Below are 57,671 nucleotides of genomic sequence, written 5' to 3'. Positions count from 1 at the left end.
AACTAATTTTAGAATATGCAAGAAATACCGATAAACGATCGCGGTATTGCGACAATTACTCTAACATAGAAAGACGTACAAATTGTTGAAGCAGAGTACAGAGTTCTTTCTGCCGACGATCCGGCTACGGATGAAATTGCTTACGCCGCTTCGCTAGCAATTCAAAAGCAATAAATAGAGTGGTGCGCATTGCCCACCATACGCTTGAACTTGGCTCCTAAATTCGCGCGCGTCGCTAGTTATTTATACAAACACGATATTCCACATTTTTTATATAGTATAAAACAGTAAATAGAGAGTTATTAGTTTTAAGTTCTTAGTTAATGATTATTAGTCATCGATAACTGATAACTGATAACTGATAACTGATGACTGATAACTGATAACCGATAACTGATAACTGTTCTATGCAAGCAATGATACTAGAGGCACAGGGTAAACCGCTACGAGCAGTAGAATTACCAATACCGCAGCCTAATTCGCAACAAGTACTAATTCGAGTTCGCGCTTGCGGTGTCTGTCGCACTGACTTGCATATCGTTGATGGAGAATTAACCCAACCCAAACTTCCCCTCGTACTAGGACATCAAATTGTTGGTACTGTCGCTGCTGTAGGGAAACAGGTGCAGCAATTTCAAATAGGTCATCGCGTTGGCGTGCCATGGTTGGGGCATACTTGCAATTGTTGTCGTTATTGCCTGAGTGGACGAGAAAACTTATGCGACTACGCCCAATTTACAGGCTATCAAATCGACGGCGGCTATGCCGAATATGCTGTAGCCGATGCCCAGTTTTGCTTTCCTATTCCTGAAGGCTATCCCGACTTACAAGCCGCACCGTTGTTGTGTGCCGGACTCATCGGCTATCGTTCCTATAGAATGGCAGAGGACGCAGAAAAAATTGGTTTTTATGGTTTTGGTGCAGCCGCCCATATTTTGATTCAACTTGCCCGCTACCAAGGGCGAGAAGTGTATGCTTTTACTCGTGCGGGAGACGTGAAAGGGCAGGAATTTGCGCTAAAGTTAGGTGCTGTTTGGGCTGGTAGTTCGGAAGACTTACCACCAGTCCCTTTGGATGCAGCTATTATTTTTGCCCCCATTGGTTCTCTGGTTCCGGCTGCTTTACGTGCGGTAGTTAAAGGTGGGGTGGTAGTTTGCGCGGGAATTCACATGAGTAATATTCCTTCCTTTCCCTATGAAATTTTATGGGAAGAAAGGGTATTACGATCCGTTGCTAATTTGACACGCCGCGATGGAGAGGAATTTCTGGCTTTAGCACCACAAGTTCCGATTCGTACTGAAGTCCAGCCTTTTCCCTTAGTGCAAGCAAATGAAGCTCTAGATGCGCTGCGTAGCGGCAAAATTAACGGGGCAGCTGTTATCTTGATGGAATAGGGGTAAATAATTCCTGTAAGGGCGGGTTTATTGAATTATTCGTATATGTATAAACATCTCTGGTAAAACCCGCCCCTACAATAATCTGACTATTTCGACGAATTTAATATGACTTTCTCATGCATCGTATTTCTATTGTTGGTACGAGTGGTTCTGGAAAGACAACTTTAGCACGGCAAATTTCACAGTTGCTCGATATGCCCCATGTCGAGTTAGATGAACTGCACTGGGAACCAAACTGGGTAGAAGTCTCAGACGAAGAGATCCGATCGCGAGTTAAAATTGCCCTGAGTGGCGATCGCTGGGTAGTAGATGGCAATTACAGTAAAGTACGCGATCTTGTTTGGGGTAAAGCCGATACTGTCGTCTTTTTAGATTATGCTTTCTCAGTCGTAATAACTCGCCTTTTTTGGCGGACTATGTGGCGGAGTTTTACGCAGCAGCAAGTTTGTAATGGTAACAGAGAAAGCCTGAGAAAAGCTTTTTGCGATCGCGATTCTATTTTATTGTGGGCGCTACAAACTTATGATAAGAACCGCCAACAATACCCATTATTATTCCAACAACCAGAATACAGTCACATTAATTTTATTCATTTGCGATCGCCCCAAGCAACAAAAAATTGGTTATCAGTCATCAGTCATCAGTTAACAGTTAACAGTTAACAGTTGTCAGCATTGCTTCCTTGTCCCCTTGTCCCCTCACTCCTCACCCCTAAGTCCTCATTTTGACGGCAAACACACCCAACCGATTACGGTTCACCCTATAACCACCAAGCCTTGAGTTCACTACATTAGACACAGTGAAAGCATACAGCAGCTATGTTAGGGGTTGAACAGTGGCAAACGGCATGACAAGCTACGAGCGCAAGCGACAAGCTCAAACACAAACCAACCGTCCTTACACTTGTTCGGCAAACCACCCTTCATCAAGTAGCTACCCACAATCAGTATATAGATCAGTACAAAAAGACAAAAACATTGTATTGAAGCTGGAGCGCTGCTAGTTCAACTTTTAGCTGTAGTGTATTCAATCGTTTTTAGTAGTTAGTGTTAGGGAGCCAGAACCTCCGATGGCAAAAGTAGTTGGAATTGACTTAGGTACGACAAACTCTTGCGTGGCAGTGATGGAAGGTGGTAAGCCTACCGTAATCGCCAACGCTGAGGGATTTCGCACAACGCCTTCTGTAGTAGCTTATGCCAAGAATGGCGATCGCTTGGTCGGTCAAATCGCTAAGCGTCAAGCGGTGATGAACCCAGAGAATACTTTTTATTCTGTCAAGCGTTTCATCGGACGCAAACATGAGGAAGTAACTCACGAAACCACTGAAGTTTCCTACAAAGTCTTGCGGGATAGCAGTGGTAATGTCAAACTCGATTGTCCTGCGGCTGGCAAGCAGTTTGCTCCAGAAGAAATTTCCGCTCAAGTCCTGCGCAAGCTGGTAGAAGATGCTAGCAAGTATCTCGGCGAAACGGTGACTCAAGCAGTCATCACCGTACCTGCTTACTTCAACGACTCTCAGCGTCAAGCCACCAAAGATGCCGGTAAAATCGCTGGGATCGAAGTACTGCGGATTATCAACGAGCCTACCGCTGCTTCGCTTGCCTACGGATTTGACAAAAAGAGTAACGAAACCATCCTTGTATTTGACTTAGGTGGTGGTACGTTTGACGTATCCATTCTAGAAGTAGGCGACGGCGTATTTGAAGTACTAGCCACTTCTGGAGATACGCACCTGGGTGGTGACGACTTCGACAAGAAAATCGTTGACTACCTAGCTGAAGAATTTAGAAGATCTGAAGGTATCGACCTACGTAAAGACAGACAAGCACTACAACGCTTAACCGAAGCCGCAGAAAAAGCCAAGATCGAGCTATCTAGCGTCACTCAAGCAGAAATCAACCTGCCATTTATCACCGCAACCCAGGATGGTCCAAAACACCTGGATATGACGCTGACCCGTGCTAAGTTTGAAGAACTCTGCTCGGACTTGATCGATCGCTGTCGCGTTCCTGTAGAAAATGCGATGCGCGATGCCAAGCTAGATAAGAGTGCTATCAATGAAGTTGTCTTAGTTGGTGGTTCTACCCGTATTCCTGCCGTACAAGAAGTTGTCAAGCGGGTGTTGGGTAGAGATCCTAACCAAAGCGTCAACCCTGATGAAGTAGTAGCAGTTGGTGCAGCGATCCAAGCTGGCGTACTAGCTGGCGACGTTACAGGCATTCTGTTGCTCGACGTATCGCCACTATCGCTGGGTGTAGAAACCCTCGGTGGTGTCATGACGCGGATTATTCCTCGCAACACCACGATTCCTACCAAGAAATCAGAAGTCTTCTCCACCGCTGTAGACGGTCAAACGAATGTAGAAATTCACGTTCTACAAGGCGAACGGGAGATGTCTAATGACAATAAGAGCTTGGGAACCTTCCGCTTAGATGGCATTCCTCCCGCACCCCGTGGCGTACCCCAAATCGAAGTTACTTTCGATATTGACGCTAACGGTATCCTCAACGTGACTGCAAAGGATAAGGGTAGCGGTAAAGAGCAGTCAATCAGCATTACTGGCGCTTCTACTCTCGATAAGAATGAAGTCGAGCGCATGGTGACGGAAGCTGAAAGAAATGCTTCGACAGATAAAGAACGCCGTGAGAAAGTCGATCGCAAGAACCAAGCTGACTCTTTGTCATACCAAGCCGAGAAGCAGTTGAAAGACTTGGGTGATAAAGTTCCAGCGAGCGATCGCACCAAGGTAGAAGGTTTAATTAAAGACCTGCGGGAAGCCGTCAACAAGGAAGATGATGAAGCGATCCAACGGGTAATGCCAGAACTGCAACAAACCCTCTACGCGATCGGCACTAACCTCTATCAACAAACTGGTGGTGCTGCGCCTGGTGGAGCCGATCCTGGTGCTGGGGACGGTGGTTCTACCTCTGCACCTAGTGGCGACGACGTAATCGACGCTGATTTCACCGAAAGCAAGTAAGCAAATTAAAAGTCGTAGGGGCGGGTTTTGACCAATAATCTCAAGTTTTGACTGTTAATATATTTGCTAAACCCGCCCGTACAAAAGTCAAAAGTCAAAATAATCGATTGTCCCCATACCAGAATTCTTCTGAATGGGGATTTTTTGTATTTTGGTAATTGGTAAATGGTAATAGGGAAGTCAAAAGTTAAAAGTCAAAACTGAGGAGTCAGTTCTCAGCTACTTACGACTTACGACTTACGACTTACGACTTACGACTTGTTGCTACTTACTATTCACAACTATGTCTTATCCACAAGCACCCTGGACGCTTCAAGGCTACGCTTATCAAACTCTGCACCTTTTAGAGTGCGATCGCGTGCGTCCCCTAATTCCTTCAGAATTAAATCTTGTTTCTGTCTTTCCTGGAAAAACCGTTGGCGGTGTCTATTTATCTAACTACGGCGCTGGTTCCATGCTGGAATACAGCGAATTAATCGTTGTTGCTGGTTTTGTCAGCCATGCTGGAACAATTGGCAGCTGGGTTTCCCACATTTATGTAGATAACCCTGATTCTGTAGCAGGTGGTCGCGAGATTTGGGGACTACCAAAGGAAATGGCTGATTTTACCTGGACAGACCGTAACGTGACTGTTAGGCAAGGCGATCGCATTCTTTGCTGTCTGAAGTACCATCAGCAGAACTTTGGTCTGCCAATACCCTTGGGTGCATCTAGCTTTAGTAGTCTAAACTCTAATCTACTTCTGTTTCCTGCTCAATTAAAGGCTCGTTTAGGATTAGTGAGTTCCCAATTAGAAATTCCCCCAGAAAGTCCTTTTGGGGGATTAGATCTCGGTCAACCTTGGTTGACAGTTCATGCTGACCAAATGGAATTGACAGTTGGTCAGCCTTCTATTGTAGGGCAAAGAGATTTAGAATTTAACGTAGTGTGACGAGAGATAACATGTAAAGACGCGAGATTTTGCGTCTTTACATAGAGCATTAATAATTGTATCGGCTGAAGCTCTTCCTGTTTACTGCTTCATTTTTCTTGAGCAGTATTCTTTTATCAGTTCGGGAATAAATCGGAGTTATCTTTGTAAAATTTACTGTGTTTGCCCCCCCTTGTTTTGTTGCCAAAAGTGTTTCTACTTTTAGCAAAACTTCATCTAAATCTATTGGCTTGCGAATGAAGCCGTCAATTTTGACCTTTCTTGGGTCTAATTGGGGCAAAGTGTCATAAGCCGTAACTAGCACGATCGAGACTGAAGGTTGATTTTGCGAGATCCACTGCGCGACTTCATATCCATCGATATTTGGCATCATTACATCTAATAAAACCAAATCTGGTGGATTTGCTTCGATTTTTGCAATTGCTTTATATCCGCAATCTGTGGTGTCAACCTCATACCCCTCTGCTTCTAATATTGTTGCCAAAAGCAAACAGTTGTCGAGCAAGTCATCGACAATCAGAACTTGCTTTTTTCTAGAATCAAGCTGGCAGAATAGGTCTTTCATAATTTTAATGATGTGCAATTGATGCTTTCACTGCACTGTCTTCCCTATTTTGCCCGTTCGGGTAAACCGATCGCCTCCCGCTAGGGAAATACTCTAGATTGCTAGCAAAAATTTTTTGATAAAATATAAAGAATATAAAAACACATAGACGCGATCGCTCTACAACTCAAATCTTATACGACAGATAGCTAGGCTAGAGACAGAAGGTTGAAGGTTTTAGCGATGAGAAAAATTGCGATCGGGGTTATGGGAGCTGGAGAAAATGCCACAGTCATAGACTGTACCTCTGCCTATGAATTAGGTAAAGCGATCGCCCAACAAGGATGGGTATTACTTACTGGTGGTAGAAGTGTAGGTGTAATGGACGCGGCTAGTCGAGGAGCAAAATCTGCAAATGGCTTAACAGTTGGAATCTTACCTGGTAGCGATCGCCATGATGCTTCTGAAGCGGTAGATATCGCGATCGCAACGGGGATGGGAAACGCTCGTAATAATATTAACGTTCTTTCTAGTGATGTTATTATCACTTGCGGTACGGGTGCAGGTACGATATCAGAAATTGCTTTAGCCTTGAAAGCAAATAAGCCAGTTATTTTATTAAATCCTGAAATAGAAAGTCAAAATTTCTGGCAAAAATTATCAGTAAATAATATTTATTTTGTTAGTAGTGTTGCAGCAGCGATCGCAACTGTCAAGACCATAATTTTATAGAAAAGGTCAAGCGTTGGGTGGGCAAAGCCCACCTTACTGTTTCAATTCGCAGCCACAGCCTCAGAATAGGAGACTTCTTGAAACTGAATCGTATCTTGACGCGGATCGACGTAGGCAACTTTAATTAAAATTTGTTCGCCCAAGCTGACCCCACGTTTAAATGTCATCGGTAGCTGAAGCCCTAAATCTTCAATCAAGATCAGCGCCAAGCGCGAATCTTCCCGCAGCCACATTAAAACTATTGCCTGCCACACATCTTGAGCGTGGCGGCGCAGGTATTCTAAACCCCAATAACGATTGGTTTGCCTTTCTACCAACGACATCTCTTGAGTCATAGCAAACACAGATTGCATCACTTCACGGAGTGCTTCCGCTGAAAATGGTGGAGTTTCACCCCGCAGGTGCGCCTTAAGTTGAAAATGGGTCAGCAAATCGCTATAGCGACGAATCGGAGAAGTTGCCTGAGTATACATCTCCAAACCCAAACCAGCATGGCGGGTAGGAGTAATACTCATTTCGCTTTTAGGCATACAACGGCGCATGGCACAGGCGCGCACGAAGCCAGCAGGCAATTGTAATAACTCTTCTTCTGGAGGTAACTCGGGCTGCGGCTGACCGCGAAATGGCAGGGCAAGATTATGTGCTTGACCGTAGCGTCCTGCAACTTCTCCAGCCAAAATCATCATTTCTGCCACCAGTTGGCGGGAGGAAGAATCGTTTAAGACTTCAATTGTAATTTCGTCGTCTTTAACTTTAATTGCAGTTTCTGGCAAACTAATACTAATTGCCCCCTGAGACTGTCGCCACGCTTGACGACGGCGCGCCCAGTTAGCGATCGCGGCGATTTCTGGCTCGGCTTGTACGCCCAGATCCAACATCTCATCGACATCTTCATAGGTCAGTCGATAGGTTGGTTTGATTAAGCTGGCATGGATGGTATATTCTTGGACTGCTCCTGCTGCATCCAAAATGACACCAAAACTAAGAGCGCAGCAAACCTGACCCTGTATTAAGCTCATGGGTCCCGTCGCCAGTGCCACTGGAAACATGGAACTCATACCTGTCGGTAAGTACATGGTCGTACCACGCCGCCGCGCTTCTAGATCTAATTCATCCTCTGGTAAGAGCCAACGAGTCGGATCGGCAATATGTATCCACAAGCGTTCTCGCCCCTCAGCTAAGACTTCCCAGCTTACACCGTCGTCAATTTCGCTCGTACTCTGGTCGTCGATCGTGTAAACTTTCAAATGAGTTAAGTCCAGCCGTTGAGTGTCTGGGTCGGGGGGTGGAAATTCTAACCGCTGCTGCGCCACTGATATAACCTCGGTTGAGAATTCTACGGGGATTTGACTGCGACGCAAGTGAAGGTTTTCATGCGGACTCCACAGACCCAAATCTACCAAAAGTTGAAATGCTGTTAAGGGAGTCGCGTTACGCCCCAAAGTACTCATAGTCTCCGTCACGATCGCTGGTGGCGGATAAGCTCGTACGAGGGCATCTGGATTTAATCCCTGACGAGTCCCTTCAACTAAAAGTATTGCATATTTGGCGATCGCATCCAGGCGCTGGCGATCGTATCGCTGCCATTCTACGGCTTCTCCCTTCATCGCTCGATCGGTACGCAACAGAAATTCCTGCTGTTCTCGCGCTCTTGTTGCCTCTACTTCAAGCTGGTGTTTCCGTTCTGCTACCTGGCTAGCAGAACGAGGCTCGTAAGCATCTCCCTTTTGCTTGAAATATATCTTATCTTCAGAAAGCAAATAGTGAGCGGCATAACACAGAGCTTGGCTCTGGTCGGAGAATAATAAGTTCGCCATCTGTGCTGGAGTGGCGCTTTCTCCGGCTTCTATCAACAACTCCCACGCTACCTCTAAGCTAGATGGGTCGAGATAAGGCTGTACTTCTGCTAAAAAGTTGGCAATATCTGAGGGTTTGTAAGACTGACCTCGGATTTCGTAGGTAAATTGACGCGGGGCAAGGCTATGGGATTGACCGCGATCGTCTATGACAAACCAACGAGTTTTACCATCTGGACGGTCTACCACTCCCAAACGGCGATCGCCTTGCACCCTAAATTCGACTAGCATTCCTTTGTCAATTGTCATTTGTCATTGGTCATTTGTCATTAGCGATTGACATTTCTACTACTCATTTTCTTTAGTCATTTGTCTTGTGTACAAATAAACTAACTATTTGCAAAAATACTCGATTTGTCAATTTAAACGCAGATGAATTGCCCGCAGCTACAAACTCTACCAGCAATCTATCTCTCTACAAATGACAAATAACGAATGACGAATGACAAGAATTTACCCTTCTGGATTGATGAAAGGTAACAAAGCCAATAATCGCGCCCGCTTGATAGCTACAGTTAAGTCTCTCTGTTGCTTAGCGGTTAAGCCTGTGAGCCGACGGGGAAGAATTTTGCCCCGTTCGGTAATAAACTTCCGCAGCAAATCGACATCTTTGTAGTCTATGGGGTCTTGAGGCTTAATCGGAGATAAACGACGACGGTAGAAACTCATGCTTACTTAATTTCCTTGTGGACGGTGTGACGATTGCAGTGGGTACAGAATTTTTTCAGTTCTAGCCGCGCTGTAGTATTGCGGCGGTTTTTCATTGTCGTATATCGAGACACACCTGCCGATCGCTTGTCTGGATTCGTGCGACATTCGGTGCATTCCAGTGTCACAATAATACGGACACCCTTACCTTTAGCCATAGCTTTTCTAACTCTGGGGTCTTACCAAAATTTAACACAAACGTTTATTATCATATATTTCATCAGGTTTGTGCAAGTCAGTTATTCAGTTGTCAGTTGTCAGTTATCGGCAGCAGTCAACTGTCAACCGTCAACCAATTACCCATAAACCTTGAATAACAAGAGGAGTTAAGAACCATGCTGCCAGTCAGCCAAGCGGAGGCAACAATTTTAGACTTGGTGAAACCCCTGGACAAACAACGAGATGCAGAGTTTGTGTCTCTGTTAATTGCCATCGAGCGGATATTGGCAGCACCAGCGATCGGTCATTTAGATTTTCCCCACTGGGATAATTCGGCAATGGATGGCTATGCAGTGCGTTATGAGGACGTACAATATGCTAGTTCACAACAGCCAGTGGTTTTGGAGATAGTTGAAGAAATTTCAGCGGGGCGATCGCCACAGCAGCCGATTAAGGCAGGGCAAGCAGCACGAATTTTCACGGGTGCAGTGATGCCAGAAGGGGCTGATACCGTAGTCATGCAGGAACAAACGCAGCGAGAGGGCGATCGCGTCGCTATCTTGACGGTTCCCCAACCTCAAGCCTTTGTTCGCCACCAGGCATCCTACTATCAAGCAGGGAAAACCCTATTAGCTCCAGGAACTATGCTGCGGGCGGCTCAAATAGCCGTGCTAGCAGCCGCACAGTGCAATCAATTGAAAGTCTATCGTCGTCCCCGCGTGGCAATTATCTCGACGGGAGATGAGTTAGTCCACCCTGAAACTCCGTTGGAAATCGGGCAAATTGTCGATTCAAATCAGTATGCGTTGACGGCATTAGTGACGCAAACAGGGGCAGAACCAATACCGATGGGTATTGTTCCCGATCGCCCTCTAGTGCTGCAAAAAGCGTTTTCTAAAGCGATCGCTACTGCTGATGTGGTGTTATCTTCTGGTGGCGTTTCTGTGGGTGATTACGACTATGTAGAGGAGATTTTAACGGCTTTGGGGGCGGAAATGCACGTTCGATCTGTGGCGATGAAACCCGGAAAGCCGCTGACAGTTGCGAAGTTTTCTCCTGCTCATGCTACCGAACGGAAGCCAGTTCTATATTTTGGGCTACCAGGTAATCCCGTTTCGGCTTTGGTATGTTTTTGGCGATTCATTCAACCTGCGTTGCGGAAGTTGTCAGGATTGGCTGACAATTGGGGACCAGTTTACGTCCGAGCGCGATCGCGTCAAGATTTGAGTTCTGATGGCAAGCGCGAAACTTATATTTGGGGACAATTGCATTTGATTGATGGTTATTTTGAGTTTCAGCCTGCTAGCGGGAGTCTCAACTCTGGCAATTTAATTAATTTCGCTCAAGCTAATGGTTTGGCGATCGTTCCTGTGGGGCAAACTGGGATTGCTTCTGGGGAGGAAGTGAAAGTTTTACAGTTTGGTTTTCCGATTATGAGTTAGGGTGAGTTAAATGTCACGCATCAGCGAAGCGAAGCCCGACAGGGCGTTAGACGCAAAGACGCGAAGAGAAGGGCGCGAAGTAGATTGTGGCGGTTGTGAGGCTATGCTTTGTCTGGTAGGGATGGGCGATCTGCGAGATGGCTTTCAAAGCGACTGTAGACGATTTGGGTTGGATGCCAGGTAGAAAACCAATATATGTCTTGGATGACTGTGTAGGAATGGCTCGTTTCTGCGAGTTGGAATTGTACTAGAGCTAAATTATTTCTGCCGATCGCTTCTCGTCCTTCTTGAATTAAGCGAGATCGCCAAAAACAGAGAAACTGAAGCCACTGATGCTTACTGTTAACTTGTTTTCTGGGTGAAATTAGCCAAGTTACGTCTTTGGCAAAGCTAGGAGTGCGAGCGTTTTGTCGTGGTATCCATTCCAGCGTACAGTTCCAATCAGGGGGAGACGATGGGTGGGATTCGGGATTGCGGCGGGATTGTGGCGCTGAAAGTTCGACCATGTTTGGTGGGTTACTCCAACCGTGCCAATGGCGGACTCGTTCTGGAAGCAACCAATCTTTTAAGCGGGTGTGAACGATTCGAGTCAGAGTTTCTTCATTTTTCAATGCACTGCAAGTTAGTTGTGCCAAAACAGAGTTAGATTCGCCTAAATTAGATTTACGGGTGAGGCGAACCATCGAGCTGTAGTGAATGTCTCCAGATAAAACGACAACTTGTCGGCGTTGCTCGAACAGGGTAATTAAAAGTTGTGCGAGGGCTGCTAGATTGATATTCCAGGCATCGCCAACATCTGTGGCGAAGACGTTGTTGCGGCGCAATTGCCAATGGTGAATCCAATCGATCTCTTGGAGATGAAATACGTTAGTCGGTGCGATCGCAAAAGTGAGTTGAATTTGGGTTTCAGCTGCCGATTGTTGCAGGGGTAGGCGCAGTTGTTGCTCGAAGGCAGTCGGACACAGCAGCATGGGTGGCGCGCTCGATTTTTCCTCGATGGGATAGCCTCGCCACGTCCGTGTATCTAAGACGATCGTTTCATGACAATGACTTCGTATCTGTATAGTGCCACGCGATCGCTTCTGGATGTCGTTTCAAGATTAATACCGCACCATCCTCGATAAAAGTTGGTAAATTCGTTTGCGTGTCAATGATGGGCATTCCGACATAACGAGCAATGCGATCGTAGGCAACAGTGTCAGTCCCTCCCGATGATGACCAGTCGGCAGCAGCAGTTAAAAGTTTTGCACCCGATTGCCCTGCGGTGAATTGTTCGGGCGTATTACCCCACGCTTGAAACATCGCATAAGCTAGCAGCGCATTTTGTACCGTTCGTCGTCCTAAAGGTCGTCCCAAAACGCGCAAGCACCAAGCCCGGTTGAGATTCCAGTCATCGCTGACATCATGATCGTCAAAAATCGTGTACGTGGCAACATTGGCAAGAGCGCGTCGTACTTTCCACAGCGTATGGATAAATTGCCGCAATGCCCGTGCTTCTCGATCCCAACGACGGCTAATTTGGCGGCGATCGCTTATTTGTCTTCCTGGGGGAACCTGCATCAGCCAGCATGTCGGCGACCAAGCCAGCAAATAGCAAGCATAATACTCGCCTAAACTCAGTAAATGACTGTTGACCTTACCACGTTTATTGTGGAGTCCAGCTGTAAAACCCGCTTGAGTGGTAGCAACTTCAGCTCGTCGTCCAAAAGGTAGCTGTTGCGGCGTATAATACTCTACATCATCGGGTTCTCTCCAACCCATAGGCAGCTTTTCTTCCCAACCCAAAAGAGCATCGCCCAGAGGACTAGCAACCCACAAAAAAGGTTCGGCAACGTCATCGCCATAAATTTGATCGCCAGTGAGAAACAGTTGATGGGGACGGTATTGAGGTTGAGCGGCTCTATCCTCAATTAAGCTGTCGAGAATTGGTAAGGCATCATATCCACCCCCGTGTGGTTTGCGACAGGAACCTTGTACGATGCGTAAATCTTCTAAACGATGTGGTGGCAGAGCAAAGGTAGGTTTTTGGTGGGCAAAGTAGCTAATGCTAACTGTAGGAAAGTCGATCGACTGCAAAGCTTGTTGTAGGGTTTTTTGGCTTTGCTGTGGGTCGTCGAACGAAAACCGAAGGTCGTAGGCATAGAGGCGATCGCTATTTAGATAGTTTCTCTCAGACTTAGCAGTCACCGCCACCACGTGCAGAGACTTTCCCAACGCTACGGTCGGAGATCTCCCTTGCAGTACACTCGTTCCTAGCACCGTACCCCGATCTGCCGTTTCGTAAATCGTCAGCTCTACCTCAGCAGGTTGTTTGAGTGCTACCCAAACTGTGACAGATTCGGCAGTTACGTGTCGTAGAATGGGACCCGCTAAGACAATTGGTAATGCTTGTATTAACTTATCCCAAGCTCGATCTGTCATGGCAAATTATTCGCTCGTCAATAGCAGTTTTCAATTGGGTAAAACACGCGATCTGTAGGGGTGCTTTCTCTGTGCGTCCCTACAAACGTCACGCACTCAAAAGTTTCGTCCTGGGTCTACCAAATATACAGACATACTAGATATATTTGATACTTGCGACAAATAGTATATGTCAAACGTTCTACTTCCTGTCCTCTGCCTCTTGGCTTATCGATCGCTTTTTAGCGGGTTTTTGGCGATCGGGTGATAAAATAAAAGGCTGCCATGATAGGAAAACTCAACCAAACGCCGTAAGAATTCGTAATTCAGCTTATGAATTGTTAAATTTATTCATACAAAAAACCAAGATTCCTCAATTGCGATCGCCGGATTCGTCTATAAGATCGATTTACGAGTTACAAACTACAGATCGCACACAAGTCACGAAATAGAGATCGCGCTTGAATTGACGTGTCGCCAATGGATTCACCTCGATAGATAGTAGGACAAACTTATGATGAACGACAAGTTAATGCTGATGATTCCTGGTCCCACGCCAGTACCGGAAGCAGCGTTACTCGCCCTTGCTAAACATCCCATCGGACACCGCACTAGTGAATTTAGCAACATTTTGGCAGAAGTGACAGCAAATCTAAAATGGCTGCACCAAACCGAGAGCGATGTTTTGATGCTAACAGCCAGCGGTACTGGGGCAGTAGAAGCAGGAATCATTAATTTTCTCAGCCCAGGCGATCGCGTTTTGGTAGGATGCAATGGTAAGTTTGGCGATCGCTGGGGAGAAGTTGCCGAGGCTTACGGTCTTCAAGTCGAGAAAATTACTGCTGAATGGGGACAACCCCTCGACCCCGCAGTATTTGCCGAGAAATTAGCAGCGGACAAAGACAAGCAAATTAAAGCCGTCATTCTCACCCACAGCGAAACTTCTACAGGCGTACTTAACGACTTAGAAGCGATCGTCGGTCACGTTAAGGAACACGGCGAAGCCTTAATGATTCTCGATGCCGTCACCAGCTTGGGTGCGTATAACGTCCCGATGGATACTTTGGGTATTGATGTCATTGCCTCGGGTTCGCAAAAAGGCTATATGATTCCTCCAGGCTTAGGATTTGTTGCTGTTAGTGCTAAAGCTTGGGAAGCTTACAAAACGGCTAAGCTACCAAAGTACTATTTAGACTTGGGCAAATATCGGAAATCGACAGCGAAAAATACGACTCCCTTCACGCCGCCAGTGAATTTAATTGTGGCGCTGCACGCGACGTTAAAGATGATGAGAGAAGAGGGTTTAGAATCAATTTTTGCTCGTCATCAACGCCTGACTCAAGCAACTCGCGAAGCCGTAAAAGCTTTAAATTTACCTTTGTTTGCAGCGGATAATTGCGCGAGTCCGGCAATTACATCTGTAGCACCAGATCGAGTGGATGCCGAACAGATCCGCTCGATTTTGAAGAAGAAATTTGATATTGCTCTAGCAGGCGGACAAGACCACTTGAAGGGGAAAATCTTCCGTATCGGACATTTAGGTTTTGTGAGCGATCGCGATATTCTCAGTGCAATTGGTGCTTTAGAAGTCGCTTTACGCGAATTGGGATATGAAGGTTTCACCCCTGGAGCTGGCGTAGCAGCAGCATCTCGCGTGTTTGCTTCTTAAAACAGGGAGTAGGGAGCAGGGAGTAGGGAGCAGGGAAGAACTTACTGCTTGTCTCTTTACTCGCACTACTCACTACTCACTAATAATCAAAAGAGCGGGATGAATTCTCATCCCGCTCTCGCTGTTTAAGTTTAAATTTATGGGTAAAATCTCTACAAATTCGCCAAAAAAGAAATTTCAGTTTGTGCATCGCCATTTAAAATTTCTGCTACGACACGCTTGAATTAGACTGAATCATTCATGACACTGCTATGCTCTTTCCAACCAATCATAAATTCGATCTAGCTGTTCGAGAGTAACTAAGCCATATTGCCATAAGATCATTGGCAAAGGACCAGGATCTTGTTCTCGATGGCGGGTAGCCATATCAATCGATGCTGCCGAAATTGATAAGTCTTCTTGTAGAAATTGCAGAAACTGCATGTACTTTGCTGGTGACATTTGGACTTCACCTTTTTGTTCCAACTGATTATTAAGCATCAAAGACTAAGTAATGAGTAAGTAGTAGCCAGTCTTTTATCTGTCACTTTTCCCAGACTGTCATGAGTATTCTTACTTGGGTAGCAAGCTCTTAGTCTAGGATTTACATTATTGTTGCACAGTTACAAATCGGGGGTGGAATAGAATTGTAGCGCAACTTAAATGATTTTCACTTAACTTAGTCCAATGATTAAAAATAATTTAAACCTCTTCACATTTTAGTTATATTTCTAGAGAAAAAAAATCGTACCTACGAAAAGGAATAGATTAGCCAGCCAAAAGAGCGAACAGTTATCAGTTGTCAGTTGTCAGTTGTCAGTTATCAGTGACTCCCGACTCCCGACTCCCGACTCCCGGCTCCCGACTTACGACTTACGACTTACGACTTACGACCTTCCCTCAACTCTCTTCTCCCTTGCTCTCTACTCCTGGGGAAAATTCATCTACAATCGATCGCTCTTGACTAGTTACATCATCTGAATTTGAAAGATTTTCCTTTGTCTTGCTGGGATCGTGCAACCCGCACAATGAATCGAGTCCAGTAGGATCTCGCTTGCCACCCCACTGCCAGCGGTCTAGTACATCTTCTAACAAGACTTCACGAAACCAAATTTTGCCTACTACAGTTAGAGGTAGCGCCAGTAATAAACCTAAAAAGCCGAAGAACGTGGCAAAAAATACTTGAGCTAGTAAAGTTACGGCTGGTAGTAAAGATACCTGCTGCGCCATGATATATGGTGTTAGAAAATTACTCTCAATTTGTTGAATCACAAAATAGAGAACGAATACGAGTACGGATTTGATCGGCGTATCTAACAGCGCGATCGCCATAGGTGGAATGACACTGATAGTGGGACCGACATTGGGAATTAAATTGAGAAACCCTGCTAAAACTCCCAATGCCAAAGCTGCTGGTATTCGCAACACCGATAGTCCCACCATGCTCATCAGTGCAACTACGCTCGTGCTAATTAAAGCACCAGTCAGCCATTTGCCTAACGACTCCTCGCATTCGTGTAAAATTCCATCTACCCTACGGCGATAAAATGAAGGGAATAATCTCACAAAGCCCTGACGGTAAGCATGGGGATTAGCTAACATCATCCCCGTTAATACTAATACGAGTAAAAACTTGATAATAAATTCTAAAGAGCTAGTTACGAAAGCAAAAGAACCGCCCAAGACGCGCTCGAAAAATGGCTGTGCTTGTTTGCTCAGACTATCTACATTTGGTAAGTATGGAGCTACTTGCTGGGGAACGCGAGTTCCTAATTGTTCTATCCAAATGTTGAATCGCTCTAACCCTCTAGGAACCCTGACTGTAAGCTCTTGAAACTGCTCGATAAATGGTGGAACAATTAACCAGAAAAAACCAATAACTCCAGCTAGAAATATACCAACTGACAGGACAACAGCAAGCGATCGCCGCATTCCCGATCGCTGAAATCTTCTTGCTAACCGATTCAAGGCAGTTGATAGAATAACTGCGGCAAATAATAATAAAAGAATTTGGCGAATTTGCCACAGAATATAAATAGAAGCAACGATGGCTAATAAACCGAGCCACTGACCTAGATTCATTTGTAATTGGGTAATGGGTAATGGGTAATGGGTAATGGGTAGTTGGTAGTTGCTCTTACCCTTACCTTTTATCGCTTACTCTTGTGAAATAGATATCGTAGATATAAGGCGATCGCCATAACGACGGTAGGTAATAATACGATAAATAGTGCTTGGCTTGATGTACCACTCACAGGCAAGTAAGCACCACCATATTTAATCAGATATGACACAGCGGCAGAGATAATTATTAGCTCTGCAATAAACCATAACTGTTCTTTCCATCCCTCAAAAGCATTCATATAACTTTCTCTCAAGTCCTTAAATATATTTGTCATTCCTGATTTGTCATTTATCATTTGTTGAAAAAGATTAAGACGTGATTTCCTCTCGATCTTCCCCTACTCCCTACTCCCTACTCCCTACTCCCTCAAGAAAGTTCGGCTGTTGCGATAGGTACATGGGGTAGTCACCGAACCCGTTAGAGTGTTGAAATTCTTTACAATACGTACAAAATGATGCATAAAAATTAATCAAAATGCCTGTTGAAACTAATAATAATCGCCAGTTCAAACCGCCTAGAGTCCGGCAGTTTGGTGGCAGTTTACTCATTTTGTTGACTGTGTTGTTACTGCTCAACTTTATTGTTCCTAGTTTTGGAGCGAGACAGCCACAGGTTGCTTATAGTGACTTCATTGCACAAGTCGAAGCAAATCGGGTAGATAGAGCTATTGTAGGCGGCGATCGCATTGAGTTTACTCTCAAAGCAGATCCTAACCAACCGGAAAGTAGCCTTCCGGCAAACCAAGTCCTCACAACTACGCCAGTCGCAATTGACTTAGATTTACCTAAGATTCTGCGCGATCACAATGTTAAGTTTACTGCTCCAGCACCAAGTAATAGTGGTTGGATCGGTACTCTTCTAAGTTGGGTCGTACCTCCATTAATTTTCTTTGGGATTTGGGGTTTTCTACTCAACCGTCAAGGCGGTGGTGGTCCCGCAGCTTTAACTGTTGGTAAAAGTAAAGCGCGAATCTACTCTGAGGGTAGTACTGGCGTGAAGTTTACCGATGTAGCCGGGGTTGATGAAGCCAAGGCAGAACTACAAGAAATTGTCGATTTTCTCAAAAATGCTAGTAAATATACCCGCTTGGGCGCGAAAATTCCCAAAGGCGTGCTTTTGGTGGGTCCTCCCGGGACGGGTAAAACTCTGCTAGCAAAAGCGATCGCGGGTGAAGCTGGTGTTCCCTTCTTCAGTATCTCCGGTTCGGAATTTATCGAGCTATTCGTCGGTGTCGGTGCGGCGCGAGTACGCGACATGTTCGTCCAGGCGAAGCAACAATCTCCCTGTATCGTCTTTATTGATGAGTTAGATGCTTTGGGTAAGTCTCGCGGTGGTGCGAATGGTTTCCCTGGTGGGAACGACGAACGGGAACAAACCCTGAACCAGTTACTTACTGAAATGGATGGTTTTGATGCCAACACGGGTGTGATTATCATTGCTGCAACGAACCGTCCTGAAGTCTTAGACCCTGCATTACGTCGTCCTGGTCGTTTTGACCGTCAGGTAGTCGTAGACCGTCCCGATAAAATCGGTCGGGAATCGATTCTTAAAGTCCACGCGAGAAACGTTAAATTAGCCGAGGATGTCGATCTAGGTACGATCGCTACGCGGACTCCCGGTTTTGCTGGTGCTGACTTAGCTAACTTAGTCAACGAGGCGGCGCTATTGGCTGCACGACAAAATCGCGATGCTGTCACCCAGGCAGATTTTAACGAAGCAATCGAACGAGTTATTGGTGGTTTAGAAAAGCGATCGCGGGTACTCAATGAAACTGAGAAAAAGACGGTTGCTTATCACGAAGTCGGTCATGCAATTATTGCCGCTTTGATGCCAGGTGCGGGTAGAGTCGAGAAAATCTCTGTCGTGCCACGCGGTGTTGGTGCTTTGGGTTACACTCTCCAGTTACCGGAAGAAGACCGCTTTTTGATGATTGAGGATGAAATTCGCGGTCGGATTGCTACACTGTTAGGCGGGCGATCGGCGGAAGAGTTAATCTTTGGTAAAGTCTCGACTGGTGCGAGTGACGACATTCAAAAAGCTACCGATTTAGCAGAGCGTGCTGTTACCCTATATGGTATGAGCGATGACCTGGGACCCGTAGCATTTGAAAAGACTCAACAAGAGTTTCTCGGTGGTTATGGTAATCCGCGCCGTTCCGTTAGTCCGAGAGTCGCCGAGGAGATCGATCGCGAGGTGAAAGAAATTGTCGATGGAGCGCATCACATTGCGTTAGCTACCTTGTCCAATAATAAGGAGTTATTGGAAGAAACAGCCCAGTTGTTATTACAGAAAGAAATTCTTGAAGGTGCAGAACTGCGGGAACGACTCAACCGCGCTCAAGCTCCAGCCGATATGGAAGAGTGGTTGCGATCGGGTAAACTACCTCAAGATCAGCCTTTGATGCAATCTGTTTTGGTGTAGTTAACAGTTATCAGTCAACGGTTAAATAGCGATCGCTCTTTTCGGGGGCGATCGTTTTTTAGTTCGCTTTAAATGGCTCACTGCGATCGCACGGCTTTAACTAACGCCTGACAAGCACGCAGAAAAACTCCTACATCCACACCCACAGCAACAAACTGTACACCAGTTGCAATCCATTGCTGGGCAATTTCTGGAGTGTCGGCAAACGTCCCCGCCACTTTGCCAGCCTGACGGATAGTTTCTACTCCAGTGCGCATCAACTCAACAACACGGGGATCTCGTACTTGTCCGGCAATTCCCAAAGATTGCGATAAATCGTAGGGACCGAGAAAAATAACATCAATGTGGGGGATGCTGGCAATTGCTGCTAAGTTATCAATACCCTGTTTGCCTTCGACCTGAACGACAACCAAAGATGTTTCATTTAACTGCTCGATCCTTTGCGTTCCGGCGGCTGTGTACACCCCAGCACGGGTATAGAGTGACAACCCTCGCGCCCCCAATGGACTGAACTTTGCTCCCCTTACTACTGCTTCTGCATCGGCTTTCGTCTCGATTTGCGGCACTTGTACCCCCGCACTACCAACATCGAGCGCTCTTTGGATCTGGGCTGGATTGTTCTGACTGACACGGATAATTGGTGCTAACCCCACGCAGTCAGCGGCGCGACATAAATCTTCCGCTACTAGAGTATGAAGAGAACCGTGTTCTAGATCGATAACAACAAAATCCAAACCTGCATGTCCGCAAATTTCAATAAACCCAGGATAGGCGCAGTTGGTAAATAATCCCAAAACAACCTCGCCCTGCTGTAATTTGTGTTTGAGTTGGTTTTGATACATAGTGGTAAGTCGTAAGTCGTAAGTCGTAAGTCGTAAGGCGGAATTAACTGCTCCCTACTCCTTGATAACTGATAACTGATAACTGACAACTGATAATTATGCTTTACACCTATCCACCTCTCCATGCTGGAATTTTGCTCAAACGCTATAAGCGCTTTCTGGCTGACATTGAGCTGGAAACGGGGGAAGTGGTAACGGCACACTGTGCCAACACTGGTCCCATGACGGGGATTTGTATGCCTGGAAGTCGGGTACTAGTGTCGTATAGCTCGGTTCCCACGCGCAAATTACCTTATACTTGGGAGGCGATTGAAGTCAACGATAATGAGCCTACCTGGGTAATTGTGAATACTGCTTTACCCAATCGTATTGTCAAGCTGGCGCTGGCACAACAACTGTTTCCCGAACTCGGTAGCTATAGCCAAATTCGCTGTGAAGTTCCCTATGGTGCAGATCGTAAAAGCCGCGTAGACTTTTTATTGACTGGCGATCGCCCGATCTATATTGAAGTTAAAAGCACGACATGGGCGCAACAGAGATTAGCTATGTTCCCTGACACGGAAACCATCCGGGGACAAAAGCATTTACGAGAGTTAAGCGCGCTTTTGCCTCACGCAAGGGCAGTCATGTTTTATGCTATTAACCGTGGAGACTGTACGCAGTTTGCTCCCGGTGATGCTGCCGATCCAGTCTACGGTCAACTGTTGCGTGAAGCTATGCAATTAGGTTTGGAGGTTTTGCCTTGCCGCTTTGAGGTAACTCCGGTTGGAGTGCGCTATTTGGGTTTGGCAGATCTAAAAATATGAATGTATCGAGAATTTGCAGTTAGCTTCAGCTTGATTGAAATCTATGACTTCATCTTTACAATCATTCATGGTAATTGATAGCTCGTAACAAGCGAGGACTAATTTTTTCCTCGCGATTTTTTTTGACTTGCGATCGATAATCAAAATCATCCAAAATTAAAATATTAAAGCAGCAAGATTATATGTTTAATTTTTAAATTTATTTGTGAATAGTAAAAAGATATATATATCTCACTTCTGCACGTTCAATTTCAGTTATAGGATACACTTCTAACTTCTAACTTATGACTTCCGAGTTCCTCATGACCGCTACTACTCTAAAACATACGATCTTAAAGCACATGAATCAGCAATCTAGCAGTGCCAACAAGACCAAAACATTAAATTTATTGAGTATCGGTCAAAGAGGAGTAGGCAAAACAGTGTTTTTGGCTGGGAGCTACATCGAACTTCACTCGGGCTTTATAGCAGAACGCCCACAGAAATTATGGTTTGATAGCCACAACGGTCAGGAGCAAGAAAAGATTGAGAAAGTTCTTAACTATATTACACAAACAGGTCAATATCCGCCACCCACAATGAAAATTGCCAATTTCAACTTTAGTTTGAAGCGGCATGGTTGGTGGAAAACCAAAACTCTTTGCGATTTTAGTTGGTGGGATTTACCAGGAGAATCTTGCGACTTTAATAACCCCAAATATCAAAAACTCGTGTTGAGTTCTCACGGCTGCTGTGCGTTCGTTAATGCAGAAGCATTAGTAAACAATGCTGCTTATCTACCACAACTAACACAAACGATCGATCAAGTGGTAGCGATCGCCTCTTTAGTCAACCAACATAATATCAAATACGCGATCGCCCTAGTTTTTACCAAATGCGATTTACTCGCCCCAGAACCGTTAAGCTTGCTACAAATTGAGGAAAAAATTCAACCCCTCCTATCTCGTCTAGATGCCGCCAAAGCGAACTATCAAAAATTTTACTCTGCCATCCCGCTAGTCACGTTTGCAGGCGTACCCCAACTCAAACCAACTGGTGCAGCTACACCGATTCTCTGGCTAGTCTCAGAGTTGAAAAGGCTGCACCAAACGCAACCTAAACAAGATTTGGGCAGTGGTTTAAAGCAACAACTACTTTCTCCCGTTCAGCAAACGTTTATTTTCAAACAGATGCTCGGTAGCAAAAGCTTGCCCCTAATCCTATCAGGTATAGGTATCTTAGGAGTTGTAGGAATTGCTGCCACCTCATTGTGGGGTGGGAAACCACTAGCGATCGCACCCAAAGCTGCTTTAGATACAGACAGCAAAATTCAAGCCTACGAGCAACTTCTACAAAACGATCCTGGCAACTTTGATGCTTTAGTCGAGCTAGCAAACCTACGTATCCAACAAGGACAGCCAAATTTAGCCATTCCGTTAATGGAAAAACTCGTCAGGCAAGAGCCAGAAAGACTGGAACTTCAATTGAATTTAGCTCAGCTTTACAAACTAACCGAACAACTACCAAAAGCCGAATCCACTTACGATCGCGTCCTCTTACAAGAAAAAGACAATGTTGCAGCTTTGGTAAATAAAGCCCTGATCCGCATCGAACAAGGCGATCGACAAACTGCCAATCGCCTCTTTGCACAAGCAGAAAAAGCCGCTCCACCCAATTTGAAAGCCAAAGTCCGCGACATTGCTAAAAATAGCCTTTCTGGTAGGGAGCAGGGAGTAGGGAGCAGGGAGTAGGGAGTAGGGAGTAGGGAATAGGGAGCAATTCTGGTTCCACTAGTCACCAGCCAATACTTTTCGGTTAAGGCAAGATCCCCCCTAACCCCCCTTTCTAAGGGGGGAACAAAGCCCCCTTTTTAAGGGGGTTGGGGGATCGCCAAGATCTTTGCCTCACTAACCGAGATGTATTGAGTCACCAGCCACTAGTCACCAGCCACTAGTCACTGTCAACCGTCAACCGTCACCCCTCAACCAACAACTACAAACTCGTCAGTAACCTTGCTTTTCTGAGTAAAAATTTCAGCACGGTTTCTTCTTGGGCAACGATATCTGCGTTAACTTCCATTCCAGGTTTGAGTGGATAGGAGCGATCGCCTTTGACTAGATAAGGTTTTTCTGGCTGAATCGTGACTTCGTAGTAAGGTAAGGCAGCGTTGGGTGACTGAGTTTCGGGGACGATCGCATCGGCAGAAATTGCCCTGACTGCACCTCGTAAAATACCGTAATCGGGATAAGGATAGGCAGAAATCCGCAACTGCACTCTTCCGGTTTTACAGTCTGCAACTGCCGCTTGCTGGCAGATTTGAATACTACTGATATCTTGAGCAGCTACCCGCGCTTTAATTGTTAGCGCTGCTTGACTGGGAGCGATCTGCGCGATCGATTGCCCGATATTTACGACTTGTCCGGGGTTGCGTAACTCCAGTTTCAAGACTTTACCAGCGTCAGGGGTGAAGAGAACGGCTTTTTTCAGCTCGTGCTGGATTTGCTGTAGTTCTCTAGCGGCGCGATCGATTTCATTTTCCAGGGCAAGACGACGCTGCCGTAACACCTCTCGGTCTTTGTTTAAATTAGCTAGGGAGATCTCGCCTTTGGCTCGCTCTTGGGCAACTTGTTCTGTTGCCATTGCGATCGCTGCACTTGTAGGATTTAGCGCGGCTTTAGCTCCTTTGAGTTTAGCTTCAGCAGCAGCAAATGCTTGTTCTTTTTCTTTAATTTGTAACTGCGTCACCGCTCCTGTATTTGCCAGTTGCTTGAACTGTTCCATCTCAACTTTTGATAATTCTAGTGCTGCTGTTGCTTCTTGCACTTGAGCTTGGGATGTGATTTGTCGATCCTGATATTCCCGTTGATAGCGTTGCAGTTGGGCAGTAGCCGCAGCAACATTGCGCCCGATTAAGCCTGACTCAAAGTCACGCTGTCTTTTGAGGGATAGTAATTGAGCGTCAATTTGAGCCAGTTGCAGTTCGTTATTTTTGATGTTGCCCGTCACCTGTTGCTGTTTTGTCAAGAGTTGAGCGTTATCGATAATTGCGATCGCCTGTCCTTTTTTGACTGATTGGTTTTCTTTGACCAAAATCTGTTGTATGGAGCCAGCGATCGCGGCTTGGACTATTCTCGTCTCTCCTGCCGGACGGATAGTAGCAGCAGCTTTTACTATTGCTTTGTAATGAATCGTAGCCGCCAGAGCTAACCCTATACCCACTGTACCGAGCAGCAACAATCCACCTAAAGTCGTCCACAGGCTCACAGGAGGGAGAAACTCATTACTCTGAACTGGACGTAAGAAGGCAGGATTTGCTTCAGTTGGTGGGTTCTTGGGTATGTCCTGACGGACTAAACGCAAGACACTGTTTTTATTTGGTTCCGACTGCATTAGCTAGTACTTAAATAGTTTTCGATCGGGCAGAAGAAGGCGGATAGGAGTGGGTGTCAGCTATTTTCTTCACTCCAAATATTGCCAACTTGAAAGTTCATAATTCTTGATTTTTAGCTGTAATTTTTCAGTTTAATTTTTCCGAAAAAAATAATTTTTGTTCGGGTAAATTTATGTCAGAAATGCTATTGGCAGCAAAATCATAAAGAATTTTGGTTTAAATTGCAACATATTTTTTGCAAGTCTAAATACTTAAGTATCGCTACTGTATAGCAATTTTATTTGAGTTACAACTCAAATAAATATTTATCGTGGCGATCGTTAAAGTTTCCCAGACAATTGAAGATCGCCGCCTGCAATTGAGGCAAATAATTAAGCAGTATTGCATTCGTTCTCAAGACATTAAGGTTTATTAATTTGCGATCGCGGTTTTGTACAGTTGATTACACTATAGCGAGCCTAAATGATTTGTGAATCTGGGATGTTGCTGGTTGACGGTTAACGGTTAACGGTTAACTGTCAACTGTTAACAGTCAACCACCACAACGATCGGTTCATGACTCAAATAGAATCGCTATATCTAAGTCTTGAGCCAACAAAGCTTTGAGTAAATTCAGACAAATTTTTAGATTCTTATAGACATTTTCACAGAAACGCTTCCATCTGTTTGTCTGAGAAATAGTCAGCTTAATTGTAGAACCAAAAAACGTGAAACAAAAGCTTGTTCTCCAACACAGTGAAGAAGATTGCGGCGCTGCTTGTCTTGCCGCTATTGCTAAATTCTACGGACGACTGCTGAAAATTAATAGTATTAGAGAAGCAGTAGGCACGGGACCCCAAGGGACAACGCTGCTAGGTTTGCGTAGAGGTGCAGAAGCTTTAGGCTTTAATGCTCGTTCTGTCAGGGCATCTCCAGAAATTTTGTGGAAGCTACAACAACTCCCCTTACCAGCCATTATTCACTGGAAAGGCAATCACTGGGTGGTTTTGTATGGCAAGCAGGGGAAAAAATACACGATCGCCGATCCGGCGATTGGAATGCGTTATCTGTCGCGTATGGAGTTGCTAGAAGGCTGGACAGATTGGATTTTGCTGCTACTAGAACCCGATCCCGTCCGCTTTTACGCTCAAGTTGGAGAACAAGACAATCGATTTGAACAGTGGATACAGCGACTTTGGGTATATCGTGCCATTCTTGCCGAAGCATTTGGCTGCGCCCTCGCCGTTGGTTTATTGTCTCTAGCAACTCCGTTTCTACTCCAAATCTTGACAGATGACGTGTTGATTCGGGGCGATCTGCAACTACTGACATCTGTAGTACTGGCAGTCATCGTACTGAGTTTCATCAGGCGTGGTTTGGCACTGGTACAAAGCAATTTGATCGCTCATTTTGCTCAGAGAATAGAACTAGGTTTAATTCTAGAATTTGGACGGCAAATTTTACGATTGCCCCTACTTTACTATGAATCGCGGCGCAGTGGAGAAATTGTTAGTAGACTGCGAGATATTCAAGAAATAAATTTATTGCTCTCACGAGCTATTATCAGTTTGCCGGGAGAGCTATTTGTCGCTATAGTCTCCTTTGTTTTCATGCTAATGTACAGTCAAAAACTGACTTTGCTTGCTGTTTTTTTAGTAGGAGCGATGACTTTATCTACAATTTTATTTCTACCAAGCTTGCAACAAAAAACTCGTAAAGTGTTAGTTACGGAAGCAGAAAATCAAGGGATTTTAGTAGAAACATTCAAGGGAGCGCTAACACTCAAAACAACTGCTGCGGCTCCCCAGTTTTGGGAGGAATTTCAAAGTCGTTTTGGTCAACTAGCGAATCTAGCATTTGGGACAATGCAAATCGGTATTATCAATAATACCTTTTCTGGGCTAGTTGCAGACGTGGGTGGAGTAGCTCTACTTTGGTTTGGCAGTACTTTGGTTATAGGAAAAGAACTCAGTCTCGGTCAGCTACTAGCTTTTACTACCTTAAATCGCAATGTCGCAACATTTATCATTTCCTCACTCGATTTTGTCGATGAGTTTGCTCGCATCGAGACAGCTAATTCTCGCTTGCAAGAAGTAATTACCCATCCACCAGAAATCAAAGATGAAAAGCAAAAACCTTGGGTAGATATTTCCGATACAGCCGATATTGTCTGTTCTAAAATTGAGTTTCATTATCCTGGTAGAACAGATGTCGTGCAAGATTTTTTACTGACAATTCCTGGAGGTCAAGTTATAGCGTTGATCGGTAAGTCAGGTTGCGGTAAAAGCACGGTAGCTAAACTGATTGCAGGTTTATATAAGCCACAGTCGGGTAACATTCGGATTGGCAGATATAACATTCAAGATATTTCATTAGATTGCCTGCGACAACAGGTAATTTTAGTACCTCAAGAACCGCATTTTTGGAGTCGTTCGATTATTGAAAACTTTCGGTTAGGAATGCCTCACGTTCGCTTCGATCAAATTGTCAGAGCGTGCGAAATTGCTGAAGCAGATGAGTTTATTGCAAAGTTATCTGATAAGTATCAAACAGTTTTAGGTGAATTTGGCGCGAGTCTCTCGGGCGGACAAAGACAAAGATTGGCGATCGCCCGTGCTATTGTTAACAATCCACCCATTTTAATTCTCGACGAATCCACAGCAGGGTTAGATCCGGCAAGTGAATCGCAAGTATTAAATCAGTTGCTCTACCATCGTCGTGGCAAAACCACAATTTTGATCAGCCATCGTCCTCGCGTGATTCATTTAGCTGACTGGGCGATCTTTCTGCGTCAGGGAAGAATGTCTGCTCAGGGAACGATCGCAGAATTGCAAGCGCACCCTGGGGAGCATGTGGAATTTTTGCATCCGTAAACAATCCATAACAATCTATGTAGATCCCCCAACCCCCTTATAAAGGGGGCATTAATCTCCATCAGCAACAACCAGAAATTCCACTGTATTTGCAACCAAGCAAGACCTTTGGCTGTATCTTTTTGCTGTATCTTTAAAACGCAACCGCCGATCGCGAAGTAGCATAGATCCTGTAGATATGTGTCGGAAGAGAGGAATGCGATCGCTATGGGGATGACCCTGACAGAAAAAATCTTAGCTAAAGCCTCCGGTCGAAACGCGGTCGAACCAGGGGAAAATATCTGGGTGGATGTTGACTTGTTGATGACACACGATGTTTGCGGACCTGGAACAATCGGTGTCTTCAAGCGCGAGTTTGGTGCGGATACAAAAGTATGGAACCCTGAAAAGATCGTCCTCATCCCAGACCACTACATCTTTACCGCCGACGAACGCGCCAATCGCAACGTAGATATTCTACGCGATTTCGCTCAAGAACAGGGGATTAAATACTTCTACGACATCACCGATCGCGGCAATTTTAAAGCTAATCCAGATTATAAAGGGGTCTGTCACATTGCCCTCGCCCAAGAAGGGCATACCCGCCCCGGGGAAGTTTTATTTGGGACTGACTCTCATACTTGCAATGCTGGCGCTTTCGGTCAATTTGCCACTGGAATTGGTAACACCGATGCAGCATTTATTATGGGTACGGGCAAGTTACTGATTAAAGTTCCTGCCACGATGCGATTCGTCCTCGATGGTGAAATGCCCAATTACTTATTGGCGAAAGACCTGATTTTGCAAATTATCGGCGATATTAGCGTTGCGGGAGCCAACTATCGGACGATGGAATTTGCCGGGGAAACCGTCAGCCGCATGACAATGGAAGACCGCATGACCCTGTGTAATATGGCGATCGAAGCTGGGGGTAAAAATGGGACGATCGCGGCTGATGATACCACCTTCGAGTACGTCCGCGCCCGTACCGATAAACCATTCGAGCCAGTCTACACCGACTCCGATGCCAAATTCTACAGCGATCGCCGTTACGATGTCTCGCAGTTAGAGCCAGTTGTCGCTCAACCCCACTCTCCAGACAATCGCGCCCTTGCAAGAGAATGCAGTGATGTCAAGATCGATCGCGTGTACATTGGTTCCTGCACGGGGGGTAAAACTGAAGACTTTATCCACGCCGCCCATATTCTCAAAGGACAGCGAGTCAAAGTACCCACATACCTCGTACCTGCGACGCAAAAAGTCTACAACGACTTATTTACGATCAAGTACGAAGGGCAGTCGTTATCAGAAATCTTTTTGCAAGCTGGGTGTATCGAACCCGCTGCGCCCTCCTGCGCCGCTTGTTTGGGGGGACCAAAAGATACTTTCGGGCGGATGAACAAGCCGGAAGTTTGCGTTTCTACGACTAATCGTAACTTCCCCGGTCGCATGGGTGATAAGTCAGCGCAAATTTATCTCGCTTCCCCCTACACAGCTGCTGCTTCCGCCTTGACAGGTTACGTCACCGATCCGAGAGAGTTTTTGTAAGTCGTAAGTCGTAAGTCGTAAGTCGTAAGTTAAGATTCTGTCTCTTACCTCTTACCTCTTACCAATTACCCATTACCAATTACCGTTATCAGGAAAAATTACAATGAATCTGCGAAATTTAGTTAGAACGTATAATTATTTGAGTCCGCAGCAAAAAATTGTGATGGCGATCGCGGCAGTTTTAGGTGGTGGAGTCTTGCTGTGCATTCCTTTGTTGTCGCTACAGCCATCCCGTCCACCTGCTGTGAGTACAGGTGGTGCTGTTGGTAATCCCAACGGCGGACAAAATCCTTCAGGGGACAACACCGAACCGAGTCAAGCCGCACCCCTTGACACCGCAAATCCTATCGATCTCCCTTCAGATACCAGTGCTGGAACTGCATCAGGCGGCGATTCTGCTTTTGGTGGAAGTACCGATTCTTCTGGTAGCGGTGGTAGCAACTCCCTAGATACCACAGATCCGCTAGATGAAAGAGTCGCAAATCAGCGGCGATCGCCTGCGTCGTTGAACGATTCTTTATCCAATAATGTAGACAACCCTTACTCTCAATCGACAATGGGTCGTTACCAGTCTCCTACTAGCATCAGCAACAGCCCCTATAGTGCTAGTCCTGGCAGTAGTAGTAATTTATCAACTGCCTACAGTCGTGGTGCTGGTGGCTCGTCTACATCTTCATCATCGTCCCGATTATCTAATCTCGAACCTGCTAAAGGCAACAACTTTACCTATCTCAACCCCTTCAGCCCGAATAGCGGTAATGGAACCACAGGGACTAATCCCAACGCGACAAACCTTCCCGGTAATCCCTCAGCAATTCCCAGCCAAAGCGCGATCGCTCCTAGCGGCTTGAGTGGTACTAGCAATGGCATGAATGCTTCTCCTAGCAATGGTTCTAGCAGTGTTGCTCCCCAAACTGCACCAGCTCCCACCAGCCAACAAAATCCTTCTTTCCCAACTCCTTCTTCCCCAGGCAATACCCAGTCAGCGCCAAATCCTTGAAGAAGGGGAGTAGGGGAAGAGAGTTGGGGGAGCTGAGGGAGCTGAGGGAGCAAAAAACAACCGTCAACCGTCAACCGTCAACTACCAACTACCAATTAGCACCACTCTCTTACCCCTCATTCCTTGTTAAAAAAGCTTCCACTTCTGCGGCGGTGGGTTGGGCGGCGATCGCTCCTGGTTTGGTTGTCGTCAGCGCCCCTGCCGCACTAGCATAGGTGACAACCTGTTTGGCAATTGCTGCATCGGTAAGGCTGTGAATACCTCGTTGACATAACTGATGGACAAAGCCAGCGACAAAGCTGTCACCCGCACCAGTGGTTTCCACGACAGGAACGGAAAAACTAGGGACTTTACCCTCATTTTCTGACAAACAATAAGCGCAACCATTTTCTCCATCCGTGATCAGCACTCCTTCGACGGTATTGAGGCGATAGGCGATCGCCCCTGGATCGGCTGTTTGAAACAGCAAGAGTGCTTCTTCTTTGGAAAGTTTGAGAAAATCGACTTGCGGTACGATTTCTAAGATTGTCGCGACAGCCTGAGCGGGATCTTGCCAAAATACAGGTCGCCAGTTGACATCTAACAAGATTTTGGCGTTGTATTGGTCTGCGAGTTGTAAAGCGCGGCGGACGCTAGCACCACTCTCGGGATAAGCAAGTTCTAAAGTTCCCAGTACCAGAAAATCAGCGTCCTCAAATAGGGATACAGGCAAAGCAGACGTTTGTAGATGCGTATCGGCAAATTCTGCCGTGTCGTAATCGGCAAACCCTGCAAAAATGCGATCGCCCGACTCAGTGCGGGTAACATAGATTTGCCGTGTTGGTGCTGTTGGATGACGTTGAATCCCCGTCGTATCGACTCCTACAGTTTTTAGTAACTCGACTAAGGTATTTCCTGGTTCGTCTTTACCCACACAGCCAATGAAACTAGAAGTTGTACCGAGTTTGACCAAAGCACAGGCGACATTAGCAGGTGCGCCACCAGGATAGGGTGTCCAAGACTCAACTTGTTCGAGCGATCGCCCTAGTTGATCGGCAATGAGATCGAACAGAATTTCACCCAAGCACAGCACGCGAGAATTACTCATTCCAGCTAGCATTTAATGAATGTACGACTTTACCAATACCCTACAACAGAAACAGTTGTCAGTTATCAGTGACTAGTGACTGGTGACTAGTGACTAGACCGAAACTAAGAATTTGGTTCCACCAGCCACTAGCCGCTAGCCACTCACTACTTCTTCTTTAAGTAACAAATATTACTTAATTAAGCTTTACTAAATTTATTACAGTTATCTTTTTGCGCCAATGTCAGCTCATAGAGCAAAAATACTAGTCGAACTTATAAAACGATAGAGGATCGTCACTAGAAGAATCCTCTAGAATTGAAAGAGGAGCGTGAGTAGATCTACTAAGGAAAAAATACTTCATGGCTGGTGGCGAGTCTCAAAACCCTGTTTCCCTGTCAGAAAGAGAGCTACAAATCATCGATTTGGTAGCTGCTGGCTTGACCAATCAGGAAATAGCAGAAAAATTGGAAATTAGCAAGCGTACTGTTGACAATCACATCAGTAATATTTTGACTAAAACAGCTACAGAAAATCGCGTATCTTTGGTGCGATGGGCTTTACAGTGGGGGAAAGTCTGTCTTAACGATGTTAACTGCTGCCCTTTACCCGTGAGTGGCGATCGCGAAGTTTTCTAGCAATTAAATTTTCTAACAATAGTCGAGTCGCGAAATTTCGCGGCTCGACTGCTTTAAAGTAGTAAGCGCTAGATTAAGAGAAAAGTCTCCGATCGGGCTGCTACTAGCGGTGTTGGTATGAACAATTTTGCCCCAGACAACGTTTTTGAATCGTTAATCCCTTGGTTCAATTTTGAGGAGAATATTCCTCAGCCTACCCAAGACGCGGATTTGGTCAAGCACCTTCCCTTTGTTCCTGGGTTGAAAGAACTGTTGACGCTGAGGCAAGTTCATGCACTAGAACACGCTACAGTTTGGCTCTTAAGCCAGTCAGGGCGATCGCCATATCCTCGTTTTTCGTCCCAGCAAAAAGACAACGAATCGTTAGGCGGTCTATCTACTGAACGAGGCTTTTACATTTACGGTCAGGTGAATAAAATCGAACTACAACGGGCAGTGCTGGCAGCCCTTCAGCGTCTTACCAATGGAGAGTGGAATTTAGCCTTGCATCCCCGTTGCGGTACGAATGTGTCGGTAGGATTGTTACTAGGCTTGGGATTAGTCATGGGTATGCATCTGCTGCTACCGCGATCGCCGATCGAGCAGATGTTAGGGTTAGGAGTCGCAGCAACAGCCGCAGCCAATTTAACCCCCGAACTGGGAATGCTAGCACAGCGCTATGTCACGACAGCTATCCCCTTCAATTTGGAAATAGTTGAGATCGCAGATGTTCGCGACGAAACCGGACGCACTGCTCACTTCGTCCAAGTTCGCTGGCAAGAATAGGGGTGAGGAGCGAGTGCGCCTCCTCACCCCTTCAGATAACTTAACAGTTGATTGTGAGATTACCAAAACATTGTATGTTGATGCTATTAACCCGCTCGATTAGCAATTATCTATAACAGGGAAGATACTCATGGTTGAACGTGGTTCTAAAGTGCGGATCTTAAGAAGAGAATCCTACTGGTATCAAGATGTTGGTCTTGTTGCTTCTGTTGACAAAAGCGGCATCAAGTATCCAGTCATCGTTCGCTTTGATAAGGTGAACTATGCTGGCGTAAATACTAACAACTTTGCTGATTTTGAACTTCTAGAAATAGAAAAACCAAAAGCTAAAGCGAAGAAGGCTACGCCTGTGGCTTCTGGTGGTCAGCAAACTCCCATTCAGGAAGATATCCGCAAGACAGGACAAGCTGGACAATCTACAGCTAAAGGTGCTGCCGTACAAGAATCCGGTAGTAGCGATCCACTGGTAGAAGGTGGTGGCAATCAGGGAACCGAAAAACGATAAATCGTGCCTGAACTACCAGAGGTAGAAACAGTTCGACGGGGTGCAAATCAAGTCACCCTGAATCGAGAAATTACGGGTGGGGATGTGTTGCTCGATCGCACCATTGCCTACCCGTTTTCTGTGACAGATTTTCTCAACGGCATCTCGGGAAAAGCGATCGCCCAATGGCATCGACGCGGGAAGTATTTGCTGGCAGAGTTAGTAACAGTTACCAGTTACCAGTTACCAGTTACCACCGACTCCCGACTCCCTAGTACGGGCGCACAGCAGTGCGCCCCTACCGACTCCCGATCGTGGTTGTGCGTCCACTTACGAATGACTGGACAGTTGTTATGGCTTCCACGGGACGAACCTTTACATAAACATACGCGAGTCCGATTATTTTTTGCTGAGAATTGGGAATTGCGCTTCGTCGATCAACGCACTTTCGGACAGATGTGGTGGGTTCCTCCAGAACGAGCAGTTGAATCAGTCGTGACGGGATTAGCAACATTGGGTCCCGATCCGTTTTCTCCAGATTTTTCTGTGGAGTATTTTGCGGCAAAATTGCGCGATCGCCGTCGTCCGATCAAAAATGCTTTATTAGACCAATCAATCGTTGCAGGCATAGGTAACATCTACGCTGACGAAGCGTTGTTCCGTGCTGGCGTGCAACCACAGACTTTATGTGCGGATTTGCGATCGCCACAAATATCGCGCCTGCAAACCGCCATTCTTGAAGTGTTAGAAGCGAGTATCAACGCTGGTGGGACGACTTTTAGTAATTTTCTCAACGTCCAAGGCGTTAACGGTAATTATGGCGGTGTAGCTTGGGTTTATAACCGAGCGGGCAAACCCTGCCGCATCTGCGATACTCCCATACTAAAGCTGCGTCTAGCTGGGCGATCGGCTCACTTCTGTCCGCAATGCCAGAAATGAGGGGCGAGGGAATTCGGAATTAATATCAATTCCCTGCTCTCTACTCCCTGCTCCCTGATAACTGTAAAATGCGAAAAGAATATAGTTTAGCGATTTTAAAGAGCAGCATATGGCGATTAAAAGAGGGGATATGGTTCGTGCCGTGCGCGAACAGCTAGAAAATAGCCTAGAAGCAAAAGCTAGCGATTCTCGCTTTCCCAGCTATATTTTTGAAACTAAAGGAGAGGTTTTAGATGTTAAAGGTGACTATGCTTTAGTCGTATTTGGGCATGTACCAACTCCGAATATTTGGTTGCGAGTCGATCAGCTAGAGTCATTCAAGTAAAGTTAACAGGAGACGGAAAACAGGAGACAGGACATAGAGGACACATTTGTAGTTGCAAGGTTGCAACAGGGGTTATACTCAGTTAACTAATTCTCTGGCGGATTGTAAAAAGGCGATCGCTTTTTTACAATCTTGAGGATTAGCTACGACCGAATTTAAGAAACATTGAACTAAATGACAAATATTTCGGCTGATACCCGCATTCCTTTCCCATGTCACCTTGTCTACGCTACATACCGAGATAAGCTGAACGATCTCATTCCCTACATGCATAACGTGCGATCGGTTCAAATCAAATCTCGGCGCGAAGAAAACGGCAAAGTTTACACCATAAATGAATGGCATGGTGGTGGTGAAATTCCTGCCGCAGCTAGAGCAATTCTCAGCGAAGATATGCTTTCTTGGACGGAATACAATACTTGGGATGAATCAAAGCTGACGCTGGAATGGCAAATCAAAACTCATGCTTTCACAGAAGCCGTGCATTGTGGCGGGAAGAATCAATTCATTGCTGAGGGTGATACAACTTTAATTCAGAGTCGGGGAGAAATGAGTATCGATCCGCATCAGATGAAAGGAGTGCCTTGGTTTCTGACTGGGACTATAGCCCATGTGGTTGAGGATTTTTTAGGTAAAAAAATTGAGCCTAATTTATTACAGATGAGCGAAGGCGTGCGTCATTTTTTAGAACAAGCAACAAAAAATCGATCGCTTTGACACGGATTGTCCTTAGCTACCCCAGGGCGATCGCCAGTTCGTCTCTGCTGCGTCAAAACGTCAACCGCTACTTCTTTATGAGGATTCGCGAGAGTAAAAATCCGCTAGAGTAGAACACAGTGCCAAAGAATATACCATATTCATCTCGGCATTTTACTCCAGCTGACAATGAGTTATTTAGAGACAACAGCAAAGTTTTACTCCGAAGTCGCAGAAACACCCCAAGTGGGTCTATGCTGTGTGCAAAGCAGTCCCCTGCAACTACCTGGACTCAAAATTCCCCTGGCAATGCAGGAGATGAACTACGGTTGCGGTACAACTGTTCACCCTACTGAACTAGCCAACCAACCGACAGTGTTATATGTAGGCGTTGGCGGCGGTTTAGAGGCATTACAATTTGCTTATTTTTCTCGTCGTCCTGGTGCTGTGATTGCTGTCGATCCGGTTGCAGCCATGCGCGAAGCAGCTACACGGAACCTACAAGCTGCTGTGACAGAAAATCCTTGGTTCGATCCTAGTTTTGTCGAAATTCGGGCAGGTGATGCTTTTAATCTCCCCATGCCAGATGCATCTGTGGATGTAGTAGCGCAGAACTGTCTGTTTAATATATTTGAACCAGCAGATTTAACTCTTGCTTTAAAAGAAGCTTGGCGAGTGCTAAAACCAGGCGGACGCTTGCAAATGAGCGATCCAATTGCCACTCGTCCGATTCCAGTTCACCTGCAACAAGATGAAAGACTGCGGGCGATGTGTTTGTCGGGCGCACTTACATATGATGAGTACACCCAGAAGATTGTAAATGCTGGTTTTGGACAAGTTGAAATTCGGGCGCGTCGTCCCTATCGCTTGTTAGATTGTCATACATATAACCTGGAAGAAAATTTGCTTTTAGAAAGCCTCGATTCCGTATCTTTTAAAGTACCAATTCCAGAAGATGGAGCCTGTATTTTTACAGGTAAAACAGCCATTTATGCCGGGACAGAACCCTTTTTTGATGACTCAGCCGGACATGTACTTCAACAAGGAATTCCAGCCGCAGTCTGCGATAAAACAGCAGCTAAACTTGCTGCTTTGATGCCAAGTGAAGTTATAGTAACTAATTCGACTTGGCACTATACTGGGGGCGGATGTTGTTAGTTAATAGTTAATAGTTAATGGTTGATGGTTGATGGTTGAGATGAATCGGAAATTGACCATTAACTATCGATCGCAAAAGAAAAGTACTTGTCAAATCATGATTCAAACATCAATTACACCTTTCGCTCGTAAATTAAAAACGCCTTTAACTAAAAGTCAAATCAAAGTTTTACAAATAAATTTAGGTAAACGCTGTAACCTGGCTTGCACTCATTGCCATGTTGAAGCAAGTCCAAAACGAACAGAGGAACTGTCACCAGAAATTTGCGACCAACTAATTCAAGTCATTGAACGTTTTCCCGAAATTCAAATTGTCGATTTAACTGGTGGCGCGCCAGAAATGAATTACGGTTTTAAACCTATAGTTGAAGCCGCACACCAACATGGTAAGCAAGTTATTGTTAGATCTAATTTAACGATTTACTTTGAACCTGGTTTTGAAGACTTGCCAGAATATTGCACTCGACATCAAACGAGAATCGTTGCTTCACTCCCCTGCTATATGGCGACAAATGTGGATAAAATGCGGGGCAAAGGAGTTTTTGATGCATCTGTAAAAGCAATACAGGCTCTCAATCGCTTAGGTTATGGTAAAGAGCCTGAATTAATTCTCGACTTGGTATACAATCCTCAGCTACCAGTCAGCGATCGCTTCTCTCTGACTCCCGACCAACAGAAGCTAGAAAAGGATTATAAAATCTTTTTGCAAGAACATTTTGGAATTACATTCAATAACTTATTTACAATAACTAACTTACCAGTAGGACGTACGCTAGCGTATCTACAACGAAAGAAACTTTATGCTCCATACTTAGAATTTCTAGAAGCTAATTTTAATCCGAACACAGTAGAACACTTAATGTGTCGGGATGAACTTTCTGTAGATTATTTAGGTAAGATCTACGACTGTGATTTTAATCAAATGATGAATTTGCCAGCCAAAACTCGCGCGGGGGAAACTTTAACAGTAGCGAAAATTTTGGCAGCAGGAACTTTAGATGTTATTGATGAAATTCAAACCGTACCTTATTGTTACGGCTGCACGGCTGGAAGTGGTTCTAGTTGTGGTGGAGCGTTGACAGTTAACAGTTGACAGTTATCAGTTATCAGTTATCAGTTAACAGTTGACAGTTATCAGTTATCAGTTATCAGTAAGTAGGGAGTAGGGAGCAGAGGGGCAGAGGGGCTTCAGGAGCAGAGGAGCAACTACCAACTACCAACTACCAACTACCAATGACCAATGACAATTACTGCACTAATAAAGCAACAGCATAGGCGCAGATCCCTTCTTCGCGTCCTTCGGGACCTAATTTTTCGTTGGTAGTTGCTTTGATCCCGATTTGTTCTGGCTGCACTTGCAAGACGGTGGCAAGGCGATCGCGCATAGCTGTAATATACGGTTTTAGTTTCGGACGTTCTGCCACGACGACGGAATCGATATTACCGATTTGCCAACCCCGTTCTTGAATCAGTTGATTGACTTTACTCAGCAGTACCAAACTATCTGCACCCTTCCATTGCGGATCGGATGGGGGGAAATACAAGCCAATATCTCCCAGGCTTAGCGCTCCCAGCATGGCATCCATAATCGCATGGGTGAGTACGTCAGCATCGCTATGTCCCAATAATCCCAGTTCGTGCGGAATTTCCACCCCTCCCAGAATCAGACGGCGTTCTGTAGTGAGTTGGTGGATGTCGTAGCCGTTACCGATGCGAATTTTTTGCATAGAGTGAGTTTCCTGTGAATATATGTAATTGAGTTGTTAATTATTGGCAATACAACTTTAAAACTTTGCGATCGCCAAAAACAGACTTTAGATCGCCAACACTAATCTACCAGGCGCAGTCAGTCATTTAGTCAAGTGCGGGGATTTTGTATAATCGCTCCCACAAATCTTTGGGACTTAACTGCTATGTCTTATATTCAAGAAATTAGTCGCGCTACGCCAGGATACCTAGTCATCCTGATCGATCAATCTTTTTCTATGTGTTATCCGTTTGGTTCCGCAGGCACTAAATCGAAAGAATGTGCTAAGGCTGTAAATCGGGTATTGCGCGAGACAGTTTTAGCCTGTACCGATGGCGAGGATATCAAGAATAGCTGTGACATCTCAGTATTGGGCTATGGCAAGCTCAAAGATGCAGCCGTCAATGCTTTTTCGGGAGCATTAGCCGCGAAGCCAGTCGTCAGCATTCAAGAACTCACCGAAAATTGCTTGCGAGTCGAAACGATAAAAAGAAAAGTATCGGATGGAGCAGGCGGATTAGTAGAAATCGACGACCAATTTCCGATCTGGATCGAACCTGCGGCGGTGGGAGAAACTCCCATGACAGAAGCATTCGAGATGGCACATCAGTTAGTCCAAGACTGGATTGAAACGCATCCTTCCAGCTTTCCCCCGGTTGTGATTAATATTACCGATGGTGAAGCCGACTCCTTACCCACAACTCGCAAAGCAGCTGAAGCACTGGCTGGACTAGAAACGGAGGATGGCAAGACTTTGTTACTCAACGCTCATATCTCTGGTAATGCAGCACAAGAAGTCGTCCTTCCCGCTGCTCCCACTCAGTTACCCAAGGGAGATAGTTACGCTCAATTTTTATTTGAAACTTCTAGCGAATTACCCCCAAATATGCTCGAACGAGCTGCGGCATCTGGATTAAATCCAACTCCATACGCCAAAGGTTTTGTGTATAATGCCAAACTCGAAACCCTGATTCAACTATTAGAAATAGGAACAAAAGCAGAATTTCGCGGGTAGATTGTCTACCTAAATTCAATGTCTTATGAAATCCGCTATTTCTCTCTTCCTAAAGTTGGCGAACTAGAACAAAACATTCAAGATCGCTTTGAGAATAGCCCCGATGGTAGTTTAGTAGCTCTAGCAGACGGGGCTAGTACTTCGTTATACCCGCAAAAATGGGCGGAAATTCTCGTCAAATCTTTTTGCCATGTAGCAGAAAACCCGATTGAGAGCATCCGGCGATCGCACGAGGAATGGTTGCAGCCATCGCAAGAAATCTGGCGACAATATTACTTGAGCAAACTTCAATCTCCTAATCGTAAATGGTGGCAAGGAGGTTCGGACATCAAGAATCGCGGCTCAGCTACTTTTTTGGGGTTACAACTACAAAACTTAGAGCTACAAAACTTAGAGCCTTATACCAAAAGTCAATGGCAAGCTGTCGCCGTAGGAGATACTTGTTTATTTAAACTAGAGCAGGAGACTGGCAATCTTCTCACTTTTCCTCTGACCGCTGCACGAGAGTTTAAAGGCACAACACTCTGTTTTGAGAGTTTACCAGAATACGCCTCATTTCCGCCTCAGTTTACCGCAGGATGGTACGAGTGCGGAGATATTTTTTTACTAGCAACAGATGCCTTGTCTCAGTGGTTTTTAGCAGATTACGAAGCCCAAGGGGAAGACTGGAAAAAGATGTTTTATTTTCAAAATCAACATGATTTCGCTGGCTTTATTAACAAACTCAGACAACAAAAACTGATTAAAAACGATGACACGACATTAGTAGTAATAAGAGTGAGTAGTGGCTAGTGGTTGGTGGCTAGTCGCTAGTAGTTAGTGGTTAGTGGCTAGTCGCTAGTTTTTAGTAGTAGAATTCTTCATCTAGTCACTAGTCACCAGCCACTAGTCACTGATAACTGATAACTGACAACTGATAACTGATTTATGAAATATCCCAGTCGTTCCGAATACTGTAGCGCAATTCGCAATCCTCAGTTTGCTTTTCGTAAAAAAGATCCTCAAACCAAAATTGAGCGCGATTTGGATGCAAGCTTGGTCGCGGGAAAAGCAGTAGAAAGAATTAAGCCTGATGGTACTAAAGATATTTGGTCGGCTGCTGGAAGTTTCGCCATTGCTTTTAAATTTGAAACTTCATCGCCTCACAAACTTTGGGCAGTGAGATGTTTCTACCGGAGTAATTTCGAGGTCAAAAATCACTATAAACAGGCTTTAATCCGATTAAAAAATAGTTCCTGTCGAAGTTATTTTGTAGATTCTACCTTTTTAGAAGCAGGAATTAGAGTTCAAGGTGATTGCTATCCGATTCTGAAAATGGAATGGGTAGAAGGGAAAAATTTAAAAAAGTTTATTAAAGCAAACCTAGGCAAAAGAAATGTTTTACTCTCTTTGGCAGAGCGATGGCGGGAATTGTGTAAGAACTTATATGACGCTGGTATTGCTCACGGCGATTTGCAACATGGTAATGTTTTGGTAGTTAAATCTTTTCCACAGTTGGCGCTCAAACTTATTGATTATGACAGCCTTTACTTTTCAGAAGATCGCCATGCAGTTGATGATAATATTAAAGGATTGTCTGACTACCAACATCCTTTGAGAAAATCTTTAGAGAAAAGATGTTTGGAAATTGATTTCTTTCCTCAGCTAGTAATTTATTTGTCTATTTTGGCTCTGGCAGAAGATAAAAAATTATGGGAAGTTTATCAACTAGATGCTAGAGAAGGATTGCTATTTTCACGGACAGATTTTCAAAATCCCGATACAGCAGATATCTTCAAATCTCTAGCTCAACTCTGCGATCCGATTCCAGAGTTGGCAAGAAAGATGAAACAGATTTGCCGATTAAAAGAGTTTAGAAATATCCCTGGTTTAGCAACAGTTCTCTCTCAGGAACAGTGGGTAGAATCGCATCATCCGAATTCCGTCGAGCGACATTCTAGTTCTCATCAACTGCTCAATTCGATTGTTTCTTGGTTGAAGGAAAGATCCCCCCAACCCACGCCACTTTGCGGTAGCGGGGACACCTCCGCACGCAAGTGGCTCCCCTTAAAAAGGGGGGCTATGAGAGCATTTTCTGGAGTTGGTCAGGCGAGCGATCTAGTTGCAACAAACTTAGAACAGGGGGCTATGAGAAAATCTCCTGAAGTGGCTAAGGTGAGCGATCGCCCTTCGTTAGCAACAGACTTAAAACACGAGTCTATAGGAGAATGTCCTGAAGTGCAAGCAGCAGATCGCTCGGAGCCAGTAGTCAAAATAACTGCGCTTCCAAGTGAAATTCAACCAATTCAATCTTTCGCTGCATCTCCAAAAAAGATAGGAGGATGGGACCCGCGATCGCTTAAGTCAGACTATACAAAATACATCAAACCAGTTAGTTCAATTCGTACTAATAGCACAAAAATCTCATTAACTCCTACTCAGTTTGTAACTTGGGCAAAGCAAAAAACTGAGATAGTTCTAAACTGGATAAGTAATACAAAAGATAATGTATTGAAAACCTGTCATTCAGCGCTGAGGAATTTAGCCTTACAATCGCAAAACTTGAAGTCAACAACTGTACAGGCGATCGCAGCTATATTCAATCGATTGAAACAAATCGATCGAGTTCAAATTCCAACAAACCCTGTCATTCCTCAACCAAAAATCATCGATACACACAGCAGAGGACAAGAAGGAAGCAAAATTTCTGACTTGAGTTGCGTTACTTCTGTATCAACTTTGGCAAATCCATCTGTTCCTGGAACCAATCGCGCTCAAACCTTCGTCCAGTTACAACCGCCCCAGCCAAAAACCCAAACGACTGCCCAAGTCGCCGCCCAACTGGGGTGTTCTTTGAGTTGGTGTCACGCTCAACGATATCAGCATCCAGATCGATTCTTAACTGACACCCACTACTACAAGGATGCAGCGGGAGTCGTACATTGGATGGAAGCAGGAATCGAGCAATTACGCTGTCTGAAGTCACAAAAAAAATTATCTGGTATTCCGGCAAACTCTTTACCAACCAAAGAAGTTAGCCGTCGTCTAGGGGTTTCACCAGAATGGCTGACCAAGACCAAAGCCAAACATGCCTCTGACTTTGCGATCGAAATTCACTATCACACCGATGCTAGAAAAAGGTACTATTGGACTCCGACAGGTATTCAGCTACTACAAAAACTGCTCGAGGAGCAAAAACCGCTTGTAGTAGATGGTTGGTAGTTTGGAGAAAAATACGTCATGTATAGCGGCTTTAACAATACAAAAGGGAGAAAATATGATGCGATCGCCCTCAGCAACAACTGAAGAAGCGATCGCCATCTACTCGATTATCTAAAATTTGGCTTGTTATCTCATATCCGGTTAATTGACCGTAAATTCTGTAAGGGCGGGTTTGTTGAGATATTTCGTACTATGTATGAAAATCTCTGTGAAAACCCGCCCCTACGATGATGTGGCTATTTGAACGGACATGATATGTTACCACAGACCTCGGCGATCGGCAGGGTCGCCGTAGGGGTCTTCGCTGGCGGGACGGATATTGCCGTACTGCCCGTAATCGGCAGGGTCGCCGTAGGGGTCTTCACTAGCAGGGCGGACATTGCCGTACTGCCCGTAATCTGCCGATCTACCACCACCCATCATCTTCTTGGCAGCAATAGCTGCAATCCCAGCCATCGCTGCTTTTGCTAAGGGATTGCTAAATAAGTTACCACCTCTTTGACCACCCATCATAGCTCCCGAAGCACCACCCATTAGCTGACCGAGTAGGTCTGGTTGTTGCTGATGAATATTACCCGTGGCGCGGGCGAGATAGTTGGGGTCTTGGAGGCGATCGTCTATGCCATCTTGGTTGAGGTCGGGAAAATCGTAGTTTTGCCCCCGCGCCTGCTGCTGAAGATATTGACCAAACTGCATCCGCTCTTGTGGAGACATGCGGCTAAAGGCTTCTTGTGCGGACTCTTGATAAATATCAGGGGGTACGTGTCTGGATACTTGTTGATATCGGTTATAAACTTCGTCGTCTGAATAGCCTTCGTGCGGTAAACCTTGTTCGTATCGATTCACAAAGTCTCTGTAGTCTCGCTCTCCATCCTGACCGCCAAACATGTTTTGTAAAAAGTTCATTTTTCCTTCCTACTGTTTTATTTCACTTGCTGTTCTATATCTTTGCTGCCGCGAGTGTCACAATGCTGGCGCTGGCTGCAAGTCGGTCAAGTCGCGACCTGTCGATCTGTTGTTGTATCCTTGGAAATCTCGGTACTGCCGCGCTTCCGATTCTGGAACTCGAATTCCCTCTGGTGGCGGCGTGACCCAATGAGGACGACCTTGAGCATCGCGATAATAAATCCGCCCGTTTTTGGAGAGGTAGTATTGTCCTTGGGGTCCTTGTCCTTTCCTATTTTTATGCTGATTGTAGATGTAGTAGAGTGCAGCCGCTCCACCCAAAATCGCAATTTTTTGTCCCGTAGACAGCCCCTTTCTTGCTTGAGGCTGGTTTGAAGGATAAGTTTGCGTTCTACCAACATTATCTGCAACAGGAGGCGGAGGTGCAGACGTGTTCCGATTGCCACCACAGGCGTTAAGAAGTGGAAGTGTCAGCAATGCCGATAATATTAGTGCCATTATCTGCGTCCACTTCCGGCGCGGGTAGATTTTTTCCATAGACTTTCTGTTTCTCCCGATCTAGCTAGACTGTGCCGAGGGATATAGCAGTTTTGTAAATTCGCGCTGTTGGAAAAATTCTTGTTCGAGCCATGTTTGTAAGACTATTTACAAACAGATTGTTTCAACAACGTAACTGCTATATCTCGTTCATCATGATGCACTAATTCGGGTCAGCCATCCTGCCAGCGATAGAAGTAGTAACTGCTACCGTATCAATCAAAATACGTACTGAAGTGGGGAATCAAACTTTACGTGTCTCCGTAGACTGGAGGGGATTTATTGACTGACTCAAGATATAGGACTCAGATTTAGTTTTTGAAATTTACGTAGGATGCGTTAGCACGATCGCGTAACGCATCACTGGCTGAATGGGTCAATCTAATAGGTTTTTGTGCGTGACGCAAGGCGCGTAACACACCCTACCCATACTGAGTTTTTTCAATTCCAAATGCGCTGTGCAATCTATAAGAAAACTTTGATGACAAGATTTTTTCCCGATCGAAATATCTTGAGGAGATAGAAAAACTAAATACTTCTATTGAGATATTTCTACTGATAGATAACAAAGTTGTAAGCTTCAATTTAAATTTAATAATACATCCCTCTCACACAACAAGAAATAGGCATTTAAGTTCTAAGGGATTGAGGAAGTAAATTAGGGTATGGCATACGTCAATAGACCACCTAACGATGCTGTTTCTGAACGCACCGTTACCAACACTCCCGTTGTCGATTACCACGATCGCATTCGCTGGGGTCCAATTATTTCAGGTATCGTAATTGCAATAGCAACTCAGTTAATTTTAAGTGCTTTATTTGCAGCGATTGGCGCAACAAGCATTGCGGGTTCTGGCGCACCAAGAACAAATGCTGCTGATGTCGCTGGTAACGTGGGAATTTGGTCGGCTATTGGTTTGTTAATTTCTTTGTTAATTGGCGGTTGGGTGACAGCTCGTGGCTGTGGACCAATGAATCGCAGTACAGCTCTACTTAACGGTGCAATTCTTTGGGCGACTACTTTAGCTCTTAGCTCTTGGCTAGTAACATCTGGAGTGACGGGAGCTTTTGGTTTGGCAGCTTCAGCTGCTTCCAATGCGGCTGGAGTCATATCTAACCAAGTTCAAGGTATTAATCCGCAAAACCTACCTAATATCAGTGCAGAACAAGCTCGTGACATTGCTAATGCCACTGCTAGAAGCTTGTGGTGGTTCGTATTTGGTTCGTTACTGGGTTTAATCGCCTCGCTGATTGGTGCTGTTGTTGGAGCGCGTAGCCCTCGGAAAACTTATGTAGAGTCTAATTTGAGATAGGAAAAACAGCCCCCCCTGGGAGCAAAGAATTAAAAAAGTCAGATGAGTGAGGGTTGATAAGTTCGCACCTGCGAACTTATTTTTTTTGTACAGTGCTGTATCGCTCTACTATTAAAAAAATCTTAATTTATACACCGATCGCTCTGGGGCAAGAGGTATATTAAGTTTTGTTGGTAAGTAATTATAACTATTGAATCGTAGCGGAATTTAAATATCAAAGACTGTAGTTTTAACAAAGCCTGTTTTTAACAAATTAAATTTATCTAGATTTTCATCTGATGGACTTATCTACTCGTTTTGGAAAGAACGGTACTAAAAGGATTCTGGTCTGCGATGACGTTTACGACCACGCCTTGTTACTCCAGGTTATTCTGGAGACTGAAGGCTATGAAGTGATGCTTGCAAACTCGGGAGCAGCAGCGATCGCCCAGATAGAACGAGCAAAGCCTGACCTAGTGTTACTCGATCTAATGATGCCAGGAATCGATGGCATGGAAATTGTGCGCCATATGCGTCAAAATCCTCGCAGCGATCGCATACCAGTTATTCTAGTTGCACCTAGTCGTCGCGATTCTATTTCGGCTGAATGTCAGAAATTAGTGAGTGGGATAGTTCATAAGCCGATTGAGTGGGAGGAATTAATTCCACAAGTAGAAGCGATCTTTGCAACACCGTTTTCTACAGGCAGTCAAAGAAATTTCCGCAGCTTCTCTGTTGTTGGTCAAAGGTTTTAAACCCCTGTTTTAAACAGGGAGAATAACGCCTAGACTTGCGATCAAAAGTGCTGCTCTTCGTTATAGAATAATACTTCTGCTAAAAGAGCTAAGCCCATCAAAATAATAAAGCAGAACACAAAAAACCAAAATAGTCCCAATCCCATCATGGCGATCGCCTCCAACCAAGCTCGTAATTTCCCTGATTCTATTGCTCAAGCAGAGTCAACACCCACACGAGGATAACAACGGTAAACGGTACTACAGCCAAAAGAAATAAAATTTTTGGTGTCAGTCTAGGATTTTGCATGACCGGGCTTAGAGTTGCTCGGACATATTTCTCCCAAAAATTAGAATTCCTAAAATTAGAATGCGAGTCTCGTGCCATCTCCTCCTCGTTGACTTTAGAAGAGATCTATCTTTAAATTATCGAGATTTTTCAGAGATAACTTGGGTTGACATAAAAAGTAAAAATTGAAGGAGCGATCGCCTTGAGGAAATTTAAGCGGCAGGTTAGATCGTTTGTTCTAAAGCAGTTTGCAGATCTCTTGTCAGATCTGTAATAGCTTGCTTGGCGCTGCGACGACTGGCTTGATATATTTGCCAGCGATCTGAAACTGAAATTGGTTCGCCTACCGTCATTTGGACTGATTGCTTGCCCAGTCGAGGACGGCGCACGGTACTGCTACCTTTTATTCGGGCAATTGTTTCCCACAGCAACAAAGTTGTTTCAGCAAACCGCTCCATCGTCGGTTTCTCCCGAACGTACTTGCCCGTGACGGCAACAAAATTTTCAACAAGTCGCATATGCCACATGCTCAGGCTAGCTTCCTGGGCAATGCGATCGGCTAATCCTCGCTCTACAGGAGACAGGGCTTCTATTTGCTTAATATCTTCTCGATAAATCCAATCCCAGCCCGCTTGTTCCAAACGACGACAGCGTTCGATCGCACTACCTTGAGGTTGGAAGTGGAAATACTGTTCTGCTACTTGCAATGCCGCATCCATGAGTGCTTGCAATCGCGCTGCAAAGTCCCGTTCGGAATTAGGTCGTTTTAATCCTGAAGTATTTTCTGCTGTCACTGCATCGGCAGCAATTGCATTAACTGAAATTGGTAATGTTTGACGGTAAAACCGAGTATAAAATTCTTCCATCAAGGACAGCAGGTGTTCGCCCAATCGATAAAGACGTTGGTAGAGCAAGGCTTCATCTGTTGAGGCAATTTTTTCTTTTTCCCCCTCTTGCTTCAAACCACTATCTGCTTCCAATTTGCTCAATAGCTTTTCTAAAGGTTGCCAAACAGGTTGAACGTAGGAATACCTAATTCCAATTGGTACGATGAAAACTTGTTCGGCGCGTCCGGCATTCAGCAAATCTTCAACGCCCCAAAATCCTAACTGAGCAATGCCAGGTTCCAAAGGACTAACTATTTCACCGTGTCCGTTAGTGGCTCCTTCTGGAGCTACTGCCATAGGAAAGCTGCCGTTGATTAACAGATTTCGCGCTGTTCGCAACCCTAGCCGATCGACTTTGCCTCGATGAATGGGAATGCCACCCAAGTTGGAAAACAACCAACTGACATGCGCTCCCGCCCACAAGGGAATACCGCGATCGTAAAGAAAATGTGCGTGAATTGGATGTGGTAGCGATATTTGCTGTTGGCGTGCTACCCGTGGTACGAGACGATGCAGTAAGTACGCCATACAAAATGGATCGTCAGGGCTGGGATGCCGGAACGCCATGATAAAACGAGTTTTACCAGCCCCAAAAGCGCGATAAAGATCGACTAAAACTTCTGTGTTCTCTGCTTGAATGTGAGTAATCGCTGTTTGCGATCGCAACAGGATAGGTAACAGCAGTTGAGTTCCCCGCAGAACCAAGGGATTGAAAGCTGGAGGAATAAATTCTAGTGAAGGTTGGGCGCGAACCATTAACAAACCTTTGGAGTCCCACTTGCTTTTATGCTAAACCATTCGTGCCAAAAGTTAGGTTGGTAGCTTTCCTAATGCTGCCGGATGAGTGCGATCGTACATCCTGTTTCTATTGTTTGAGCAGAAATCATACAACTCATACATCAAGTCATACATATTCCTGAACGCGATCGCTAACAGTCGGTTTGCATACTGTTATAAGTAGCGTACAGAGCCACAAGCACCGAGCAACAAGTAATGAATATGTGTCTAAGTCTCACCTCTAAGTCTCACCTTCAATTGTTAGCTAGTTAAGGGCGTTGGCAATTTTACTTAACCTTGAAACTCATCGGTTGGAGAATGATTGAAAGCACCTACAAGCGATCGATTCGCTCGTGCTTTGTAACAATTTATACTCTCCCATCTACTGGATGCATCTCTACCCAAGCTTCGTAAAATCTTAAATCTTAGTACAGCATTTATCGAAAATTTTGAGGTCAAAAAAGCATGTCTACGGCTTTCTTAAATCAAGGTTCTCTAGATTTACGCGAACCTGTATTTGCCAAGATCAGGAAAGGTTCGTGGTGGCTGCGATTGATTGCAATGGTGGCGACCGACTATACTCTTCTACTTTTTGCTTGGATCATATCTGAAAATTATGCTTCTCGGAATTTTTCTGACTATACACAGAGCAATTCTTTGCAGATGATAGTAATCGCTGTTACTGTTCAAATAGCAGCACTAGCTCTTCAAGGTTCTTATCAGTTAGGAAAAAAACATTTTCAATATTTAAGCATTAGTAAAACGCTAGTTTTTGCTCATGGATTGCTGCTATTATTTGGCTTGATATCCCAATCAGTTTTTGATATTACTCGTTCGACATTGATATTATCTTTATTGGCGAGCATATTGTTTGTTTGCACTGGAAGATTAGCCATTACTTTCTTTTTTGACCATCTTCATCAACAGAAAATTCTAGATCGCGATTCAGTTTTTGTGATTTGTAGCCCTGAGAATTACGAACAATGCCTTACGACTATCAAGGAAGAGAATCGTTACATTATACGTGGGATGGCAAGTCCTACAGCATTAGATAGATATTCGCGCCGAGAGACATTAGAACAGTTGAATAAATTAGGTGTAACAGAAGTCTTTATATCTTGGGATGCAATTAAAAACAGAATGTTTTTACGCTGGCTGTTTCAAGCGTCTGGGATAACACTGCATATTTTACCGATGGAGTTAAAACCAATTTATAGAGATATCGAGTTTAAAAAGATTGGAGGAATGACCTGTCTGAGTTTTGACTGTCCGGTAATTACAGGAAAAGATTTCTGGCTGAAGCGAATCATGGATTTTATCGCTGCTGCTTTATTTATTACTTTCACCTTTCCCATCTACATAGCGATCGCTATAGCTATCAAACTAGATTCTCCTGGTTCAATATTTTTTAAGCAAACTCGTATAGGTCTACATGGAAAACCATTTCAAGTGTGGAAGTTTCGTACCATGAAGACTGATGCGGAAAAATTACAAAAAGATTTAGAAACTTTAAACGATACAAAAGATGGAATTTTATTTAAAATAAAAGACGATCCTCGCATTACTCGCATTGGCAAATTTCTCCGTCGTTACAGCTTAGATGAACTACCACAACTGTTTAACGTTCTGCTGGGAGAAATGAGTTTAGTTGGTCCCCGTCCTTTGCCAATTAGAGATGTAGAAAAGTTTTCCGAGCAACATTTTATTCGACAAGAAGTCTTACCTGGCGTTACAGGTCTTTGGCAAGTTTCAGGACGTTCTAATATTTTAGATTTTGACCAAGTAATAAAACTCGATCTCAACTACATTGAAAACTGGTCGCTTGGTTTGGATTTTGAAATTGTACTCAAAACAATTCAGGTAGTTTTGAAAAAAGAAGGCGCTTATTAAAAAGAGTTGTACAGACCGATACTAATTAGCAATAGAAAACTGAGTAAAAAGCACGGTCGAGAAAGTATTATGTTTACTAAAAAAGATTTTGAACCATCGGTTTCTATCCAGTCTTCACTCGCCTACTGGAAACAACAATTAGCAGGTGTGTCACCTTTGTTATCACTCCCTACCGATCGATCGCGACGCATAGATCGAGCTTATCGAGGTAGTTCTCAATCGTTTGTGCTGTCTCGGAAACTAACAACAGGACTCAGTTCATTGAGTAGACAGGAAGGTGTCACCCTATTTACAACTTTATTAGCGGCATTTGATACTTTGCTTTACCGCTATACAAGTACGGAAGATATCGTAGTCGGTTCCCCTGTTGTTAACCAGAATTATTCGTCGATAGACTTGACTTTTCTTAATGCTTTAGTTCTTCGCACCGATTTGTCTGGAAATCCTAGTTTTCAGCAATTGCTAGAGCGAGTACGGGAAGTTATTTTGTCAGCGCAAAATCATCAAAATGTCCCTCTTTCAGTTTTAATTACAGAATTACAACTGGAGATAGATCCGAGTTATTCACCTCTGTTTCAGGTAACGTTCACCTTTAATGAAAATATTTTTTTACAAGACATGGAGCTGTCTAGCTTAGCTACAAGTCCTTGGGGAATAGAAGATAACACAGCGAAGATCGATCTAGCTTTGATGGTAGAACAAAATAGTAATGGATTAAAAGGAAGGTGGTTATACAACGCTAATCTATTTGATTCTGGCACAGTTGAACGGATGAACGGGCATTTCCAGGCTTTGTTAGCAAGTATAGTTGCTAATCCACAACAGCCCATTTCTGAATTATCTCTCCTAACTATACAAGAGCAACAGCAGCTACTCGTAGAATTTAATAATACTCAGACAGACTATCCCCGAGATAAATGCATCCATCAGTTATTTGAGCAACAGGTAGTACAAAACCCAGAAGGGGTTGCTGTAGTTTTTGAAGATCGACATTTGACATACGCAGAGTTGAATGCCAAAGCCAATCAACTAGCTCATTACCTAACTTCACTGGGTGTCGGCAATAATACACTAGTAGGAATTTGTCTAGAACGATCCTTAGAGATGGTAGTTGGTTTTCTGGGGATTCTCAAAGCAGGGGGAGCTTATGTTCCTCTGGATCCAAGCTATCCAAGCGCTCGTTTGGCATTCATGTTGGAAGATTCCCAACCATTAGCGATTTTAACTCAGGCAAGGCTAATGGATATTCTGCCAGATCTCGGAGCGAAAGTAATTTGTCTAGATACTAATTGGCAGGAAATTTGCCAACACAGCTCTGACAATCCTGTTGTGGAGATGACTTCCGAGCATCTAGCTTATGTAATGTATACCTCCGGCTCTACAGGTAAGCCCAAGGGTGTAATGATTACCCATCAGGGACTAGTTAACCACAACTTAGCGATCGCCGAATTATTTGAACTAAAAGCAAGCGATCGAGTGTTGCAATCTGCCTCCATTAGCTTTGACATATCCGTTGAAGAAATCTTTCCGACCTGGATTAGTGGAGCAAGTTTAATTCTGCGTAATGAAGAAGTACTCACTTCTACCAAAAACCTCCTAGAATTTATCGAAAAAGAGCAGATTACTATTCTCGATCTACCTACAGCTCTATGGCATGAGATAGTCCATGTAATGCACGAGTTCGGTGAAAGGTTACCAAAATGCGTGCGTTTAGTAGTTGTAGGTGGAGAAAAAGCATCAGCAGTAGCATATTTGCATTGGTGGAATTTAGTAGGCGATCGCTGTCGATGGATCAATACCTATGGACCAACTGAAACAACTGTCAGTGCAGCATTTTACGAACCAGCTGCCAACCCAGAAACTCAACAATCCATTTCAGAAATTCCCATAGGTCGTCCCCTTGCCAATATTCAAACTTACATCCTCGACCGGCAATTACAACTAGTACCTATAGGTGTACCTGGTGAACTTTATATTGGAGGTGCAGGTGTAGCGCGGGGCTATTTCAACCGTCCCGAATTAACTGCTGCGAAATTCGTTCCTAACCTATTTACGAACAGTACTGAAGATCGGCTTTACAGAACTGGAGATTTAGTACGCTACCTTCCTAACGGTAACATTGAATTTCTCGGTCGCAGCGACTACCAAGTGAAGATTCGCGGCTTCAGAATTGAACTGGCAGAAATTGAAGCCATGCTCAGTCAACATCCTAGCGTACAAGACAATGTGGTCATAGTACGAGAAGATGAACCCGGCAATAAACACCTAGTAGCTTACATTGTTCCCATATCAAAGCAAAAACTCAATACTAGCGAATTACGTGAATTTCTGAAAAGGCAACTACCAGATTATATGATGCCTTCATCTTTCACGATCCTAGAAACGATACCTCTAACGCCAAATGGTAAGATAGACCGTCGCGCTCTACCCGCACCCACGTACGGTAGGCAAGAATCTGAAAACACTTTTGTTGCTCCTCGGAATCAATTAGAAATTCAAATAACAAAAATTTGGGAAAAAGTTTTAGGTATTCAACCTATTGGCGTGAAACACAACTTCTTTGAATTAGGAGGCAACTCGCTGATAGCTGTACGCCTGTTTGCTGAAATTGAGAAAACTTGGAGTCGAAACCTTCCTTTAGCTACTCTTTTTGAAGTCCCCACGATTGAGAAGCTTGCTTGTCTTCTCCAGCAGGAAGAATCTTCACTTACTTGGTCGTCACTTGTGCCAATCCAACCAAATGGCTCGAAACTACCTTTATTCTGCATTCATCCGATTGGTGGTAACGTCCTAGAGTACTATCCTTTAGCACATTATTTGGATTGCGAGCAACCTATTTATGGGCTACAAGCACAAGGACTAGATGGCAAACAAGAGCCTCTTCGCCGGGTTGAAGATATGGCGAATCATTATATCAATGAGATACGCAGCTTTCAGCCCAATGGTCCCTATCTATTAACAGGTTATTCGTTTGGTGGACTGGTTGCATTTGAGATGGCTAGGAAACTTCACGATCAAGGAGAGAAGGTGGCTTTACTAGTATTATTAGATACCAGCTCTCCCAACTTGGTGGAATCTAATCGATCGCTTGTTAAATTCATCGGGGTTCATTTAAGTAATCTTTGGCAACTTAAACCTAAAGATAGGTTGAGATACATTAAGAATTGGGTGCAGTGGAAGTTGAATAAGGGGAATTACAAAAACTTTATATCTAGCCAGTTATTTGAACCTCTCAAACATGGCAAAGTTATTGACTGTAATTTCCAAGCTGCTCAAGAATATGTGCCTCAAGTTTACTCAAAACAAGGAACAGTTACTCTCTTTCGTTCTAAAATACAGCCTGTACAATTTGCCGATCGTTCTGAATTAGGTTGGGGTGAAATGGTAGCTGGAGACTTAGAGATCGAGCATATTCCTGGAGAACATCATAGTTTGTTGAAAGAACCTGTTGTCCAAGTAGTTGCTGAAAAACTAAAGGTTTGTCTAGAGCGAGTTCAAGCAAAATATCTCTAATTCTTCGATTAGTTGTCAGCAAGCTTAACCTATCTCAGAATAATCAATTACTAATGTCAGAACAACGCAATCTGGTTATAAATTCTCTTTCAATGCTGGTCAATAGGTTAACGCAAGGTATAGCAACCTTTGTATTAACAGCAACTATTGCTCGCACCCTTGGAGCTCATGCATTAGGGCAGTATTTACTAGCATTCAGTTACTACTACATGTTCATGAGCATAGCTTCTCAAGGGCTAAAGAGTTTTTTTACACGGCAATTATCTCGCGAACTACAAGAAATACCAGTTTATCTGGTCAATGGAACTTTATTACAGTTATTGTTCAGCATCATTGGTTATTTGGTTCTGGTTGCTGTAGTTTTTGCGCTGCCCTATAGTTCTGATACTTCGACCATTTGTTACATTATGGGGTTGACTATCATCCCCTTTTCACTCTCCAATATTACAGAAGCAATTTTTCAAGCACAAGAAAAGATGCACCTGATTGCATTATCGACCGTGCCAATTTATATATTGCGCTTGCTCGTAATGATTTGGGCAATAAATCTTAAATATGGAGTCGATAGCCTTGCTGCGATCTTGGTAATTTCCGAAATTTTAATTTTGATAATTGAATGGTGTTTGGCGATCAATATAATTGGTATTCACTGGCAAATCAAACAAGATTTTATTTGGAAGGCCATTAAAAACTCTCGAACATTTCTTGCGCTCGAAGCAATAGGAATAATTGCTGGTAGAATGCAGATACTTATCCTATCACTCTTAGGTAGTGAATTGTTAGTTGGGCTTTATGGCGCCATTGAACAATTAATGCAACCTTATTATATTCTTTGTGATAGTATTCTTTTAGCTACTTTTCCTAAAATGTCAAAGTTAGTAGAGTTAGGAAAAGAAAAGCAACGTCAGTTCGGAGAAGGAATTATTCAAGTTTTACTATGTATTGTCTTGCCTTTAATAATTGGAATGTTGATTTTAGGCAATGATTTATTGAACTTTATTTATAAAGATCCTACTTTTAAAGAAGCGCTATTACCTTTTGACTTAGTTGCTTTGACACTCCTAACATTTACTTTTTCAAGAAGTTGCGGATATATTTTAATAGCAAATAGCTACGAAAAACTTCATTTATTTGAAGTTGTTTCTACTACTATTTTGGGAGGAATTTCAGGCATATTCTTTATTTCACAGTATAAATTAATTGGTGCTGCATATATGGCTATAGTTATTTCTTTGAGTAGTACTAGTATGCTTGTATATTCTGTTTACAATCGTTTATTTTCATTCAACTTATGGAACATCATGCGTTATCCAATTATTATTAGTGTTTTAATGCTGCCCGTTTTTACTTTCCTCAAGTTAAGTGGGTTAAACTTTTTGGCAGTTTTAGTTACAGCTACGTTTATATATGCTGTATTAGTTAAAGTTTTGAGTGTTCGAGTATCAAATAGTTTTAGCTTAACAAATTCTGCTTTTTTCAAAAAATAGTGTTTATTTACAAAGATTACTGTTAATAATATTCAGGAGAAATACTGTGTCAACAAATGAAAGTATTCAACCAGTTGTTAGTGTAGTCATTCCTTCACGAAATAGACCTCAACTTGTTAGTCGCGCAGTCAAGAGCGCATTAGCTCAAACCTACAAAGCAATTGAGGTTATTGTAATTGTGGATGGACCCGACCGAGACACAGTTCAAGTTATTGAAGCAATAAATGATTCTAGGTTAAGAGTAATAGAACTGCCAGTTAATGTCGGACCTGCAGGTGCTAGAAATGCTGGTGTGAGGGAAGCAAAAGGTACTTGGATCGCCTTTCTGGATGACGATGATGAATGGCTACCCCAAAAGATTGAACGTCAACTGGAAGTAGCAAATCATTCACGCTATGCTTTTCCAATTATCGCTAGTCGTTTCATTGCTCGGTCATCAAAAGGAGACTTCATTTGGCCTAAAAAGCTGATAAGCAATTCAGAGAATATAAGTGATTATCTCTTCGTTCGTAACTCTTTATTTATGGGAGAAAAATTTATAGCAACTCCTACATTGTTAACGAAAAAAGAGCTGCTACAAAAAATCCCCTTTAATAATCTACGCAGACATGAAGATTGGGACTGGCTGTTGCGAAGTAATCAATTAGCAGATGTAGGAATTGAGTTTGCACCCGAAGAATTGTGTGTTTGTTCGATGCAACTAAACCGTAATAGTCTAAGTAGTACTAGCAACTGGAAATATTCTTTAGATTGGATTCGCTCAGTTCGCGAGTTAATAACACCGCTAGCCTATTCAGCTTTTATTGTAATAGAAGTAATACCACAAGCTTCTTCTGAAGGTAGTTGGAAAGTATTCTTGCTTTTATTATGGGATATTCTCAAGTTCGGTAAACCTAGACCTGTTGATTTTTTATTATATTTTGCTATGTGGTTATTTCCTCAAAATATCAGGCAACAAATTCGCTATTTTTTTATAAAAAAACAGCCGCAGCATATGCACAAGCCTATTTAAATAAACATGAAATAAAATTTTTGTCATGAAAAAAAAATTAGTGGTTGCCGAAAATATATTTGCTACTTTGTCTTTATTGCATTATACGTCGGGTCCTCTATCTGTTATTTTTACAGGAGGAATAAGTGAAGGAGAGTTAACTACAATTCAACCAGATAATACTTTGATATGGTTTCTTTTTCTTCTCAATTACGGAATCAGCTTTTTACTCCTGATCGCGCGATGGAAAACAACAATTTATTTGCTCAGTAAAGATAAATTTATCTGGGTTTTAGTAGGGGTTGCCTTAATTTCAATTTCATGGTCTTTTTCTCCAGAAATGACACTACGCCGTGGTATAGCTTTGCTTGGAACAACTGCTTTCGGATTCTATTTAGCGACACGTTACAGCTTAAAACAGCTACTTTATTTACTGAGCTGGGTCTTTGGTATAGCAATATTCCTAAGTTTTTTCTTTGGTATGGTGCTGCCTCAATACGGGTCTATGGGAGGAATCCATGCAGGAGCTTGGCGGGGGATATATCCACATAAAAATACTTTGGGAGGAACTATGGTGCTAAGCGCAATTGTTTTTTTTCTCCTAGCTATGGATAGCAAAAATTATCGTTTTATTTTAGGATGTGGCTTTCTATTTTCAGTAGTTCTCGTCTTACTATCAACTTCAAAGACATCCTTAACGAACCTGGTATTTCTTGTAGCTGCAATTCATATATACCGAACTTTTCGACAGCGTTATGAAATAATGGTTCCTACTCTTATTGCCATAACAATAGTAAGTGGAAGCTTTTATATATTATTGATTAGCAACCTGGATAACTTCATGGGGTTACTCGGTAAAAATGCAACACTTACTGGTCGTACAGATTTGTGGCCGGCTGTTGTGAACAAGATTCAGCAACGTCCTTGGCTAGGTTATGGATACAGTGGATTTTGGTCTACTGATTGGACAGGTGAGTCTGTTGATGTTTGGTACATAATAGGCTGGATTTCTCCAAACTCTCATAATGGGGTTTTGGATCTCTGGCTTGATTTAGGCTTATTAGGAGTGTTGATATTTTTGATTGGATTTTGGAAAAATTTGATTAATGGATTAGCCTGGATTCGCCAAAGCAAAACGTCGGTGAGTATTTTTCCATTGGTGTATTTTACATACATTGTTTTAGCAAATCTAACTGAAAACACTCTTTTAGTACAAAATAGTATTTTTTGGGTTCTATATGTAACTATTTCTCTCTTACTTATTAAACTACCAGTGAATTTAAGAAATACTTAAATCAAATATGAGGAGAAAACATTTTTATGAATAAGGTATCTATTGTTATTCCAGTTTATGGCGCAGAAAGATATGTATCTGATGCAGTTCAGTCAGCTTTGCAACAAACATATGAAAATATAGAAATTTTGATTGTTGATGATGGTTCTCTTGATAAAAGTATAGAAATATGTCAAAAGTTCACTGATTCTAGGATAAAAATTATTCGTCAAAAAAATCGTGGACTTCCTGGAGCTAGAAATACAGGAATTCGTCATGCTCAAGGAAAATACATAGGATTTCTAGATGCTGATGACATTTGGCTACCAGAAAAAGTAGAAAAACACGTCAATCATCTCAATAATTCTCGCGATGTAGGCGTTAGTTTCAGCTATTCTGCTTTTATCAATGAAGATGGTGAACCCTTAGGTACTTATCAGAAACCTAAGTTCCGAGATATCACTCCAGCCTATTTACTGTGTCGTAATCCTATTGGTAATGGTTCAGCAGGGATAATACGACGCGAAGCATTTGCAGCAATTAGATTCCAAGATAACTTGCATGGAACTGTGGAAGACTTTTATTTCGATGAACGACTGCGCCATTCAAATGCCGACGCTACTGACTTTGATTGCTGGCTAAGGATTGCAATTCAGGCGGGATGGAAAATAGAGGGTATCCCTCAAGTTTTGACTCTTTATCGAGTCACCTCACAAAGCCTTTCGGCTAATATGCTCAAACAGTTAGACGCTATAGAAAAGGTACTTGAAAAGACGCACTCTTATGCTCCAGAGATTGTCGATCTCTGGGGTAGTAGAGCTAAAGCTGTTTATCAAAGGCATATAGCGCGAAGGGCTATCACACAAAAATCGAGAGATCTGGCAATAAAAATGTCTCACCAAGCAATAGCCACTGATTGGCGGATTCTGATAGAAGAACCACAACGCACATATTCAACTTTAGCTGCGGCTTATTTGCTTCAGTTGTTACCTCTCTCTATTTACAACCAGATCGAAGGTTTCGCCTTCAAGATAGCAGGAGCAATCCAAAAACAGCGAATTATAGCAGAGCAATCGCAAATATAAAGTTGCTCTATTGCTGAATCTGATAATTTTATCATATCTAAGATATCTAATAGAAAATTAGTGTCTTACTTACCGTCTTATGAAGTCTTCGTTTAATTTTTTACTTAACTTCTCTGAATTTTTTCACGATTGATAACAGACATTCTGAGTTTAGAAAACATGGTAGATGCTTATGAAAAACTTATTGGCTGAATCTAAAATCATTCAATCTCTAAGAATGTTGGGGATTACGGTTA

49 protein-coding genes and 1 pseudogene (1 of these 50 only partly in view) are annotated in these 57,671 nt (G+C 43.9%); 34 read left to right on the top strand and 16 right to left on the bottom strand.

Annotation, left to right across the window (positions count from 1 at the left end; genetic code table 11):
• Nucleotides 1–407: 407 nt before the first annotated feature.
• The 4 genes from QH73_RS23010 to QH73_RS22995 all read left to right on the top strand — a co-directional run bounded on the left by QH73_RS23010 (nt 408) and on the right by QH73_RS22995 (nt 5,308).
• Nucleotides 408–1,394, top strand: coding sequence for a zinc-dependent alcohol dehydrogenase family protein (locus tag QH73_RS23010; RefSeq protein ID WP_039714304.1), 987 nt, complete (start codon nt 408–410; stop codon nt 1,392–1,394).
• Nucleotides 1,395–1,513: 119 nt separating this feature from the next.
• Complete coding sequence (locus QH73_RS23005; RefSeq protein ID WP_039714305.1) at nt 1,514–2,059, top strand: AAA family ATPase; 546 nt, start codon at nt 1,514–1,516, stop codon at nt 2,057–2,059.
• Between the two features lie 407 nt (nt 2,060–2,466).
• On the top strand, nt 2,467–4,377 hold the full coding sequence (gene dnaK / locus QH73_RS23000; RefSeq protein WP_039714306.1) for a molecular chaperone DnaK: 1,911 nt from the start codon (nt 2,467–2,469) through the stop codon (nt 4,375–4,377).
• Nucleotides 4,378–4,660: 283 nt separating this feature from the next.
• On the top strand, nt 4,661–5,308 hold the full coding sequence (locus tag QH73_RS22995; RefSeq protein ID WP_039714307.1) for an acetoacetate decarboxylase family protein: 648 nt from the start codon (nt 4,661–4,663) through the stop codon (nt 5,306–5,308).
• A 49-nt stretch (nt 5,309–5,357) separates the two neighbouring features.
• Here the strand turns inward: QH73_RS22995 and QH73_RS22990 are convergent, their stop codons facing one another.
• The gene (locus QH73_RS22990; protein ID WP_039714308.1) at nt 5,358–5,873 is read right to left on the bottom strand and encodes a response regulator transcription factor; all 516 of its coding nucleotides are present in this window, start codon (nt 5,871–5,873) and stop codon (nt 5,358–5,360) included.
• A 222-nt stretch (nt 5,874–6,095) separates the two neighbouring features.
• On the opposite strand from QH73_RS22990, the gene QH73_RS22985 reads away from it, so the two are divergent.
• Nucleotides 6,096–6,584, top strand: a complete 489-nt coding sequence (locus QH73_RS22985) for a TIGR00725 family protein (protein WP_039714309.1) — start codon at nt 6,096–6,098, stop codon at nt 6,582–6,584.
• A gap of 41 nt (nt 6,585–6,625) precedes the next feature.
• On the opposite strand, the gene QH73_RS22980 is transcribed toward QH73_RS22985, so the two are convergent.
• The 3 genes from QH73_RS22980 to rpmG all read right to left on the bottom strand — a co-directional run bounded on the left by QH73_RS22980 (nt 6,626) and on the right by rpmG (nt 9,306).
• Nucleotides 6,626–8,683, bottom strand: coding sequence for a ribonuclease catalytic domain-containing protein (locus tag QH73_RS22980; RefSeq protein WP_039714701.1), 2,058 nt, complete (start codon nt 8,681–8,683; stop codon nt 6,626–6,628).
• Nucleotides 8,684–8,893: 210 nt separating this feature from the next.
• Nucleotides 8,894–9,109 carry a 30S ribosomal protein S18 gene (gene rpsR / locus QH73_RS22975; RefSeq protein WP_015154143.1) on the bottom strand — a complete coding sequence of 72 codons (216 nt, stop codon included), beginning with the start codon at nt 9,107–9,109 and terminating at the stop codon, nt 8,894–8,896.
• A gap of 2 nt (nt 9,110–9,111) precedes the next feature.
• The gene (rpmG, locus tag QH73_RS22970) at nt 9,112–9,306 is read right to left on the bottom strand and encodes a 50S ribosomal protein L33 (RefSeq protein WP_015154144.1); all 195 of its coding nucleotides are present in this window, start codon (nt 9,304–9,306) and stop codon (nt 9,112–9,114) included.
• A gap of 177 nt (nt 9,307–9,483) precedes the next feature.
• Here rpmG and QH73_RS22965 point away from each other — a divergent pair, with 177 nt between their 5' ends.
• The gene (locus tag QH73_RS22965; protein WP_039714310.1) at nt 9,484–10,749 is read left to right on the top strand and encodes a molybdopterin molybdotransferase MoeA; all 1,266 of its coding nucleotides are present in this window, start codon (nt 9,484–9,486) and stop codon (nt 10,747–10,749) included.
• Nucleotides 10,750–10,850: 101 nt separating this feature from the next.
• On the opposite strand, the gene QH73_RS28435 is transcribed toward QH73_RS22965, so the two are convergent.
• Nucleotides 10,851–11,720, bottom strand: coding sequence for a metallophosphoesterase family protein (locus QH73_RS28435; RefSeq protein ID WP_236147140.1), 870 nt, complete (start codon nt 11,718–11,720; stop codon nt 10,851–10,853).
• A gap of 67 nt (nt 11,721–11,787) precedes the next feature.
• Nucleotides 11,788–13,170, bottom strand: a complete 1,383-nt coding sequence (locus QH73_RS28430; RefSeq protein WP_236147139.1) for a metallophosphoesterase family protein — start codon at nt 13,168–13,170, stop codon at nt 11,788–11,790.
• 496 nt (nt 13,171–13,666) lie between these two features.
• Here QH73_RS28430 and QH73_RS22955 point away from each other — a divergent pair, with 496 nt between their 5' ends.
• Nucleotides 13,667–14,818, top strand: coding sequence for a pyridoxal-phosphate-dependent aminotransferase family protein (locus tag QH73_RS22955; RefSeq protein WP_039714702.1), 1,152 nt, complete (start codon nt 13,667–13,669; stop codon nt 14,816–14,818).
• Nucleotides 14,819–15,067: 249 nt separating this feature from the next.
• On the opposite strand, the gene QH73_RS22950 is transcribed toward QH73_RS22955, so the two are convergent.
• The 3 genes from QH73_RS22950 to QH73_RS22940 form a co-directional block, all read right to left on the bottom strand.
• Nucleotides 15,068–15,259 (bottom strand): DUF2949 domain-containing protein, encoded by a 192-nt coding sequence (locus QH73_RS22950; protein WP_106167012.1) that lies wholly within the window; start codon nt 15,257–15,259, stop codon nt 15,068–15,070.
• A 438-nt stretch (nt 15,260–15,697) separates the two neighbouring features.
• A complete protein-coding gene (locus QH73_RS22945) occupies nt 15,698–16,879 on the bottom strand; it encodes an AI-2E family transporter (protein WP_052289880.1) in 1,182 nt (393 codons plus the stop codon).
• 68 nt (nt 16,880–16,947) lie between these two features.
• The gene (locus QH73_RS22940; RefSeq protein WP_236147138.1) at nt 16,948–17,196 is read right to left on the bottom strand and encodes a hypothetical protein; all 249 of its coding nucleotides are present in this window, start codon (nt 17,194–17,196) and stop codon (nt 16,948–16,950) included.
• Nucleotides 17,197–17,396: 200 nt separating this feature from the next.
• Here QH73_RS22940 and ftsH point away from each other — a divergent pair, with 200 nt between their 5' ends.
• The gene (gene ftsH, locus QH73_RS22935) at nt 17,397–19,343 is read left to right on the top strand and encodes an ATP-dependent zinc metalloprotease FtsH (RefSeq protein WP_039714311.1); all 1,947 of its coding nucleotides are present in this window, start codon (nt 17,397–17,399) and stop codon (nt 19,341–19,343) included.
• Between the two features lie 77 nt (nt 19,344–19,420).
• On the opposite strand, the gene QH73_RS22930 is transcribed toward ftsH, so the two are convergent.
• Complete coding sequence (locus tag QH73_RS22930) at nt 19,421–20,185, bottom strand: HpcH/HpaI aldolase family protein (protein WP_039714312.1); 765 nt, start codon at nt 20,183–20,185, stop codon at nt 19,421–19,423.
• A gap of 98 nt (nt 20,186–20,283) precedes the next feature.
• Between QH73_RS22930 and sfsA the strand changes: the two genes are divergently transcribed.
• Entirely contained in the window at nt 20,284–20,991 is a 708-nt protein-coding gene (gene sfsA / locus QH73_RS22925; protein WP_201278298.1) for a DNA/RNA nuclease SfsA, read from the top strand.
• A gap of 284 nt (nt 20,992–21,275) precedes the next feature.
• Nucleotides 21,276–22,721: a tetratricopeptide repeat protein gene (locus QH73_RS22920; RefSeq protein WP_052289881.1), complete on the top strand. Its 1,446-nt coding sequence runs from the start codon at nt 21,276–21,278 to the stop codon at nt 22,719–22,721.
• Nucleotides 22,722–22,962: 241 nt separating this feature from the next.
• On the opposite strand, the gene QH73_RS22915 is transcribed toward QH73_RS22920, so the two are convergent.
• Nucleotides 22,963–24,360, bottom strand: a complete 1,398-nt coding sequence (locus QH73_RS22915) for a beta-barrel domain-containing protein (RefSeq protein WP_132867491.1) — start codon at nt 24,358–24,360, stop codon at nt 22,963–22,965.
• 708 nt (nt 24,361–25,068) lie between these two features.
• Here QH73_RS22915 and QH73_RS22910 point away from each other — a divergent pair.
• The 3 genes from QH73_RS22910 (at nt 25,069) to QH73_RS22900 (ending at nt 29,740) form a co-directional block, all read left to right on the top strand.
• Nucleotides 25,069–27,213: a peptidase domain-containing ABC transporter gene (locus QH73_RS22910; protein WP_039714314.1), complete on the top strand. Its 2,145-nt coding sequence runs from the start codon at nt 25,069–25,071 to the stop codon at nt 27,211–27,213.
• A 180-nt stretch (nt 27,214–27,393) separates the two neighbouring features.
• Nucleotides 27,394–28,740 (top strand): 3-isopropylmalate dehydratase large subunit, encoded by a 1,347-nt coding sequence (locus QH73_RS22905; protein ID WP_309476521.1) that lies wholly within the window; start codon nt 27,394–27,396, stop codon nt 28,738–28,740.
• A gap of 103 nt (nt 28,741–28,843) precedes the next feature.
• Nucleotides 28,844–29,740, top strand: coding sequence for a hypothetical protein (locus QH73_RS22900; protein WP_039714316.1), 897 nt, complete (start codon nt 28,844–28,846; stop codon nt 29,738–29,740).
• Between the two features lie 109 nt (nt 29,741–29,849).
• On the opposite strand, the gene QH73_RS22895 is transcribed toward QH73_RS22900, so the two are convergent.
• On the bottom strand, nt 29,850–30,827 hold the full coding sequence (locus QH73_RS22895; protein ID WP_039714707.1) for a carbohydrate kinase family protein: 978 nt from the start codon (nt 30,825–30,827) through the stop codon (nt 29,850–29,852).
• Nucleotides 30,828–31,168: 341 nt separating this feature from the next.
• On the opposite strand from QH73_RS22895, the gene pedR reads away from it, so the two are divergent.
• The 8 genes and pseudogenes from pedR (at nt 31,169) to arsS (ending at nt 36,904) form a co-directional block, all read left to right on the top strand.
• On the top strand, nt 31,169–31,444 hold the full coding sequence (pedR, locus tag QH73_RS22890; protein ID WP_015154161.1) for a photosynthetic electron transport-dependent transcriptional regulator PedR: 276 nt from the start codon (nt 31,169–31,171) through the stop codon (nt 31,442–31,444).
• 117 nt (nt 31,445–31,561) lie between these two features.
• Nucleotides 31,562–32,209 (top strand): DUF6391 domain-containing protein, encoded by a 648-nt coding sequence (locus QH73_RS22885; RefSeq protein WP_039714317.1) that lies wholly within the window; start codon nt 31,562–31,564, stop codon nt 32,207–32,209.
• A gap of 130 nt (nt 32,210–32,339) precedes the next feature.
• A pseudogene (locus tag QH73_RS28425) lies at nt 32,340–32,549 on the top strand (photosystem I reaction center subunit IV); the annotation flags it as partial.
• A gap of 168 nt (nt 32,550–32,717) precedes the next feature.
• Nucleotides 32,718–33,632 (top strand): DNA-formamidopyrimidine glycosylase, encoded by a 915-nt coding sequence (locus tag QH73_RS22875; RefSeq protein WP_039714318.1) that lies wholly within the window; start codon nt 32,718–32,720, stop codon nt 33,630–33,632.
• A 109-nt stretch (nt 33,633–33,741) separates the two neighbouring features.
• Nucleotides 33,742–33,957 carry an NAD(P)H-quinone oxidoreductase subunit O gene (locus tag QH73_RS22870; protein WP_039714319.1) on the top strand — a complete coding sequence of 72 codons (216 nt, stop codon included), beginning with the start codon at nt 33,742–33,744 and terminating at the stop codon, nt 33,955–33,957.
• Between the two features lie 174 nt (nt 33,958–34,131).
• Nucleotides 34,132–34,674 carry a hypothetical protein gene (locus tag QH73_RS22865; protein WP_039714320.1) on the top strand — a complete coding sequence of 181 codons (543 nt, stop codon included), beginning with the start codon at nt 34,132–34,134 and terminating at the stop codon, nt 34,672–34,674.
• Between the two features lie 168 nt (nt 34,675–34,842).
• Nucleotides 34,843–35,811 carry an arsenosugar biosynthesis arsenite methyltransferase ArsM gene (arsM, locus tag QH73_RS22860; protein WP_039714321.1) on the top strand — a complete coding sequence of 323 codons (969 nt, stop codon included), beginning with the start codon at nt 34,843–34,845 and terminating at the stop codon, nt 35,809–35,811.
• Nucleotides 35,812–35,908: 97 nt separating this feature from the next.
• Nucleotides 35,909–36,904 (top strand): arsenosugar biosynthesis radical SAM (seleno)protein ArsS, encoded by a 996-nt coding sequence (gene arsS / locus QH73_RS22855; protein ID WP_039714708.1) that lies wholly within the window; start codon nt 35,909–35,911, stop codon nt 36,902–36,904.
• Between the two features lie 154 nt (nt 36,905–37,058).
• Here arsS and ispF read toward each other — a convergent pair whose 3' ends face one another.
• Nucleotides 37,059–37,538 (bottom strand): 2-C-methyl-D-erythritol 2,4-cyclodiphosphate synthase, encoded by a 480-nt coding sequence (ispF, locus tag QH73_RS22850; RefSeq protein ID WP_039714322.1) that lies wholly within the window; start codon nt 37,536–37,538, stop codon nt 37,059–37,061.
• A gap of 186 nt (nt 37,539–37,724) precedes the next feature.
• Between ispF and QH73_RS22845 the strand changes: the two genes are divergently transcribed.
• The 4 genes from QH73_RS22845 to QH73_RS28980 all read left to right on the top strand — a co-directional run bounded on the left by QH73_RS22845 (nt 37,725) and on the right by QH73_RS28980 (nt 41,889).
• The gene (locus tag QH73_RS22845) at nt 37,725–38,573 is read left to right on the top strand and encodes a vWA domain-containing protein (protein ID WP_039714323.1); all 849 of its coding nucleotides are present in this window, start codon (nt 37,725–37,727) and stop codon (nt 38,571–38,573) included.
• Between the two features lie 18 nt (nt 38,574–38,591).
• The gene (locus QH73_RS22840; protein WP_039714324.1) at nt 38,592–39,365 is read left to right on the top strand and encodes a protein phosphatase 2C domain-containing protein; all 774 of its coding nucleotides are present in this window, start codon (nt 38,592–38,594) and stop codon (nt 39,363–39,365) included.
• A gap of 135 nt (nt 39,366–39,500) precedes the next feature.
• On the top strand, nt 39,501–41,774 hold the full coding sequence (locus tag QH73_RS22835; RefSeq protein WP_039714325.1) for a BUD32 family EKC/KEOPS complex subunit: 2,274 nt from the start codon (nt 39,501–39,503) through the stop codon (nt 41,772–41,774).
• Nucleotides 41,764–41,889: a hypothetical protein gene (locus QH73_RS28980; protein WP_286194169.1), complete on the top strand. Its 126-nt coding sequence runs from the start codon at nt 41,764–41,766 to the stop codon at nt 41,887–41,889. The genes QH73_RS22835 and QH73_RS28980 overlap by 11 nt, the downstream gene beginning before the upstream one ends.
• Nucleotides 41,890–42,032: 143 nt before the next feature.
• Here the strand turns inward: QH73_RS28980 and QH73_RS22830 are convergent, their stop codons facing one another.
• Both QH73_RS22830 and QH73_RS22825 read right to left on the bottom strand, forming a co-directional pair.
• On the bottom strand, nt 42,033–42,680 hold the full coding sequence (locus tag QH73_RS22830; RefSeq protein ID WP_039714326.1) for a hypothetical protein: 648 nt from the start codon (nt 42,678–42,680) through the stop codon (nt 42,033–42,035).
• A gap of 57 nt (nt 42,681–42,737) precedes the next feature.
• The gene (locus QH73_RS22825) at nt 42,738–43,217 is read right to left on the bottom strand and encodes a hypothetical protein (RefSeq protein WP_132867490.1); all 480 of its coding nucleotides are present in this window, start codon (nt 43,215–43,217) and stop codon (nt 42,738–42,740) included.
• A 665-nt stretch (nt 43,218–43,882) separates the two neighbouring features.
• Here QH73_RS22825 and QH73_RS22820 point away from each other — a divergent pair.
• A complete protein-coding gene (locus QH73_RS22820) occupies nt 43,883–44,530 on the top strand; it encodes a hypothetical protein (RefSeq protein ID WP_039714328.1) in 648 nt (215 codons plus the stop codon).
• A gap of 278 nt (nt 44,531–44,808) precedes the next feature.
• Nucleotides 44,809–45,264 (top strand): response regulator, encoded by a 456-nt coding sequence (locus QH73_RS22815; RefSeq protein ID WP_063777308.1) that lies wholly within the window; start codon nt 44,809–44,811, stop codon nt 45,262–45,264.
• A gap of 492 nt (nt 45,265–45,756) precedes the next feature.
• Here QH73_RS22815 and QH73_RS22810 read toward each other — a convergent pair whose 3' ends face one another.
• Nucleotides 45,757–47,175, bottom strand: a complete 1,419-nt coding sequence (locus QH73_RS22810; RefSeq protein ID WP_039714329.1) for a 1-acyl-sn-glycerol-3-phosphate acyltransferase — start codon at nt 47,173–47,175, stop codon at nt 45,757–45,759.
• 567 nt (nt 47,176–47,742) lie between these two features.
• Between QH73_RS22810 and QH73_RS22805 the strand changes: the two genes are divergently transcribed.
• The 7 genes from QH73_RS22805 to QH73_RS22775 all read left to right on the top strand — a co-directional run.
• Nucleotides 47,743–49,086: a sugar transferase gene (locus QH73_RS22805; RefSeq protein WP_236147147.1), complete on the top strand. Its 1,344-nt coding sequence runs from the start codon at nt 47,743–47,745 to the stop codon at nt 49,084–49,086.
• A 69-nt stretch (nt 49,087–49,155) separates the two neighbouring features.
• Entirely contained in the window at nt 49,156–52,599 is a 3,444-nt protein-coding gene (locus QH73_RS22800) for a non-ribosomal peptide synthetase (protein WP_132867489.1), read from the top strand.
• A gap of 53 nt (nt 52,600–52,652) precedes the next feature.
• Entirely contained in the window at nt 52,653–54,086 is a 1,434-nt protein-coding gene (locus QH73_RS22795; RefSeq protein WP_039714331.1) for an oligosaccharide flippase family protein, read from the top strand.
• Between the two features lie 46 nt (nt 54,087–54,132).
• Nucleotides 54,133–55,098: a glycosyltransferase family 2 protein gene (locus tag QH73_RS22790; RefSeq protein ID WP_201278297.1), complete on the top strand. Its 966-nt coding sequence runs from the start codon at nt 54,133–54,135 to the stop codon at nt 55,096–55,098.
• A gap of 25 nt (nt 55,099–55,123) precedes the next feature.
• Nucleotides 55,124–56,371 carry an O-antigen ligase family protein gene (locus QH73_RS22785; RefSeq protein ID WP_039714332.1) on the top strand — a complete coding sequence of 416 codons (1,248 nt, stop codon included), beginning with the start codon at nt 55,124–55,126 and terminating at the stop codon, nt 56,369–56,371.
• Between the two features lie 26 nt (nt 56,372–56,397).
• Entirely contained in the window at nt 56,398–57,435 is a 1,038-nt protein-coding gene (locus tag QH73_RS22780; RefSeq protein ID WP_039714333.1) for a glycosyltransferase family 2 protein, read from the top strand.
• Nucleotides 57,436–57,607: 172 nt separating this feature from the next.
• Nucleotides 57,608–57,671, top strand: partial view of a WecB/TagA/CpsF family glycosyltransferase gene (locus QH73_RS22775; protein WP_052289931.1) — the beginning only. Its footprint extends 728 nt past the window's final position; the window shows 64 of its 792 coding nt (coding positions 1–64); it begins with the start codon at nt 57,608–57,610; its stop codon lies off the right edge, out of view.

Origin of the sequence: Scytonema millei VB511283, from assembly GCF_000817735.3 — a bacterium.
Lineage (GTDB): Bacteria > Cyanobacteriota > Cyanobacteriia > Cyanobacteriales > Chroococcidiopsidaceae > Chroococcidiopsis > Chroococcidiopsis millei_B.
Note: the sequence above shows the minus strand (reverse complement) of the source record. Positions and strands in the feature narration are given on the sequence as shown.

Excerpts from the sequence above, each read along its gene's own strand:
- QH73_RS22920 (WP_052289881.1), top strand. The coding sequence starts at position 21,276 with ATGACTTCCGAGTTCCTCATGACCGCTACTACTCTAAAACATACGATC.
- QH73_RS22990 (WP_039714308.1), bottom strand. The coding sequence starts at position 5,873 with ATGAAAGACCTATTCTGCCAGCTTGATTCTAGAAAAAAGCAAGTTCTG.
- QH73_RS23005 (WP_039714305.1), top strand. The coding sequence starts at position 1,514 with ATGCATCGTATTTCTATTGTTGGTACGAGTGGTTCTGGAAAGACAACT.
- QH73_RS22780 (WP_039714333.1), top strand. The coding sequence starts at position 56,398 with ATGAATAAGGTATCTATTGTTATTCCAGTTTATGGCGCAGAAAGATAT.
- rpmG (WP_015154144.1), bottom strand. The coding sequence starts at position 9,306 with ATGGCTAAAGGTAAGGGTGTCCGTATTATTGTGACACTGGAATGCACC.
- QH73_RS22940 (WP_236147138.1), bottom strand. The coding sequence starts at position 17,196 with ATGACAAATATATTTAAGGACTTGAGAGAAAGTTATATGAATGCTTTT.
- QH73_RS22845 (WP_039714323.1), top strand. The coding sequence starts at position 37,725 with ATGTCTTATATTCAAGAAATTAGTCGCGCTACGCCAGGATACCTAGTC.
- QH73_RS28980 (WP_286194169.1), top strand. The coding sequence starts at position 41,764 with ATGGTTGGTAGTTTGGAGAAAAATACGTCATGTATAGCGGCTTTAACA.
- QH73_RS28435 (WP_236147140.1), bottom strand. The coding sequence starts at position 11,720 with ATGCTGCTGTGTCCGACTGCCTTCGAGCAACAACTGCGCCTACCCCTG.
- QH73_RS22870 (WP_039714319.1), top strand. The coding sequence starts at position 33,742 with ATGGCGATTAAAAGAGGGGATATGGTTCGTGCCGTGCGCGAACAGCTA.
- QH73_RS22795 (WP_039714331.1), top strand. The coding sequence starts at position 52,653 with ATGTCAGAACAACGCAATCTGGTTATAAATTCTCTTTCAATGCTGGTC.
- QH73_RS22810 (WP_039714329.1), bottom strand. The coding sequence starts at position 47,175 with ATGGTTCGCGCCCAACCTTCACTAGAATTTATTCCTCCAGCTTTCAAT.
- QH73_RS22945 (WP_052289880.1), bottom strand. The coding sequence starts at position 16,879 with ATGAATCTAGGTCAGTGGCTCGGTTTATTAGCCATCGTTGCTTCTATT.
- ispF (WP_039714322.1), bottom strand. The coding sequence starts at position 37,538 with ATGCAAAAAATTCGCATCGGTAACGGCTACGACATCCACCAACTCACT.
- QH73_RS28430 (WP_236147139.1), bottom strand. The coding sequence starts at position 13,170 with ATGACAGATCGAGCTTGGGATAAGTTAATACAAGCATTACCAATTGTC.
- QH73_RS22820 (WP_039714328.1), top strand. The coding sequence starts at position 43,883 with ATGGCATACGTCAATAGACCACCTAACGATGCTGTTTCTGAACGCACC.
- QH73_RS22965 (WP_039714310.1), top strand. The coding sequence starts at position 9,484 with ATGCTGCCAGTCAGCCAAGCGGAGGCAACAATTTTAGACTTGGTGAAA.
- QH73_RS22985 (WP_039714309.1), top strand. The coding sequence starts at position 6,096 with ATGAGAAAAATTGCGATCGGGGTTATGGGAGCTGGAGAAAATGCCACA.
- QH73_RS22900 (WP_039714316.1), top strand. The coding sequence starts at position 28,844 with ATGAATCTGCGAAATTTAGTTAGAACGTATAATTATTTGAGTCCGCAG.
- QH73_RS23010 (WP_039714304.1), top strand. The coding sequence starts at position 408 with ATGCAAGCAATGATACTAGAGGCACAGGGTAAACCGCTACGAGCAGTA.
- QH73_RS22825 (WP_132867490.1), bottom strand. The coding sequence starts at position 43,217 with ATGGAAAAAATCTACCCGCGCCGGAAGTGGACGCAGATAATGGCACTA.
- QH73_RS22885 (WP_039714317.1), top strand. The coding sequence starts at position 31,562 with ATGAACAATTTTGCCCCAGACAACGTTTTTGAATCGTTAATCCCTTGG.
- QH73_RS22865 (WP_039714320.1), top strand. The coding sequence starts at position 34,132 with ATGACAAATATTTCGGCTGATACCCGCATTCCTTTCCCATGTCACCTT.
- QH73_RS22930 (WP_039714312.1), bottom strand. The coding sequence starts at position 20,185 with ATGTATCAAAACCAACTCAAACACAAATTACAGCAGGGCGAGGTTGTT.
- arsM (WP_039714321.1), top strand. The coding sequence starts at position 34,843 with ATGAGTTATTTAGAGACAACAGCAAAGTTTTACTCCGAAGTCGCAGAA.
- QH73_RS22950 (WP_106167012.1), bottom strand. The coding sequence starts at position 15,259 with ATGTCACCAGCAAAGTACATGCAGTTTCTGCAATTTCTACAAGAAGAC.
- QH73_RS22915 (WP_132867491.1), bottom strand. The coding sequence starts at position 24,360 with ATGCAGTCGGAACCAAATAAAAACAGTGTCTTGCGTTTAGTCCGTCAG.
- sfsA (WP_201278298.1), top strand. The coding sequence starts at position 20,284 with ATGCTTTACACCTATCCACCTCTCCATGCTGGAATTTTGCTCAAACGC.
- QH73_RS22895 (WP_039714707.1), bottom strand. The coding sequence starts at position 30,827 with ATGAGTAATTCTCGCGTGCTGTGCTTGGGTGAAATTCTGTTCGATCTC.
- QH73_RS22800 (WP_132867489.1), top strand. The coding sequence starts at position 49,156 with ATGTTTACTAAAAAAGATTTTGAACCATCGGTTTCTATCCAGTCTTCA.
- QH73_RS22995 (WP_039714307.1), top strand. The coding sequence starts at position 4,661 with ATGTCTTATCCACAAGCACCCTGGACGCTTCAAGGCTACGCTTATCAA.
- rpsR (WP_015154143.1), bottom strand. The coding sequence starts at position 9,109 with ATGAGTTTCTACCGTCGTCGTTTATCTCCGATTAAGCCTCAAGACCCC.
- QH73_RS22840 (WP_039714324.1), top strand. The coding sequence starts at position 38,592 with ATGTCTTATGAAATCCGCTATTTCTCTCTTCCTAAAGTTGGCGAACTA.
- QH73_RS22955 (WP_039714702.1), top strand. The coding sequence starts at position 13,667 with ATGAACGACAAGTTAATGCTGATGATTCCTGGTCCCACGCCAGTACCG.
- pedR (WP_015154161.1), top strand. The coding sequence starts at position 31,169 with ATGGCTGGTGGCGAGTCTCAAAACCCTGTTTCCCTGTCAGAAAGAGAG.
- QH73_RS22815 (WP_063777308.1), top strand. The coding sequence starts at position 44,809 with ATGGACTTATCTACTCGTTTTGGAAAGAACGGTACTAAAAGGATTCTG.
- arsS (WP_039714708.1), top strand. The coding sequence starts at position 35,909 with ATGATTCAAACATCAATTACACCTTTCGCTCGTAAATTAAAAACGCCT.
- QH73_RS22835 (WP_039714325.1), top strand. The coding sequence starts at position 39,501 with ATGAAATATCCCAGTCGTTCCGAATACTGTAGCGCAATTCGCAATCCT.
- dnaK (WP_039714306.1), top strand. The coding sequence starts at position 2,467 with ATGGCAAAAGTAGTTGGAATTGACTTAGGTACGACAAACTCTTGCGTG.
- ftsH (WP_039714311.1), top strand. The coding sequence starts at position 17,397 with ATGCCTGTTGAAACTAATAATAATCGCCAGTTCAAACCGCCTAGAGTC.
- QH73_RS22830 (WP_039714326.1), bottom strand. The coding sequence starts at position 42,680 with ATGAACTTTTTACAAAACATGTTTGGCGGTCAGGATGGAGAGCGAGAC.
- QH73_RS22785 (WP_039714332.1), top strand. The coding sequence starts at position 55,124 with ATGAAAAAAAAATTAGTGGTTGCCGAAAATATATTTGCTACTTTGTCT.